This window comes from Mammaliicoccus vitulinus (assembly GCF_029024305.1).
GTDB classification, from domain to species: Bacteria; Bacillota; Bacilli; order Staphylococcales; family Staphylococcaceae; genus Mammaliicoccus; species Mammaliicoccus vitulinus.
This window is the reverse complement of record NZ_CP118974.1, coordinates 230,686-288,356: the sequence shown is the minus strand read 5'-3', so window position 1 is coordinate 288,356 and position 57,671 is coordinate 230,686. Positions and strand designations below refer to the sequence as shown.

The 57,671-nt window shown below is 33.6% G+C and carries 48 protein-coding genes and 1 pseudogene (2 of these 49 only partly in view); 15 read left to right on the top strand and 34 right to left on the bottom strand.

Annotation, left to right across the window (positions count from 1 at the left end; translation table 11 throughout):
• From PYW35_RS01340 to PYW35_RS01330, 3 genes are all read right to left on the bottom strand, one after another.
• Nucleotides 1-856: the 5' portion of a mechanosensitive ion channel gene (locus tag PYW35_RS01340; protein ID WP_016912179.1), read on the bottom strand. The gene continues 83 nt to the left of window position 1, outside the view; the window shows 856 of its 939 coding nt (coding positions 1-856); its start codon is at nt 854-856; its stop codon lies off the left edge, out of view.
• Between the two features lie 121 nt (nt 857-977).
• Nucleotides 978-1,463 carry a GNAT family N-acetyltransferase gene (locus PYW35_RS01335; protein WP_103323408.1) on the bottom strand — a complete coding sequence of 162 codons (486 nt, stop codon included), beginning with the start codon at nt 1,461-1,463 and terminating at the stop codon, nt 978-980.
• An 11-nt stretch (nt 1,464-1,474) separates the two neighbouring features.
• On the bottom strand, nt 1,475-2,188 hold the full coding sequence (locus tag PYW35_RS01330; RefSeq protein ID WP_103323409.1) for a GntR family transcriptional regulator: 714 nt from the start codon (nt 2,186-2,188) through the stop codon (nt 1,475-1,477).
• Between the two features lie 133 nt (nt 2,189-2,321).
• On the opposite strand from PYW35_RS01330, the gene PYW35_RS01325 reads away from it, so the two are divergent.
• From PYW35_RS01325 to PYW35_RS01315, 3 genes are read left to right on the top strand one after another with little or no spacing between them, the layout of a single operon-like run.
• Complete coding sequence (locus PYW35_RS01325; RefSeq protein WP_103323455.1) at nt 2,322-3,647, top strand: family 4 glycosyl hydrolase; 1,326 nt, start codon at nt 2,322-2,324, stop codon at nt 3,645-3,647.
• A 14-nt stretch (nt 3,648-3,661) separates the two neighbouring features.
• Nucleotides 3,662-4,393: a chitin disaccharide deacetylase gene (gene chbG / locus PYW35_RS01320; protein WP_103323456.1), complete on the top strand. Its 732-nt coding sequence runs from the start codon at nt 3,662-3,664 to the stop codon at nt 4,391-4,393.
• A gap of 21 nt (nt 4,394-4,414) precedes the next feature.
• Nucleotides 4,415-5,818, top strand: a complete 1,404-nt coding sequence (locus tag PYW35_RS01315) for a PTS transporter subunit EIIC (RefSeq protein WP_016912184.1) — start codon at nt 4,415-4,417, stop codon at nt 5,816-5,818.
• A gap of 54 nt (nt 5,819-5,872) precedes the next feature.
• On the opposite strand, the gene PYW35_RS01310 is transcribed toward PYW35_RS01315, so the two are convergent.
• Entirely contained in the window at nt 5,873-6,202 is a 330-nt protein-coding gene (locus PYW35_RS01310) for a DUF4889 domain-containing protein (protein ID WP_103323457.1), read from the bottom strand.
• Nucleotides 6,203-6,381: 179 nt separating this feature from the next.
• Here PYW35_RS01310 and PYW35_RS01305 point away from each other — a divergent pair, with 179 nt between their 5' ends.
• The 4 genes from PYW35_RS01305 to PYW35_RS01290 all read left to right on the top strand — a co-directional run bounded on the left by PYW35_RS01305 (nt 6,382) and on the right by PYW35_RS01290 (nt 11,590).
• A complete protein-coding gene (locus tag PYW35_RS01305) occupies nt 6,382-7,272 on the top strand; it encodes a fructose bisphosphate aldolase (RefSeq protein WP_103323458.1) in 891 nt (296 codons plus the stop codon).
• Between the two features lie 219 nt (nt 7,273-7,491).
• The gene (locus PYW35_RS01300; RefSeq protein ID WP_103322351.1) at nt 7,492-8,796 is read left to right on the top strand and encodes an oligosaccharide MFS transporter; all 1,305 of its coding nucleotides are present in this window, start codon (nt 7,492-7,494) and stop codon (nt 8,794-8,796) included.
• Between the two features lie 5 nt (nt 8,797-8,801).
• On the top strand, nt 8,802-10,229 hold the full coding sequence (locus PYW35_RS01295) for a glycoside hydrolase family 32 protein (protein ID WP_103322352.1): 1,428 nt from the start codon (nt 8,802-8,804) through the stop codon (nt 10,227-10,229).
• A gap of 383 nt (nt 10,230-10,612) precedes the next feature.
• Complete coding sequence (locus PYW35_RS01290; RefSeq protein WP_103322354.1) at nt 10,613-11,590, top strand: LacI family DNA-binding transcriptional regulator; 978 nt, start codon at nt 10,613-10,615, stop codon at nt 11,588-11,590.
• Nucleotides 11,591-11,667: 77 nt separating this feature from the next.
• On the opposite strand, the gene betA is transcribed toward PYW35_RS01290, so the two are convergent.
• On the bottom strand, nt 11,668-13,350 hold the full coding sequence (betA, locus tag PYW35_RS01285) for a choline dehydrogenase (RefSeq protein WP_103322355.1): 1,683 nt from the start codon (nt 13,348-13,350) through the stop codon (nt 11,668-11,670).
• 39 nt (nt 13,351-13,389) lie between these two features.
• Nucleotides 13,390-14,880 carry a betaine-aldehyde dehydrogenase gene (gene betB, locus PYW35_RS01280; RefSeq protein ID WP_103322356.1) on the bottom strand — a complete coding sequence of 497 codons (1,491 nt, stop codon included), beginning with the start codon at nt 14,878-14,880 and terminating at the stop codon, nt 13,390-13,392.
• 208 nt (nt 14,881-15,088) lie between these two features.
• Between betB and cudC the strand changes: the two genes are divergently transcribed.
• Both cudC and PYW35_RS01270 read left to right on the top strand, forming a co-directional pair.
• A complete protein-coding gene (gene cudC, locus PYW35_RS01275) occupies nt 15,089-15,643 on the top strand; it encodes a choline uptake/conversion transcriptional regulator CudC (protein WP_016912194.1) in 555 nt (184 codons plus the stop codon).
• A 265-nt stretch (nt 15,644-15,908) separates the two neighbouring features.
• Nucleotides 15,909-17,465 (top strand): annotated as a pseudogene (locus PYW35_RS01270) (IS3 family transposase).
• 500 nt (nt 17,466-17,965) lie between these two features.
• Here PYW35_RS01270 and cysC read toward each other — a convergent pair.
• The 15 genes from cysC to PYW35_RS01195 all read right to left on the bottom strand — a co-directional run bounded on the left by cysC (nt 17,966) and on the right by PYW35_RS01195 (nt 34,279).
• On the bottom strand, nt 17,966-18,565 hold the full coding sequence (gene cysC, locus PYW35_RS01265) for an adenylyl-sulfate kinase (protein ID WP_016912017.1): 600 nt from the start codon (nt 18,563-18,565) through the stop codon (nt 17,966-17,968).
• Between the two features lie 19 nt (nt 18,566-18,584).
• Complete coding sequence (gene sat, locus PYW35_RS01260) at nt 18,585-19,763, bottom strand: sulfate adenylyltransferase (protein WP_103323041.1); 1,179 nt, start codon at nt 19,761-19,763, stop codon at nt 18,585-18,587.
• 15 nt (nt 19,764-19,778) lie between these two features.
• The gene (locus tag PYW35_RS01255) at nt 19,779-20,687 is read right to left on the bottom strand and encodes a sulfite exporter TauE/SafE family protein (protein ID WP_016912019.1); all 909 of its coding nucleotides are present in this window, start codon (nt 20,685-20,687) and stop codon (nt 19,779-19,781) included.
• A 3-nt stretch (nt 20,688-20,690) separates the two neighbouring features.
• Complete coding sequence (locus PYW35_RS01250) at nt 20,691-21,323, bottom strand: NAD(P)-binding protein (RefSeq protein ID WP_103323040.1); 633 nt, start codon at nt 21,321-21,323, stop codon at nt 20,691-20,693.
• Between the two features lie 25 nt (nt 21,324-21,348).
• Nucleotides 21,349-22,089 (bottom strand): sirohydrochlorin chelatase, encoded by a 741-nt coding sequence (locus tag PYW35_RS01245; RefSeq protein ID WP_103323039.1) that lies wholly within the window; start codon nt 22,087-22,089, stop codon nt 21,349-21,351.
• 15 nt (nt 22,090-22,104) lie between these two features.
• Entirely contained in the window at nt 22,105-22,875 is a 771-nt protein-coding gene (gene cobA, locus PYW35_RS01240) for a uroporphyrinogen-III C-methyltransferase (RefSeq protein ID WP_103323038.1), read from the bottom strand.
• Between the two features lie 20 nt (nt 22,876-22,895).
• Nucleotides 22,896-24,599 (bottom strand): NADPH-dependent assimilatory sulfite reductase hemoprotein subunit, encoded by a 1,704-nt coding sequence (locus tag PYW35_RS01235; protein ID WP_390894122.1) that lies wholly within the window; start codon nt 24,597-24,599, stop codon nt 22,896-22,898.
• Nucleotides 24,600-24,613: 14 nt separating this feature from the next.
• Complete coding sequence (locus tag PYW35_RS01230) at nt 24,614-26,434, bottom strand: assimilatory sulfite reductase (NADPH) flavoprotein subunit (RefSeq protein ID WP_103323036.1); 1,821 nt, start codon at nt 26,432-26,434, stop codon at nt 24,614-24,616.
• A gap of 110 nt (nt 26,435-26,544) precedes the next feature.
• On the bottom strand, nt 26,545-27,276 hold the full coding sequence (locus PYW35_RS01225) for a phosphoadenylyl-sulfate reductase (RefSeq protein WP_103323035.1): 732 nt from the start codon (nt 27,274-27,276) through the stop codon (nt 26,545-26,547).
• Between the two features lie 232 nt (nt 27,277-27,508).
• A complete protein-coding gene (locus PYW35_RS01220; protein ID WP_016912026.1) occupies nt 27,509-29,131 on the bottom strand; it encodes a BCCT family transporter in 1,623 nt (540 codons plus the stop codon).
• Nucleotides 29,132-29,515: 384 nt separating this feature from the next.
• On the bottom strand, nt 29,516-30,205 hold the full coding sequence (locus PYW35_RS01215; RefSeq protein WP_016912027.1) for an LrgB family protein: 690 nt from the start codon (nt 30,203-30,205) through the stop codon (nt 29,516-29,518).
• On the bottom strand, nt 30,202-30,585 hold the full coding sequence (locus PYW35_RS01210; RefSeq protein ID WP_016912028.1) for a CidA/LrgA family protein: 384 nt from the start codon (nt 30,583-30,585) through the stop codon (nt 30,202-30,204). The genes PYW35_RS01215 and PYW35_RS01210 overlap by 4 nt, the downstream gene beginning before the upstream one ends.
• A gap of 199 nt (nt 30,586-30,784) precedes the next feature.
• A complete protein-coding gene (locus PYW35_RS01205) occupies nt 30,785-31,669 on the bottom strand; it encodes a LysR family transcriptional regulator (protein WP_103323653.1) in 885 nt (294 codons plus the stop codon).
• A 35-nt stretch (nt 31,670-31,704) separates the two neighbouring features.
• Nucleotides 31,705-33,039, bottom strand: a complete 1,335-nt coding sequence (locus PYW35_RS01200) for a sodium-dependent transporter (protein WP_103323652.1) — start codon at nt 33,037-33,039, stop codon at nt 31,705-31,707.
• A 166-nt stretch (nt 33,040-33,205) separates the two neighbouring features.
• A complete protein-coding gene (locus tag PYW35_RS01195; RefSeq protein ID WP_016912031.1) occupies nt 33,206-34,279 on the bottom strand; it encodes a YkvI family membrane protein in 1,074 nt (357 codons plus the stop codon).
• Nucleotides 34,280-34,539: 260 nt separating this feature from the next.
• Between PYW35_RS01195 and scdA the strand changes: the two genes are divergently transcribed.
• From scdA to PYW35_RS01180, 3 genes are all read left to right on the top strand, one after another.
• Nucleotides 34,540-35,223 carry an iron-sulfur cluster repair di-iron protein ScdA gene (gene scdA, locus PYW35_RS01190; RefSeq protein WP_103323651.1) on the top strand — a complete coding sequence of 228 codons (684 nt, stop codon included), beginning with the start codon at nt 34,540-34,542 and terminating at the stop codon, nt 35,221-35,223.
• A gap of 198 nt (nt 35,224-35,421) precedes the next feature.
• Entirely contained in the window at nt 35,422-35,775 is a 354-nt protein-coding gene (locus PYW35_RS01185; RefSeq protein ID WP_239102466.1) for a nuclease-related domain-containing protein, read from the top strand.
• Nucleotides 35,753-36,274, top strand: coding sequence for a hypothetical protein (locus tag PYW35_RS01180; protein WP_239102465.1), 522 nt, complete (start codon nt 35,753-35,755; stop codon nt 36,272-36,274). The genes PYW35_RS01185 and PYW35_RS01180 overlap by 23 nt, the downstream gene beginning before the upstream one ends.
• A 256-nt stretch (nt 36,275-36,530) precedes the next feature.
• Here PYW35_RS01180 and PYW35_RS01175 read toward each other — a convergent pair whose 3' ends face one another.
• The 9 genes from PYW35_RS01175 to PYW35_RS01135 all read right to left on the bottom strand — a co-directional run bounded on the left by PYW35_RS01175 (nt 36,531) and on the right by PYW35_RS01135 (nt 47,965).
• The gene (locus PYW35_RS01175) at nt 36,531-37,499 is read right to left on the bottom strand and encodes a sugar phosphate isomerase/epimerase family protein (protein ID WP_103323650.1); all 969 of its coding nucleotides are present in this window, start codon (nt 37,497-37,499) and stop codon (nt 36,531-36,533) included.
• 23 nt (nt 37,500-37,522) lie between these two features.
• Nucleotides 37,523-38,566 carry a Gfo/Idh/MocA family protein gene (locus tag PYW35_RS01170; RefSeq protein WP_103323649.1) on the bottom strand — a complete coding sequence of 348 codons (1,044 nt, stop codon included), beginning with the start codon at nt 38,564-38,566 and terminating at the stop codon, nt 37,523-37,525.
• Between the two features lie 17 nt (nt 38,567-38,583).
• The gene (locus PYW35_RS01165; protein WP_103323648.1) at nt 38,584-39,300 is read right to left on the bottom strand and encodes a ThuA domain-containing protein; all 717 of its coding nucleotides are present in this window, start codon (nt 39,298-39,300) and stop codon (nt 38,584-38,586) included.
• Nucleotides 39,301-39,318: 18 nt separating this feature from the next.
• Nucleotides 39,319-40,395 carry a Gfo/Idh/MocA family protein gene (locus PYW35_RS01160; RefSeq protein ID WP_103323647.1) on the bottom strand — a complete coding sequence of 359 codons (1,077 nt, stop codon included), beginning with the start codon at nt 40,393-40,395 and terminating at the stop codon, nt 39,319-39,321.
• A 766-nt stretch (nt 40,396-41,161) separates the two neighbouring features.
• Nucleotides 41,162-42,814, bottom strand: a complete 1,653-nt coding sequence (locus tag PYW35_RS01155) for a Na/Pi cotransporter family protein (protein ID WP_103323645.1) — start codon at nt 42,812-42,814, stop codon at nt 41,162-41,164.
• Nucleotides 42,815-42,967: 153 nt separating this feature from the next.
• Nucleotides 42,968-43,336, bottom strand: coding sequence for a Na-translocating system protein MpsC family protein (locus tag PYW35_RS01150; protein ID WP_103323644.1), 369 nt, complete (start codon nt 43,334-43,336; stop codon nt 42,968-42,970).
• A 44-nt stretch (nt 43,337-43,380) separates the two neighbouring features.
• Nucleotides 43,381-43,863, bottom strand: coding sequence for a carbonic anhydrase (locus PYW35_RS01145; RefSeq protein WP_016912654.1), 483 nt, complete (start codon nt 43,861-43,863; stop codon nt 43,381-43,383).
• A 36-nt stretch (nt 43,864-43,899) separates the two neighbouring features.
• Complete coding sequence (locus PYW35_RS01140; RefSeq protein WP_103323643.1) at nt 43,900-46,452, bottom strand: DUF2309 domain-containing protein; 2,553 nt, start codon at nt 46,450-46,452, stop codon at nt 43,900-43,902.
• The gene (locus tag PYW35_RS01135; RefSeq protein ID WP_103323642.1) at nt 46,445-47,965 is read right to left on the bottom strand and encodes an NADH dehydrogenase subunit 5; all 1,521 of its coding nucleotides are present in this window, start codon (nt 47,963-47,965) and stop codon (nt 46,445-46,447) included. Before PYW35_RS01135 ends, PYW35_RS01140 begins: the two co-directional genes overlap by 8 nt.
• 397 nt (nt 47,966-48,362) lie before the next feature.
• Between PYW35_RS01135 and mbcS the strand changes: the two genes are divergently transcribed.
• The 3 genes from mbcS to PYW35_RS01120 all read left to right on the top strand — a co-directional run bounded on the left by mbcS (nt 48,363) and on the right by PYW35_RS01120 (nt 52,053).
• On the top strand, nt 48,363-49,943 hold the full coding sequence (gene mbcS, locus PYW35_RS01130) for an acyl-CoA synthetase MbcS (RefSeq protein WP_103323641.1): 1,581 nt from the start codon (nt 48,363-48,365) through the stop codon (nt 49,941-49,943).
• Between the two features lie 701 nt (nt 49,944-50,644).
• A complete protein-coding gene (locus PYW35_RS01125; protein WP_103323640.1) occupies nt 50,645-51,181 on the top strand; it encodes a helix-turn-helix domain-containing protein in 537 nt (178 codons plus the stop codon).
• Between the two features lie 5 nt (nt 51,182-51,186).
• Nucleotides 51,187-52,053 carry an IS3 family transposase gene (locus PYW35_RS01120; RefSeq protein ID WP_239102464.1) on the top strand — a complete coding sequence of 289 codons (867 nt, stop codon included), beginning with the start codon at nt 51,187-51,189 and terminating at the stop codon, nt 52,051-52,053.
• A 162-nt stretch (nt 52,054-52,215) separates the two neighbouring features.
• Here PYW35_RS01120 and PYW35_RS01115 read toward each other — a convergent pair whose 3' ends face one another.
• The 4 genes in view from PYW35_RS01115 to fadD are tightly spaced (at most 59 nt apart) and all read right to left on the bottom strand, a layout consistent with a single transcriptional unit that may run on beyond the window.
• Entirely contained in the window at nt 52,216-53,403 is a 1,188-nt protein-coding gene (locus PYW35_RS01115) for a thiolase family protein (protein WP_103323418.1), read from the bottom strand.
• 31 nt (nt 53,404-53,434) lie between these two features.
• Complete coding sequence (gene fadB / locus PYW35_RS01110; RefSeq protein ID WP_103323417.1) at nt 53,435-55,693, bottom strand: 3-hydroxyacyl-CoA dehydrogenase/crotonase FadB; 2,259 nt, start codon at nt 55,691-55,693, stop codon at nt 53,435-53,437.
• Between the two features lie 50 nt (nt 55,694-55,743).
• The gene (fadE, locus tag PYW35_RS01105; RefSeq protein WP_103323416.1) at nt 55,744-56,949 is read right to left on the bottom strand and encodes an acyl-CoA dehydrogenase FadE; all 1,206 of its coding nucleotides are present in this window, start codon (nt 56,947-56,949) and stop codon (nt 55,744-55,746) included.
• A 59-nt stretch (nt 56,950-57,008) separates the two neighbouring features.
• Nucleotides 57,009-57,671 carry the 3' portion of a long-chain-fatty-acid--CoA ligase FadD gene (gene fadD / locus PYW35_RS01100; RefSeq protein WP_103323415.1) on the bottom strand. The gene runs 861 nt beyond the window's last position, so 663 of the gene's 1,524 nt are visible here — the last part of the coding sequence; its start codon lies off the right edge, out of view; its stop codon occupies nt 57,009-57,011.

Here is a 57,671-nt window from a genome sequence, read left to right as displayed (position 1 = left end):
TAGCAAATGCTACTGCTACTGCACCTAAGATAAGTAAGAATGCTACATTAACAATACTTTGAGCAAAGTTTAATTGATCTAAAGTCATAAATACTGAAACAATGATTACTAAGTACTTCACAATTTCTGAAACAAATGCGTTACCTGTTGATCTCTTAATTAATTTAGATAACAAGTTACCACCAATGAAACCAATTAGTAAGATGATTGCTCCTGAAATTACTAATGGTAAGTAGCCGATAATTGCTTCACCGATTGTGTTTAATACTTCTAAATTAACTGTATTTAATGATTCAACAATGAAGAATAATCCAATAATTGTTGAAATCACCCAGCCTGCAGCTGAAGGAATATCAATACTTTCTTTATTGTCACCAAAGTTTACATAGTGGTTGTATTTACTAACATTTAAATTTGTTAATAAGTTTTTAACTAATGTACCTAATACTTTTGCGATAAATAAACCTACTACTAATATTACAACCGCAACAATAATTCTAGGTAAGAAGTCTAATACACTACCCATCATGTTCTTAATAGGTGTTGATACAGATGTCATATTTAATGCATCAAACACTGATGGTAAGAATAACAAGAATATAATGAAGTAAGCTAATTTACCAAATGTCTGAATTAATCCTTCAGATTCTGATTTGCCACTTCCTGCTTCTGTTAACCCCTTTTTCTCTAACCATTTTTCGAAACCAATTGCACTTAAACCTTTCACAATAATCGTCTTAACAATTACTGCGATTAACCAAGCTACAATTAATAATATAATTGCACTAATCAAGTTTGGTATAAAAGCAATAATGCTATCTAAGGCACTAAAAAGCGAATCTGTAATTTTACTCATATTTAATTCCTCCTTTCTTGATATGTTACCCTAGTATAATAATACTAATCATATTTTTATTAATATTAAGTAAAAATCAAAAAAAGATGACATTAATATTGTCATCTCTGTATCATGTGTCTTATAAATTTTTAATCATTCGCGTTTCACGTAAAACATTTCCAAGTTCTTCAAGCTCATACTTACCATCTTTTTTGAATCCCATTTTTTCATAAAATTTAACAGTAGGTATATTATCCTCTAACACCCACAGACTTAATTGATCATATTCCGATTTCATACGTTTTTCTGCCTCTTGCATTAAACATGTGCCTATACCTTTGTGTTGAAATGCCGGCAATAAATAGATCACCATAATTTCACCACATTTGTCGCTCGTATCTTCATCTTTATCTTTGCTATACATTAAGAATCCAACCACTTCGCCATCAATTTCAGCTACAATACACGGCGCATTAAAAATATGATGTTTTTCAATATAAGATTGTAACGTTAAACTATCTAAATAATTATCTGAAACAATCCCTTTATATGTAGATATCCAAGACTCAAAATGAACTTTAGCTAACGTTTCAATATCCGACTCTTTTTTGTCTCTAATAATCATATACTCACCCCTTATCTTGATAATTCTAATTTGAATTTATATTTTTTAGGATGATACAACACTTCGGAGTATTCAAATATTTCATCATTATTTAATATTGAATGTGCTTTTAACTCTAATAATGGTGTATTAGAATCAATGTTAAAAATCTCCATTGTATCTTTATTTGGCAATTTAGGTACAAACTCTTCTACTCTTTTTTTAATAGCATACCCTTTTTCTTTTAAATATCCATATTTTGATTTGGTCATTGCTTCAATAGACAAATCCGGAAATAACTCAAATGGTATATATGCATTTTCTATGATCAAAGCTTCGCCATTTAATTTCCTAATTCTTTTAATATTATATACTTTTTCATCATTGCTAATATTGAGTATTTCTTGTATTTGTGCATTAGGTTTAATAAGACTAAATTCTGATACCTCATTTTTAATTGAATCATGAAATGGCTGCATCTCTTCAGTAAATCCTTGTAGTTTAAATAAATTATGTTCAAATTTAGGAAAAGCTACATACGTTCCACTACCTTTAACACTATACAATATTTCTTTGTCTATTAATTTAGAGATAGCTTTCCGAACAGTCACTCTACTCACTTTATATTTTTCCGACAAAGTCTTTTCTGTCGGTATAACGTCTCCATGTTCAAGACTTTGACTTTTTATGTAATCCTGAATATTTTTCATGATTTTTTGATATAAAGGCATTTTCTTATCACTCATAAAAACCCCTCACTTTCACATTTTATTTTAACACTTCTAACTCAAAAAACATACACATTATATATATGTATTATATTTGTATTGATTTTTAACATACATATTGTATAATACACGTGAAAGGGGTTACAAAATAATGAAAAAGAGTAAATTAACAATTGTGGGTGGCGGAAGCACTTATACTTTAGGTATTTTAATGAGTTTAATTGAAGAAGCCAATCACCTGCCACTAAGCGAGATTACGTTATATGACACAGATATTTCTCGTCAAGAAAAGATAGGAAAAGCTGCAAATATTTTGTTAAAAGAACATTACCCTTCATTAGAAAAGTTTGAATATACTTCTAATCAATCAACAGCTTTTAAAGATGCTGACATCATATTCGTTCAAATAAGAACGGGTGGTTTGCTAATGAGAGAATTAGATGAACAAATTCCTATTCAACATGGATTAGTTGGACAAGAAACTTGTGGAGCTGGAGGTATGTCTTACGGTTTGAGATCAATACCAGATATGATTCAACTTGTTAAAGATATTCGTTCAATTAATAAAGAAGCTTGGGTTTTAAATTATACAAATCCTGCAGCGATAGTTGGATTGGCATTGGATAAAGTTTTTCCTGATGATAATCGACTATTAAATATATGTGATATGCCTATCGCAATTATGAAAAGTTACGCAGATATATTGGATGAAGACGTATGGAATTTAGAAGCTGATTATTTTGGATTGAATCATTTTGGTTGGTTTACAAAAATCCGAAATAAATATGGTCATGATTACACTTCAGAACTAAAACACCTTATAAAAAATAATGACTTTAAACCGACAGACAAATTAATTGCTAATGATCCATCTTGGCAATCAACCTTTAAGCAAGCAAAACAAATGGTACAGGATTTCGAGGAGTATTTACCAAACACATATTTACAGTATTATCTTTACCCTAATCAACTGTCTCAAAAGGAATCTGCAAATAACACTCGAGCTAGACAAGTTATAAACGGCCGTGAAAAAGAAGTGTTTAACGATTGTGACACTATCATCAATCAAAATAATACTGAAAACATTGATATTTCAGGAGATATTCACGGTGTATACATGATCCGTATTGCCGCTTCACTTGTACATCATTTGAAAGAAAGATTTATCATAATAACAAGAAATGAAGGGATCATTCCTAATCTTCCAAGTGATGCTCTCGTAGAAGTCCCTGCTCTGCTTGGGAAAAATGGTGCAGAACCTTTTAAAGTAGGTGAAATTCCCACATTTTATAAAGGACTGTTAGAAAATCAATATGCTTATGAAAAATTAGTCGTAGAAGCTTATTTTGAAAACGACTATAACAAATTATTACAAGCGCTCGTTTTAAACAGAACTGTCATTGATACAAACAAAGCTAAAAATGTTTTAAACGATTTATTTGAAGCTAATAAAGAATACTGGCCTAATTTGAACTAGAAGGAGAATAAAATATGAAAGTTATCATAAATGCAGATGATTTCGGATATTCAAATGGTGTGAATTACGGAATTATCGATGCTTATAAGAATGGTATACTCACTTCCACAACGTGCCTAACAAATATGCCTGGGTTTACACATGCAATCAAATTAGCCAAAGCTAATCCAGGTTTAGGGGTTGGTATTCACCTAGCCTTAACGTGTGGGAAGCCACTAACTAAAAACTTATATAGTTTAGTAGATAGCAATGGTGATTTTAGAAATATATCTCATTATGATCAAAAATATTACATTGATGTAAATGAATTATATGATGAATGGAAAGCCCAAATAGAAAAGTTTTTATCAACAGGTTTAACACCCACTCATCTTGATAGTCATCATCATGTTAATAATTTGGAGCTAATACTGCCTGTATTTTTAAAATTAGCAACTGAATATCAACTTCCTATAAGAAATAATTTAGAAAATAAAAATAAATACTCCCAATATAAAATGGTCGATTACTTTGAATATCACCCTGAAATTATTTTAAATTCTTTAGAAGTTATTAAAGACAAATACAAAAAATATGATTCAATTGAAATCATGTGTCACCCAGCATATATAGATAAGTTTTTAAGAGACCATTCATCTTTTGTCATGCCAAGAATTGAAGAATTAGATTTTTTAACAAGTGAACATGCGAAGGAAATATTTAATGAAATAAATGGAATAACTTTAATCAATTATTCTGATTTGTAATGTCAAAGGGGGACATTTGTTATGATGAGATTCTTACAAAAGCTTGGTAGATCAATGCTTATTCCAATAGTAGCTTTGCCAGCAGCAGGTATACTTTTTAGAATCAGTTCCGAAGATTTATTGGACTGGAAACTATTTCAAGCATCAGGAGCAATTTTTAATAATATAGATATTCTTATAGCAATCGGGATAGCAATGGGATTATCAAAAACTAAAGATAGAGGGATTCCTGCTCTAACAGGTTTTATAGCAATATCGATTCTAAAAGAAGGATTGAATATACTTGATTCTGATTTGAATATGAGTGTGTTTGGGGGTCTCATTTCAGGCTTACTTGCAGCTTGGGTTTACAATAAATTTAAAGATGTTGAGTTACCGAAAGTCTTCTCTTTCTTTTCTGGAGAGAACTTCCCTATTACCATGATTATATTACTTATGCTACCAGTAACGGGAATAAGCTTCTTAGTTTGGCCTTATGCTCAATCATCAATTGATTGGTTAGCTCAAAGCCTTGTCACATTAGGAGGGTTAGGTGTATTTATAAATGGATTTTTAAATAGATTTTTACTTCCATTTGGCTTACATCATGTGTTAAACACTTATATTTACTTTGGATTGGGAGATTTCAAAACGTCTGGTGGAGAAGTGGTTCATGGTGAAGTTACAAGATTCTTAAATGGTGACCCAACAGCAGGTTATTTCTTAAGTGGATATTTTGTATCGATTATGTTTGGCGTACCTGCCATTGCTTTAGCTATTTCAAAAGCTGCAAAATACAATAAACAAAATACAAAAGCACTTATGGGATCAGGTAGTTTCACTGCAATAGTTGCTGGTATAACTGAGCCTATCGAATTTACATTCTTATTCACTTCACCATTTTTATACTTTATACATTCTGTATATACTGGTTTAGCCGGAATGACCTTATACTACCTACACATTAGAGAAGGTTTCTCATGGGGTGGTAGTATTATAGACTATGTGTTGAATTTAGGATTATCAGATAAGGGTTGGATGATTATACCAGTAGGAATAGGTTTCTTCATACTTTACTTTGTTACATTTTACTTCTATATCATTAACAGAAACGTTCCGATCATAGGTCAAATAGAAGAAAGTAATTTTGATGAAGAAAAATCTGACGAAGAGAAAGATTTATCTTTAACACACAATCAGTACCGATACATGTCTAAAAAAATATTAGAAAACATTGGTACTAAAGATAATGTTATAGAATATGAAAATTGCATTACTAGATTAAGGTTAGAACTTAGAGATACTTCATTAATTAATAAAGACAAAATTATGCAAACTGGCGCTCATGGTGTTGTTATAATAGATAAACATAATGCTCAAATCATCATAGGTCCAGAAGTTACTAAACTTGTTAAAGAATTTAATAAAGAAATAGAGAATACTTAAATAATAAAAGCTACCGACAATTTTAAAAATTGTGGTAGCTTTTATCTTTAGATATTACATATCCATTTCATGTATTTTCATCATTAAGCCGTGTGGTATATCATCGTGTGTAACCACTTCTTTTTTATAAAATGTTTTCCCATCATCATTTGAGATAAGTTTAACGAAGTCACCTTTTTTAGGTTTGAAATCCTTCGTTGGTTCAACTTTAACACTTTCTGTTACTTCATTATTTTTCTCACTTACTACTTTTTCTGCTGTTGTACCATTCTCCATGTAGCCGTAGTATGTGCTTTTTTGTGTTGAGAATAATAATAGTGCTGCCATTGCAATTGCAAGAACTGCTAAGCCACTGATTAGTAATATTGCTGATTTTTTATTCATTGAGAATCCTCCCTAACCTACATCATAAAACGTATGGCCTATTTATGAAACGAAAGTAAGCCAATCTTCTTAAATTCGACATAATTTTACGCTTAATAACTTAAAAAGTTGTATGACTTGCGATAAAAACTAAAAATCATCATACTAATAAGTGAATAATATCTAAAGGAGTGGAAAAAATGAACCAAGAACAATTTGAAAAAATAAAAAATGGTAAAGGTTTTATAGCTGCACTAGATCAAAGTGGTGGTAGTACTCCGAAAGCTCTTAAAGATTACGGTATCGAAGAAAATCAATACAGCAATGAAGATGAAATGTATACGCTTGTTCATGAAATGAGAACACGTATTATTACATCACCAGCTTTTAGTTCAGAAAAAATATTAGGTGCCATTTTATTTGAACAAACAATGGACCGTGAAGTAGAAGGAAAATATACTTCTGATTACTTAGCAGATAAAGGTATTGTACCTTTCTTAAAAGTCGACAAAGGACTTGCTGATGAAGAAAACGGCGTTCAATTAATGAAAGTTATTCCAGGTTTAGACGAATTACTAAAACGTGCTAAAGAACGTAACGTATTTGGTACTAAAATGCGTTCAAACATCTTAGAAGCTAATAAAGATGATATCGCTAAAGTCGTAGAACAACAATTTGAAATTGGTAAACAAATCATCGAAGCAGGATTAGTTCCAATTATTGAGCCTGAAGTTAACATTAACGCTAAAGATAAAGAAGCAATCGAAGACATCTTAAAAGATGAAATTGCTAAAGAATTAGATAAATTAAATGAAGATCAATACGTAATGTTGAAATTAACAATTCCAACAAAACCAAATCAATATAAATCATTAATCGAACACCCTAACGTCGTTCGTGTCGTAGCATTATCAGGCGGTTACTCTAGAGAGAAAGCAAACGAATTATTGAAAGAAAATGACAATCTTATCGCAAGCTTCTCACGCGCATTAGTAACTGACCTATTCGCAGGACAATCAGCAGAAGAATTTGATAGCGGCTTACAAGACGCTGTAGATTCTATCTATGACGCTTCAGTGAATAAGAATTAATAAATTCAACGTTTAATTTAAAAGCATCAATCCATTTCAAATGGATTGATGCTTTTTTCTTTTTTTAATTAATACATTATATTATATAAACACCATATACCAAGCGATAAATAACTCTTTATGAGTAAAATTGATATGTTAACCGGTTGACATATGTTTATTTTAAATATACAATTCTCAATAAGAAAGCCCTTACAAAAATAAAAGGAGGTTTTACAATTGAGTTTCAGCAACTATTTACAACCGCTTAAGAACAAGTCTTATTTGCAATCTTCGTTTACTTTATTACTGTTTTTTGCTTCATGGTCAATTTGGTGGTCTTTCTTCCAAATTTGGTTAACTTCTGAAAAAAATGGTCTCGGATTATCCGGGAGTGAAGTTGGAACGATTTATTCTGCTAACTCCCTCACTACTCTATTCTTGATGTTTCTTTATGGCATTCTTCAAGATAGACTCGTCATTAAGCGATCTTTATTAATATTTTGTGCAACTATGTCTTTATTAGTAGGTCCTTTCTTCGTATGGATTTATGGACCTTTAATACAGAGTCATTTTATCGCAGGTATTTTTGTAGGTTCATTATTTTTATCATCTGGTTTTCTGGCAGCAGCGGGTATTTACGAAGCTGTTTCGGAAAGGTTTAGTAGATTTTTCGACTTTAAATATGGACAAGCTCGTGCTTGGGGATCTTTCGGTTACGCAGTTTCAGCGTTAGTTGCTGGTTTCTTATTTGTGAAAAATCCTGAATATAATTTTTGGCTTGGTTCTTTATTAGGTTTGGTATTATTGTTAAATCTTATTTTGTGGAAACCTAAAACTGAAAATATAGCTAAAAGTGAAATTGCTAATGATGAAACAGACTCAGCTATTCCGAGTTTTAAAGAGATGCTTTCATTACTAAAATTATCTCATTTATGGATTATTATTATTTTTATAACATTTACTATGTCATTCTACACAATTTATGATCAACAAATGTTCCCAGATTTTTATACTAAATTATTCGCATCACCTGAAGTAGGACAACAAATGTATGGAACTTTAAACTCAATTCAAGTATTTTTTGAAGCGCTCATGATGGGTGTTATTCCTATCGTTATGTTTAAGGTAGGTGTTAAAAACACTCTACTTTTAGCTGTTGCTTTCATGGTAGCTAGAATTGGTTTAAGTGGACTATTCTACAATCCTATTGCTGTTTCAATGATCAAAATGATGCATGCTATTGAAGTTCCATTATTTATGTTACCAATGTTTAGATACATAACGTTGCACTTTAATCCTAAATTATCTGCAACGTTATATATGATAGGTTTTCAAATAGCTGCACAAATTGGGCAAGTTATATTATCTACACCTCTTGGAACTATGCGAGATCATATCGGGTACAATCAAACATTCTTAATAATTGCCGGAATCGCTGGTTTAGCTGGTTTATTTGCTGTAGTTGCATTAAAGAAAGACGATGAAGATGTAAACGGCGATCCTTTCATTCGTCAAAATAAAATACAAGAAAAGGAAGCGTGAATAAAATGACTAACGAACAAATTCAAATTACTAATGACCGCTATAGACTCGGTTATCATGTTATGCCTAAATCTGGTTGGATTAACGACCCAAATGGCTTCTGCTATTTTAATGAGTATTATCATATCTTTTATCAACATTATCCGTATAGTCCTGAATGGGGACCAATGCATTGGGGACATGCTCGAAGTAAAGATTTAGTACATTGGGAAGACTTGCCGATAGCATTAACACCAGGTTCTACAGAAGATAAAGATGGATGTTTCTCAGGCAGTGCAATTGTTAAAGATGATACTTTATACTTGTTTTATACTGGTCATCATTATTATGGAGACAATGATCCAGACCATTTTTGGCAAAATCAAAATATGGCATATAGTACAGATGGTGTGAATTTTACAAAGTATGAAAATAACCCAATTATCGAATCAGAGCCTGAAGACAATACACATCATTTCAGAGATCCTAAAGTTTGGGAAGATAACGGTAAATACTACATGATTCTTGGAAGCCAAGGAAAAGATGGATTAGGCAGAGTCATTCTGTATCAATCTGATAATTTAAAGGAATGGGATTATATTGGTGATATAGCCAAATCTGAAAGCATAGAAAAGGAAGGATTTATGTGGGAATGTCCAGACTTCTTCTCATTAAATAATAAAGATATTTTATTATGCTCTCCTCAAGGGATTAAACAGCAAGGAAAAGAATATTTAAATTTATTCCAAACAGGTTATTTCCTGGGACATTTAAATGAAGAGAAGACCACATTTAGTCATGATAGATTTATAGAGTTAGATTATGGTCATGATTTTTATGCTGCACAAACTACAACTACACCTGATGGCCGAAGAATTCTAATTGGTTGGATGGCTATGTGGGAAAGTCCTATGCCTGAAAAAGAGGATGGATGGGCTGGTGCTTTAACTTTACCAAGAGAACTTGTATTGCTCGATAATCATTTATATATGAAACCTGTCGATGAATTAAAGGAACTTAGAACTCAGACATTGGATTCTGGACATATATATTTAGAAGAGCCTACATTATTATCAAAACAATCTTCACATATAGAAGTGAATTTAGAACATAAGTTTGAAGAAAGAAAAGAAATAACAACTTCATTCGAATTAAAAGATGCGTCTAACCAATTATTATTATCTTTAAATTATGATAATCAAACAAATGAATTTGAACTATACCGTCCAGACAAAGACGACTCACGATTTGCACTAATCTCAGCTAAAAACACAGTGGAACTACAAATATTCATTGATAAAAGTTCAGTAGAAATATTTATTAATGGAGGAGAAGCTGTATTTACAGAACGCTATTATACTGAAGACGTTCCTCAAGTTTGGATAAATGCCTCTGATGGCGTTGCAACAAATTACGATCTATATCAACTAAATGAAAAAGCAATGCAATATTAATAGTCACCTCTCATGAGGTCCTAACCATAGCCTTAGGCAAGCATACACTTTCTGAAGACTACAATTCAGAACAGTAGAACATAAATCTATAAATTTAGCATAATAAACGATATCCCTCACGATTTTGTAAAGTGCTGACGCCTGAGGGAATAGTATAAGAGAGAGACTACAGGCTCGAACCATACCCCTAGGCAAGCATGCACTTTCAAAATCGTAAGACTTTTAAAACAATTAAAAGATCTCTTCACTAGTTTAAAACCTAATGAAGAGATCTTTTTATTTTGGTTTGGTTTTGTTGTGTTGACCTGTATTTAATGAAGTTATATTGATTTTTGATATAATGATGATTAATAGCTTAAATACTGAATCGAGGGGAATTTAAAATGAAACCTAAATTAGATGATGTTGCCAAATTAGCGAATGTTTCAAAGACAACTGTTTCTAGAGTATTGAATAAACGAGGCTACTTAAGCCAAGAAACAATCGATAAAGTTTATGATGCTATGGAAAAATTAAATTATCAACCTAACACTGTAGCACGACAACTATATAACAAAAAGACTCAAATTATAGGTTTAATATTCCCTACAGTAACGAATCCATTTTTTGGAGAACTCGTTGAGGAATTAGAAAAGAAACTTTACTTACAAGGTTATAAAGTCATTATAGGTAATTCTATGAATGACCCTGAAAAAGAAACAAACTATTTAAACCAACTGCTATCTAATCAAGTAGATGGACTCATTGTTGGTACTCATAACCGCAACATTCAACAATATAAAAATGATAATTTACCTATCGTTGCAATTGACCAAATTATGAACGAAGATATTCCTATTATAGAATCAGATAACTACTTAGGTGGGCAAATCGCAACACAAAGATTAATTGATAAAGGCGCTAGAAAGATCATACATATTGCAGGACCAGATTATCTTAACACACCCGCTCAAAGACGCCGCAATGCATATGAAGATACTATGGAAAAATATAATCTAGAACCCATTTGTTATACGGTCGACTTCAATATACCTTATAAAGATAAAATTCAAATATTCAATCGCATGTTTGAAGAGCAACCCGATATTGAAGCTATATTTTCATCAAATGATTTAGATGCTGCAATCATCATGAAACTCGCTAAAAATTTCAATAAAAAAATACCAGAAGATATATTACTCATAGGGTATGATGGCACACAACTCATGCGTACCATTTTCCCAGAGTTAACGACTATTATTCAACCTATCAATCAAATATCATCAAAAGCCATTGAAGTATTGAATGATAGATTAGAAAGCAAAGAAACATTAAAAGAATATATCCTCCCTGTTACCCTGTGGGAAGGCAGTACAAGTTAAACAAAAACCACCCTATCCATTAGAATTCACTTTGGATAGGGTGATTTTTTATATAATTCAATCATTTAAAATTTATATTATTTCATAATGCCTGCATCTTTAGGATGTACGCCATGTTTATAGTAATCTATTTCTTCTGGCTCTAAAGGTTTTTTACCTCTAATAATATCTGCCGCTTTTTCTGCTAACATCAGTACTGGCGAATGGATATTACCATTTGTTGTACGTGGCATTGCTGATGCGTCAACGACTCTTAAGTTTTCCATGCCGTGTACTTTCATTGTTTCTGGGTCAACAACAGCCATTGGGTCTGATGCTGGTCCCATTTTAGCACTACATGATGGGTGCAATGCTGTTTCTGCATCCTTCTTAACCCAATCTAAAATTTCTTCGTCTGTTTGGACTGAAGGCCCTGGAGATATTTCTCCGTCATTATATGGTGCTAAGGCTGGTTGAGTTAAGATGTTTCTTGCTACTTTGATCGCTTCAATCCACTCTTGTTCATCTTCTTTTGTAGATAAATAGTTAAAGCGAATTTTAGGTTTTACGAATGGGTCTTTTGATTTAATTTTCAAGCTACCTCTTGAGTTAGAGTACATAGGTCCAATATGAACTTGGAAACCATGTTTCGCATCTGCTTTTTGTCCGTCGTAACGTACTGCAAGCGGTAAGAAGTGGAACATGAGATTTGGATATTCTACGGTATCATTTGACCTAACAAATCCTCCACCTTCAAAATGGTTACTTGCTGCTGGTCCTTTACGACCAAATATCCATTGTAAACCAATGAAAGGCATTTTGAATTTGTTTAAACTTGGTTGTTCTGATACTGGTTTAGAAGATGCATGTTGAACATAAACTTCTAAATGATCTTCGAAGTTCTCACCTACACCTGGTAAATGTACGCGTGTTTCAATACCTAAAGAGTTTAAGTGTTCTGAATCACCAATACCTGAAAGTTGTAATAGTTGTGGGGTATTGAACGCACCACCAGATAAGATGACTTCTCCAGCTCCTACTGTATGTTTCTTACCATTTTTCTTAAATGTAACACCAGTTGCTTTTCTACCTTCGTAATTAATTTCTGTTACAAACGCTCTTGTTTGTACTGTTAAATTTTTACGTTTCATTGCTGGTCTTAAGTATGCAAGTGAAGCTGAAACTCTTCTACCATTATGAATTTGACTATCGAACGGTCCAAAACCTTCTTGTCTAAATCCGTTCACATCTGGTGTTTTATTGAAACCAGCTTGAACACCTGCATTAAAGAATGCTTGGAATAATGGATTCGTTGCAGGACCTCTTCTCAATTTGATTGGACCATTATGACCACGATATTGATCTGATTTATCTGCTCCAAAAGTTTTTTCTAGTTTTTTAAAGTATGGTAGACAATTTGCGAATTTCCATGTTTCCATGCCTTCAGGTGCTCCCCATCCTTCATAATCCATAGGGTTACCACGTTGATAAATCATACCATTGATTGAACTAGATCCACCTAATACTTTACCTCTTGCATGCGCTACTTTTCTACCGCCCATGTGAGGTTCTCCCTCAGTTTCATATTTCCAGTCATAGAATCGATTACCTGATGGAAACATAAGTGCTGCTGGCATTTGAATGAATAAATCCCAAGCATAGTCACTTCTGCCTGCTTCTAATACTAAAACGCTCTTATCTTTATCTTCACTTAAACGACTTCCTAATACTGAACCGGCACTTCCGCCACCGATAATTATATAATCATAAGATTTCTTCATCTTAATATCCTCCTACGCTTTCCATAATCATTGTTGTTTTTATTTACTAAACCAATTCACTGGTTCAGGATTTATATTTGTATAAATATGTTTAGAAATGATATATTCCTCTAAACCTTCTTTACCTAATTCTCTACCGATACCAGATTGTTTATATCCGCCCCATGGTGCTTGTGCAAAGTAAGGATGGAAATCATTAATCCAAACAGTACCCATCTTCAATTTATTTGCTACACGGTTTGCTTTAGCTAAATCTTGAGTAAATAAACCTCCAGCTAAACCATAAATTGAATCATTAGCTAGCTCGATTGCTTCTTGTTCTGTAGAGAAGCCTTCTATCGTTACAACTGGTCCGAATACTTCTTCTTGAACAATTCGCATTGAAGTATCACAGTTTGTAATGACTGTAGGTTCAAAGAAGAAACCATCTTGTAAATCTGCTCTATCTGGACGTTTACCACCAGCAGCAATTGTAGTACCTTCTTCTTTCGCAACTTCAATATATTTCTCAACTTTGGCACGATGCTCACCAGAGATAAGTGGACCCATTTCAGTTTCTTGATCGAAGCCATTGCCAATTTTAATTTTATTAACTCTATCCACTAATGCAGATTCAAATTGTGCTTTAATATCGTTGTGTACGATTATGCGTGAACCAGCTGAACAAACTTGACCGGCATGGAAATAACCACCATTTAAAGCTTGATCGACAGCTAATTCTAGATCCGCGTCATCAAAGATGATGTTAGGATTCTTACCGCCTAATTCAAGTGCAATGTTTGTCACGTTATCTGCTGCACGTTTCATAATATGCTTACCAGTTTCAATACCACCAGTAAATGAAACAAGGTCGACCTCTTTATGAGATGACAATACATCACCAACTTCTGAACCTTTACCTAGCACGAGGTTAATCACACCATTTGGAAAACCAACTTGCTCCATTAATTCAAATATACGAATTGTTGTTAGCGGTGTAATTTCACTTGGTTTCATAACGAGTGAACAACCTGTTACTAGAGCAGGCGCAATTTTCCATGAAGCTTGAAGTAATGGATAATTCCAAGGTGTGATTTGAGTAACAACACCAACAGGCTCCTTAACAACTTTACTTTCTGAATTAGGGATAGGTGATTCAATAATTTCACCACCGTCATTTCCTGCTAATCCAGCGAAATACATAAATACGTTATGAATATCATCCATATCTGCATAAGATTCTTCTAACGTTTTACCAGTATCTAACGTTTCAAGTTCAGCAAGCTCTTCTTTATGTTCTTTTATTAAATCTGCTATTGCTCTAACTTTTTGACTTCTATTCTCACTTGTCTCATGTGACCACTCACCTGTTTCAAATGACTTTCTTGCAGCCAAAACAGCTTGTTCGGCATCTTCTTTAGTACCTTCTGATACTGAAATTACAACTTCTTGATTATATGGATTCATAATTTCGCGAGTCGCTTTATTAGAAGCTTCTACCCACTCACCATTTATAAATTGACGTCTAGATAAACGATCTATATATCCCATTTAAACTACCTCCGTTAACTTTGTTAAATTTTTATTTAACGAACTTTACAAACTTATGGTAGCATATAAATATAAACCCCGTCAAATCTTCAAAGTCTTTTTAAAACTTGTCTTTATACAAGTATTACTAATAGACATGTAGCGGAAAAGTCACTACAATGTATAGGAATTCGTGGTACAATTAAAGTAATTATTGGAGGTGTATGTAATGGTACGTTCAGATAACTACAAAAAGCAATTAGACCAAGCTAAAGACATCGTAATTAACGGAATCGGAGAAACGATGGATTTATACGGTATCAACCGAAGCGTCGGTAATCTATATGGCACGATGGTGTTTGAAGGTAGTATGACACTAGATGAAATGCGCGAACAACTTCAAATGAGCAAGCCGAGCATGAGCGCTGGTGTTAAGAAACTACAAGAGTATGATATCGTCAAACAACAATTTACAAGAGGAAGCCGAAAGCAACATTTTATCGCTGAGAAAGACTTCTTTATATTCTTTAATAACTTCTTCTCTAGAAAATGGGATCGTGAAATTTCTATTAATATGGATTCTGTAAAAGACGCAGAAGTATTGCTACAAAAAATTATAGATGCAGATGACGTCGATGAAGAAACTAAAGAAGAAGCCATTATTATTTATACACAGTTAGAAGACTATAAAGTTTATTACGAATGGTTATCGAATATTAGTAATGCCATTAAAACAGGCGAAATATATAAATATTTCCCTATACCAGAACGTAGAAATCAATAAAAAACAACACACTCAAAAAAATAAACATCTCATTTCTAGAAGGCTGTCTAGAGATGAGATGTTTTTTTGAGTCTTCATGCGATTTGGCTGGGTTTTATCGTAATCGCACAATATCTTTTGAGTCTTCGTGCTTTATATTCAGTATTTACCAAAATCGCACGATATCTTTTGAGTCTTCGTGCTTTATATTCAGTATTTACCAAAATCGCACGATATCTTTTGAGTTGATATGCTCCCTTCAAAGTAGACAGTTAAAAACAAAACTTTGAAGGGAGTTTTTATATATGAAGAGAAAAATAAAGTTATCTGTTGAGACATTTTTAAAATTATTTGAAATAGTTGAGGATGGTTATAGTTTTGAAACTGCTTTAAGAAAACTTGATTTGAACTATAATTCTAAAGAATTAAGATACAAATATCATATGTATCTTGAACACGGGATAGATATTCTAATACCACATGCTTCTAGACCCAAATATTCAAGGAAGTTAAAAGAGAAGGTAGCTCAAGATTATTTAAACAAAGGTATTTCACTAGAAGGTTTAGCTATTAGATATAACATAAGAAGTAAATCAACTGTACGTCAGTGGATAATTCAGTATACTGAGGGTAAGAAAAATAAATCACATGAACCCGAGGTGTATATCGTGAATCCTAAAAAAACGACATTAGAAGAAAGAATTGAGATTGTAAAATACTGCTTAGATCACAATATAACGTACAAAGAAGCTTCTGAAAAATTCAATTTAAAATATAGCCAACTTTACAGTTGGATTCAAAAGTATAAAGAACATGGTAAAGATGGTCTTATTGATGGTCGAGGTAAAGGTAAGCCACAAAGCATCATGACACCAGAAGAAGAGTTGAATGCGCGTATAAAAGCACTTGAAGAAAGAAATAAATATTTAGAAATGGAAAACGAAGTATTAAAAAAAGAGGAAGAGATCGAGAGGCAGTTGATGAAACAAAAATCAGGCAAGAAGCATCGTACAAAACGGTCAAATCGCTAAAAGATACTTATCCAATAGTATGGTTATGCCAAGTACTAGAAATTTCTAGAGCGAGTTATTATAAGTGGATGAGCCGAAAGGCACCACGATTAGAACAGGAAAACAAAGAATTAATCGGCGATATCATAGATATATTTAATAAGTATGAAGGCATTTATGGTTATAGACGTATATACATTTATATTAGATTAAAGCTACAGAAAAAAGTTAATCACAAACGTATATACAGACTAATGAAACAAATAGGTTTAAAAGCTGTTATCAGAAGAAAGCGAAAGAAATATATAAAGAGCACACCTTTCTATGTCGCAGAAAATGTACTTAATCGCGAATTTAATGAAACAGTTCCAAATAAAAAATGGTTAACTGATGTGACTGAATTCAGATTGAAAACCGGGCAGAAAGCTTATTTAAGTGCAATTTATGATCTTGGTAGTAAAAAAATAATCAGTCATGAAATCAATTTATCCAACAATAATGAGTTTGTATTTAAAACCATAAAAAAAGCAATAAGAGGCAAAAATACCAAGGGTATTTTATTGCATAGTGATAGAGGCTATCAATATACAAGTCCATCATTCAAAGAGATTTTAAAAGAAAACGGCATGATTCAAAGTATGTCTCGTGTAAGCAAGTGCATTGATAATGGACCTATGGAGAATGTATGGGGCATAATAAAAAGCGAATTATTTAAAGGAAGTAAGATGCATAGTTTTGAAAATATTGATAAAGCAAAGCATAGTATCAATCAATACATTAAGTTTTTTAATGAAGATCGAATTACATTAAAAATGGCTGCCCTCATAGCTTAAATATGAAGACAGCCCAAATTTCATTTTTTAGTTGTCTACTTGACAGGGTGCAGTTCAAGTCTTCGTGCGTTTTATCCAGTATTTACCAAAATCGCACGATATCTCTTAAGTCTTGCAACATTCAGTGCTTCTATGTTGCTTGTTTAGTGAGTCTTGCAACTTTCAGTGCTTCTATGTTGCTTGTTTGGTCAGTCTTGCAACATTCGGACCTTCTATGTTGCTTGTTTGGTCAGTCTTGCAACATTCGGACCTTCTATGTTGCTTGTTTGCTCAGTCTTGCAACATACAGCCCTTCTATGTTGCTTGTTTGCTCAGTCTTGCAACTTTCAGTGCTTCTATGTTGCTTGTTTAGTAAGTCTTGCAACATAGAGCATGTACTTAAAAGAACAAACGAAAATATTTAAGGAAAATAGATATTTATAACGATTTTAAAACATAAAAAAGGTCTCTTCTCTAGGCGATAGCCTAATGAAGAGACCTTTTATTTTAAGAACAGCTATTTATAAATATTGCTTTTCTTTTAAGTATGACACGATTTTATTGACTGATTCTTCAATGCTTTCGTGTTCTGTATCTATAACAATCTCCGGGTTAGATGGTTCTTCATAAGGAGCGTTAATGCCAGTGAATTCTTTGATCTCACCATTTCTTGCTTTTTTATAAAGTCCTTTAGGATCTCTTGTCTCACATTCGTCTAAGCTACATTTTGTAAATACTTCGATGAATTCTCCGTCTTCAAGAATGTTTCTTACGATGTTACGGTCTTCTTCATACGGTGAAATAAATGCTGTCATTGTAACAACACCAGCATCTACCATAAGTTTACCTACTTCACCTATACGTCGAATATTTTCTTTTCTATCTTCTGGACTAAATCCAAGATTTTGATTTAATCCATGACGAATATTATCACCATCTAAGCGATATGATGTGATTTGTTGTTCAAATAATGCTTTTTCTAAAGCAACTGAAATTGTTGATTTCCCTGATCCAGACAAACCTGTAAACCAAATAACGACGCTTTTATGGCCGTTTCTTTCTTGTCGTTGTTCTTTTGTTACTTCTGAATCGTGCCATGTGATATTTGTTGACGCGCTCATTGTTTCACTCCTAAAGAAATTAGTTTTGTTTTAAGCCTTTAATTAATACATCTGCCACTTCTGGTCTAGAGAATTCTTTTGGTAATTGCTCACCGTTACGCAATTTTTCTCTTACTTTTGTTCCGCTTAAATGTACATGCTTGGATTTATCATGTGGACATGTTTTGGCAGTTGTCATATTTTCACAAACTGTACAGAAAAATGCATGTTCAAATTTAAAGATTTGAATATCGATTTCATCTTCATATTGAGCAATCAATTCTTGTGCATCATAAGTGCCATAATAATCACCTACACCTGCATGGTCACGACCGACAATAAAGTGCGTACAACCATAGTTTTTACGTACTAGTGCATGTAAAATCGCTTCACGTGGGCCAGCATATCTCATAGCTGCAGGATATATTACAAGTCTTGTTCTTTCTTCAGGATAATAATGTTTTAAGATGACTTGATAACTTTCCATTCTAATTTCTGCTGAAATATCATCAGACTTTGTTTCACCTACAAGTGGATTTAATAGTAAACCATCTACTGATTCAAGTGCTATTTTTTGAATATATTCATGAGCTCGGTGAACTGGATTTCTTGTTTGGAAACCAACGACTGTTTTCCATCCTAGCTCTTTAAATAATTCACGCGTTTCACTAGGATCTAAATGGAAATCACTAAATTCATCATGCTTAGGACGGTCTACTAGTTGAATAGGACCTGCAAGATATACATTGCCTTTTTCATAAACACGTTTCACACCAGGATGATCGACATCTGTTGTGCCATAAACATTTTGAGCTTCTTTTGATTTATCATAAGTATATTTTTCTTCAAGGTTTAACACACCATATAGATGATCATCTTCACCATATAAAGCGATGCTTGAACCTATTTCAAAGTTGTTTGCTTCTTCTTCTGTAACTGGCAATGTAATTGGAATACTCCATACTAAGCCATTTTCTAGGCGTACATTCTCTACTACACTCACGTAATCTTTCTCACCTAAAAATCCTGTTAACGGACTGAAACCACCAATTGCGATAAGTTCTAAGTCCGATAAACTCCAAGGATTTAATGTTAACTTAGGAAACGATTGCGCTTCTTCAATTAATTGTTCTCTTTCTTGACCTTTAACTTGACGATTGATCAATTCGCCACCATGAGGCTTGATCGTTTCTTTAGTCTTTTGAGTTGTTGATACCATCAATGTTCACTCCTATTAATTAATTTGGTCTACTTCTTTTGATTTTTGGTTTTGAATGTTGAAAGGAAATTTATTATGTTGGTAAAGTGTAAATAAGACGAGACCTAACCAAGCAACGACAATACCAATTTTTACTATGTTGATTGTTGCTTCATTGCTTACAAAGTTACCTAATAATACACTGCTATTTGTAAATATGATTAGTCCGCCTACAAGTACTGCAAGAACATATACTGGTAAAGTTTTCACTAACCAAGCTGAGAATGGCGCTGCAACTACACCACCAAAAGCTAATGCCACAACGAGTAGTAAGTTAATTTGACTCCATCCAAGGAAAATAATAAAGCCTAACGAAGTAGAAATTGTTACAAAAAATTCACTCGCTGAAACAGTACCAATCACATATCTCGGTTCAATTTTATTTTGAGATAGCAATAAAGGTGTGTTAACTGGACCCCAGCCTCCTCCACCTATTGCATCTAAAAATCCTGCAATAGCGCCTTGAGGAACAAGGACAAATCCAGATAACTTACCACTGTTTAATTTATTGTTTTGTTGTTTTTTAAACACAAATTGATAAATAATATAAACACCCATCGTTAATAAAAATATGGCTATAAATGGTTTTATAAAATCACTATGTAGGTTACTAAGCACACCCGCACCTATAAACCCTGTAATTGCACCTGGTAAAGCAAGTTTTAAAATGATGGATTTATCTACGTTTTTAAACTTTAAATGTGATATACCAGACGCTGCTGTCGTTGCAACTTCAGAAAAATGAATTGTTGCAGATGCGATTGCTGGGGCAACACCAAATGTTAATAATAGTGAAGAAGAAGTTGCGCCAAATCCCATCCCGAGAGAACCATCAATTAATTGAGCTAAAAATCCCACAATTGCAAATATCGTTAGTTTTCGCATATGCTACTCCTCTCTTGCCCTCTTTTTAGGTTGTCGTTTTAACCAATTTGTTAATTTCTCTTGTTCATCTTCATCAAAATATTGATCAGATAAAATGGATTCTAACAATTGATTCTTTTTTGCTTTTTCTAGGTCTAATGATTTAATGATTATGCGACATTCATATAAGAAATCTACATATTCTGCATAATCAATAGGATATTGCTTATCTAAATCATTCAAAATATTACTAACTAACTTCGGACTTGCACCAGTTGAAGTTACGCTTATTTGTAATTTCCCTCGTTTTAATGTCCCAGGAAATATAACGTTGCCACCTTGTGCATCTCCGACCATATTGATGAGACTATGAATAGGGGCTGACTTTTTAATAACATCATTTACCTCTTCTTGATTTGTAGCAGAAATAATAAGTTCATCATTATCCAAATCCTTTGATTCGAAAGATTTTTTATACCATATTATTTTTTCATCAAGATAAAGTTGATATAAATTGCCTGTCAGGTCTGGGCTGATGACGTGAATCGTTGCATCACTATCGAGCAAGGCTTTCACTCTTCGTTCAGCAATTTTTCCACCGCCGATGACTTTAATCTGCTTATTTGTTAAATCAATATTGAGAGGAACATATGCCAATTTAAATCACCCTTTAATCATATATTCAGACTTTTTGAGTAGTAAGTGTTTCAAGTACACGGTCTTTCAATGCTTCTTGTATAGAAGGATGATGACCTAAATGTTCACATACGATAATGTCACTTTTCGTATTATGTTCTTTAACCGTTTTCTCTATATGACGTTCTAAAACGCCAGTGAACCAGAGATAAGGTGCTATAAATATTTGAGAATGTTCTGCTTGTAACGCTCTTTGTAGCGCATCTTCAAAGGAAGGCTCACATGCAGCTAAATAACAAACTTCTACATTTTTAAATTCAGTCGTTTCGTTTAATGCATTGCCAATAACTGATATATCTATTTGAGTTTGAGGATTATAACTTCCTCTTCCTACAACGAGCAATTTCGCATCTTCTTTGAGTGAAACATTCGTTTCTTCAATGCGCGCTTTAAGAATAGCTGTTAATCTTGGTTGAACACCTAAAGGCTCTCCATAAGTAAATGTAACTTCTGGATATGATTTCTTTATTTCGTCAATTTCATTAGGTATATCTTTAAAATAATGACCTGCGCTGAGCAATAATACTGGTATAACAGATATTTCAGTAGCACCATTGTCTATTAATTTTTTTACACCTTGCTGAATATCAGGTTGTGCTAACTCTAAGAAGCAAATTTCTTGTAGTGGAATATCTATTTTCTTTTTAACGGATTCAATAAAAGAAATAGCCTCATCTGTCGCCTCTTTAATTCTGCTACCATGACTGACATATAATACGCCTATCATTGTATCCCTCCAGTATTAATAAATAAGTTGTGGAACATGTTGTTCGTCTGCTACTTCCTCAAACCAACTCATCTTTTCTCTTAGTTTTACAACTTCTCCTATGACGATCATTGCAGGATTTTTTATATGTTTAGATTTCGTTATAATATCATCTAAAGTTCCAGTAACCGTTACTTGATGATTTGATGTGCCGCAATGTATTAATGCAACAGGTGTATCAGAACTTCTACCATGTTTTACTAACAATCTTTTAATTTCTGGCAGCTTTTTGACACCCATATAAATGCAAAGCGTTTCAGGACCTAAAGCTAAATGTTTCCAATATTCATCTTCATCAACCGAATCTTTCATTACACCTGTAATAAAAGCAACTGACGAACTGTAATCTCTATGAGTTACAGGAATTCCGGCATAAGCTGGTGCTGCAACACCAGCTGTAATACCTGGAACAACTTCAAATTGGATGTCATGATTTTTTAATGTTTCTGCTTCTTCACCACCACGACCGAATATGAAGGGATCTCCACCTTTTAGTCGTGTAACGGTATAACCTTCTAAAGATAATTTCACAAGTAACTCATTAATTTCATCTTGTGTTAATGAGTGATTGTCAGGGCTTTTTCCGCAGTAAATCATTTTTGTATCTTCAGTCGCATAATCAAGCAACGCTTTATTAACGAGTCGATCGTAAAGAATGACGTTAGACTGTTTAATTGCTTTAATACCTTTAACTGTTATTAGATCTGGATCGCCCGGTCCAGCACCAACCAAGAATACTTTGCCCATTCTTTCACCCCATTTTTTGATTAACTATGAAAGTCTTGTCCTGAATGCACTTCTTTAATAATGCCTTTACGGATAACAAAGTCTCCAAAGTGTTCGCCATCATTTTTTTCTTTACCATATTGAATAAGAATTGGTTTTAAACTTTCTAAAATTTCATCTTCACCAATATTTTCTTTATATAGTTTGTTTAGACGGTCTCCTTTGAATCCACCACCAAGATACATGTTGTATTTACCTGGTGCTTTACCGATAAATGCAATTTCAGCTAATGCTGGTCTCGCACATCCGTTAGGACAACCTGTCATACGAATTGTAATTTCTTCTTCGTTTAAGCCCGCTTCATCTAAAAGACCTTCAATTTTATTAATAAGTGTAGGTAAATAACGTTCAGATTCAGCCATTGCTAAACCACAAGTAGGGAAAGCTACGCAAGCCATTGAATTTCTTCTAAGTCCTGTATAATGTTCGCCGTCTGTAATATTATATTTATCTATAATTTTTTGAATTTCATTCTTTTTACTTTTGTCTACATTAGCAATAATTAAGTTTTGGTTAGGTGTTAAACGGAAATCTCCAGTGTGAATTTCAGCAATTTCTCTTAAAGCTGTTTTTAGCTTGTAGTCTTGTGTATCTTTCACACGCCCATTTTGTATAAATAGTGTAAAGTGCCATTTGCCACTACCTTCAGTCCAACCGTAACGATCTCCATTATGTTTAAACTCAAATGGTCTTGGCTCTTCAATTTCCCAACCAAGTCTTGAATTCAACTCTTCACGAATCCAATCCACGCCTAGTCGATCAACTGTATATTTGAATCGAGCATTTGCTCTATTCTCTCTATTACCATGATCTCTTTGAATTGTTAAAATCTTTTCACAAACATCAATTGCTTCTTCTTTAGGGAAGTAACCAAGCAATCTACCTACTTGAGGATATGTCTTAGTATTACCATGTTTCATACCCATACCACCGCCGACAGTGACATTGAACCCAACTAATTGGCCATCTTCAATAATTGAAATAAGTCCAATATCTTGTGAGTAAACATCGATATCATTTGAAGGTGGTACAGCGATACCGATTTTGAATTTTCTAGGTAAATAAGTTCTACCGTACATTGGTTCTACTTCTTCTTTAGTATCAATAATTTTTTCGTCGTCTAACCAAATTTCATGATACGCGCCTGTTTGTGGAGATAAGTGATCACTAATATCAGTTGCAAGTTGATCGACTTCTTTATGAACGCCTGATTGATACGGATTCGGGTTACACATAACATTTCTGTTTACATCACCACATGCTGCAAGTGAATCCATCACTGCATGATGAATACTTTGCATAGAACTCTTTAAGTTTCTTTTTAAAATGCCATGGAATTGAAATGCTTGTCTTGTCGTTAATTTGATTGTGTCGTTTGCATATTCTGTAGAAATATCATCCATTGCAATCCATTGATCAGCTGTTGCAGTACCACCCGGCACTCTAACTCTAATCATGAAGCTATAAGCTGGTTCTAGCTTTTGCTTACGACGCTCGTCACGGATGTCTCTATCATCTTGCATGTAGCTTCCGTGGAATTTAAGCAATTTCGTATCATCTTCAGCTATTGCGCCAGTGATTTCATCTGCTAAACCTTCTTTAATTGTTCCTCTTAAATAATTACTTCTATTTTTAATGTGTTCCAGTTCATCTAATTTTTCGGATAAATTAGTTTGAGTGCTCACAATAATGCCCCCTCTTAATAAATATCTCTTTGATATCTTCTGTCTTTTTTCAATTGAGTTAAAAATTCTTCTGCTTCTTCTTCGTTATAATGGCCCTCTTTTTGAATGACATTCAAAATGGATTGATGCACATCTTTAGCCATGTGCTTTTCATCTCCACAAACGTATATAGCAGCGCCTTCTTGAATCCATTGATAAAATTCTTTACCATTTTCTTCGATTCTATGTTGTACGTATACTTTTTCTTCTGAATCTCTAGAGAAAGCAACGCTCAATTTATCAAGCACACCATCTTTCAACCAGCCTTGCCATTCTGTTTGATATAAAAAGTCTGTTGTAAAATGTTGTTCTCCAAAGAATAACCATGCTTTATTATTAAGTTCTAGTTCTTCTTTTTCTTGAATATAAGATCTAAATGGTGCTACACCTGTACCAGGACCAATCATGATAACTGGTGTTTCATTTGTTTTAGGGAACTTAAAGTTCGGGTTCTTTTTCAAGTAAATAGGTACTGTATCTCCCGGCTCTAATCGTTCAGCGAATTGAACTGAACAAACACCTTTTCTATCTCTATCATTTGCATGATATCTAACGGCACCAATTGTAAGATGTACTTCATCTTGTGTCGCTTGGTAACTACTCGCAATTGAATATTCTCGAGCTGGTAATTTTCTTAAAATTTGATGTAACGCATCTGGCTGTAAATCTTCTGGTGGGAAATCATTGAGTAAATCAATTAAATCTCTACCTTCAACGTATCCGTATATCCATCTGTCTTTTTTAACTTTTTCGGATAACACACCATTTCCAAAAATATTAGCTGCTTTCGTAACAATTGGTTTTGTAAGTTTTGTAATTTCAAAATGGTTTGTAAGTGCATCACGAAGACTTAACGTATCGCCTGCATCATTAATAGGAACACTTTCATCTGGATCCCAAACGAGTGTTTCAATTAATTCTGATACTACTTCCGGATCATTTTTAGGGAATATACCAATACAATCTCCCGGTTCAAAGGAATCATTGAAACCTTCTAAAGATAGCTCAATGTGTCTGACTTCTTTATTTGAACCTCTACCATTTAAGTTAATGTTCTCAAGTATTTCAGCTTCGTAAGGATTAGTTCTAGAATACGTTTGAGTAGCCGATATATCTTCTGAATCAATTTTAACTGGCTCATCAGATTCATGAACTGATGTTTGTCCAATTGAATTCAAGATGTCTTCCATCCATTTTTCAGCTGGTTCATCAAAGTCTAAGTCACAATCAACTCTAGGATGTAATCTCTCTGCTCCTAGTTCTTCTAGTCTCTTATCAAAATCTTTACCCGTCTGACAGAAGAATTCATATGACTCATCTCCTAGAGCTAAGACAGAGTATCTTAAGTCATTTAACTTAGGTGCCTTACGACTATGTAAAAACTCATGGAAAGTAATGGCATTATCAGGTGGATCACCTTCACCATGAGTTGCAGTAACGATAAATAAATCTTCTACTTTCTTTAAATCTTTCGTTTTGAAATCTTCCATACATGCAAGATTAACGTTAAATTCATTTTCTTTTAATTTACTTTCTAACGTTTCAGCTATTCCTTGAGCATTTCCTGTTTCAGAACCAAACAATATTGTAATGTCTCTCGTTTTTGGTTTTGGTTCATTACTCACTGCTACAGTTGGTTCAACAACTGACACGCTTGATTGATTACTTTGGGCAGCTGCCGCTATTAAATAACCACTAAACCAAACTTTCTGTTCTTTTGTAAGCGTTGAAAGTACTTGATTTAATTTTTCTGACTGTTCTTGATTAAATGGGCTGTTTGTTACTGTTAATTCCAAAAATGTCACCTCATCCTGTCCAATTTTTAAATTACACAATTTTACTATTCTTATTGGAATAGTATGTTTTATACTAAAAAAAGATTATAAAAATCTTTTAATTAGATCATTTACTTAGGTTTACTATTCGCTGTATGCAGTCCACATTCAGTCTTGTTGAAATTCTTCCATCTTCCTTCACGTGAATCCCCTGAAGACGAAACTTGTGATGTACAAGGTATGCACCCGATACTAGGATAATTGGAATCATGCAATTCGTTATAAGTTAAATCATGACGTTCCATATAAGCCCATACATCATCCCAAGTCCAATAAATTAAAGGACAAACTTTTATAGCTTTAAATCTTTCATCCTTATTAATGAAATCTGTATTTTGTCTACTTGGAGATTGTTCTCTTCTTAACCCTGAAACCCAAGCTGTCGCACCAGATAATACTTCTTCTAACGGTTTAATCTTTCTTATATAACAACATTGATTTGGATCACTCGTCCACAAAGCTGGTTCATATTGATCAGCTTGCTGTTCCAATGTTAAATCCGGTTTTTTTAATTCGATATTCAATGAAGGATATCTTTCTTTAACACGATCAATTAAGTCGTAAGTTTCTTGAAAGTGTAAATCTGTGTCTAAAAATACGATTTTCGCATCTTTTTTAACTTTTGATATTAAATCTATCAAAATCATACCTTCTGCCCCGAAACTACAAGAATATACTATAGAATCTCCGTAATGTTCATATGCCCATTTAATTATTTGATATGCACCTTTCGTTTCATCGTCAATATCAATATCTTTAAAAGGATCAGTGTCAAAACGTTCATAAGTTAACACTTCTGCCATGATATATAACGTCCTCCTTATGCTTATTTCTCTCGTTTTTCTGTCTAAAAATCCATCGATTTACAGTAAATTATTTTAAACAGATAAGAATACTAAGAAATAATAAATTATGATGTTTAGCATACCCGATACACAGTATGATGTCAACTGTTCTTTTTTAATTTTCAGTCAATTTAATATAAAAAAATGCCCGTAATTTCTTCTCAAAAATTACGAACATTTTTTAAACAATCTATAAATTATCGTCTTCTTTTTTCTCTCGAACTTGGACGATTCTTAATGAACGTCGTTCTACTTCTTTGAGCCTGTCTGCTCGTTCTTCTAATTTAATCCGATCTTCATTTAATGTTCGTATAAATGAGATCATCATCATAACAAATATAACTGTTAACGGTACACTCGCTAAAATAGAAGCAGTCTTTAAAACATCCAATGCTTGTTCTCCGCCTACTAACATTAAAGAGAATGGTAATAAACATAAAGCAAAGGCCCAGAATAAGCGATTTGCTTTTAATGGTTCATCAATCACTTCTTTTTGAGTTGCTGCAGCTAATATATATGAACCCGAATCAAATGTAGTAGCTAAATATAAGAATGCTGAGATTAAGAATAAGACAATCATCACTTTGGGGAATGGTAATTGATGCATTACTTCTATAATAGTTGCTTCTGCACTATGTTGGTTTAAAAATTGAATAACATCAAACTGTCCTGAAATTTGTAAAAAGACAGCATAGTTTCCGAAAATACCAAAGAATAATACGCAACCTAAAGTCCCATATATAATTGTTCCTAATATCACTTCTTTTAAAGTACGCCCTTTTGAAATTCTCGCGATAAACAGACCTATAAATGGTGCGTATACTAACCACCATGACCAGTAGAATATCGTCCAGTCTTGTGGGAAATTGGTTTCTTTTCTATTTCCAATTCCACCAAACGGTTCTAACCAAGTTGCCATTTGGAAGAAGTTCTTAAGCATATTACCAAATCCAGTTACAGTAGTTTCCATTATAAATACTGTCGGACCAACAATCAGTACGATACCCAAAATTAAGAACGTTAGCCAAACATTAATGTCACTTAATTTTTGTATACCTTTTTTCAATCCTGTATATGAGCTAAATGCAAATATAACTGTGATGATGATTAATATGATACTTCGCATGACCATACTTTCACCGTCGAGTCCTGTTAGTCGTTCAACACCTGCTGAAATCATTGGTACACCGAGTGCTAAAGATGTTGCTGCACCACCAAGCAAACCAAAAATAAACAAAATATCTACAACTTTACCAGCAAATTTGTCAGTTTGCCCTTTTAAAATTGGTCTACAAGCTTGGCTGATTTTATAAATCGGTTTTTTCTTAACAAATACTAAGTATCCAATAGGTAATGCAGGTAACACATAAATAGCCCATGCAATCGGTCCCCAATGGAACATGCCATACATTGTTGCATATTGGAGTGCTTCATCTGTCATACCTTTCGCACCATATGGCGGCACTTGATAGTAAAACGCCCACTCTATTACACCCCAGTATAGAATATCGGAACCTATACCTGCACAAAACAGCATAGATATCCAACTAAAATTATTAAACTCAGGCTTATCACTCGCTTTGCCTAGAGTAACGTTTCCATATTTACCAAACGCTATGTATAATACAAACGCAAATACAATCAAGCCAAGTAATAAATACCATGGACCTAATGAATTTGAGATCATGTCATTAAGGCTTGTTATAACTTCTTGACTAGCTTTTGGGAATACCATCATCGGTATAACTGCTACAAGCAATACAGCGACCGTCCCGTAAAATGTCCACCAGTCCATTACTTTATGTTTCTTCACTTCTGAACACTCCTCGTTGTCGATTAATGTACATCGTCAATATAATCACTATTAATGAACACGATGATTTAAATCACAATAAAGACACTATAGTTTTTTCAATAATAATGCAAATTAAATACAATGAAGAATGTCGCTTGTTATGAATAAATATATATAAACAAGTATTTAAAATCTTTACAAATATTGCTATAACGGTTGCGTTAAGTTATTATTTAACAAACATTACAAACCTTACATACTTTTATTTCGTATTATTATACATAATTAATGAATAAAAATTTATATTAAAATTATGAATTTCTCTATGATTTTTCACAAAAAATTAGAAGTTATAGTGATTTTACACCATAACTTCTTTTATAATTCACTATTATTAACAATTTAAATATAAGTCATCATTAAGTAAAGAAAAGGTAACAAAATTGCGCTTAACACTGCAGTTAATATCATACCAATTGTGCTAAACGCGCCTGCTTGCAAGTTAGTCTCTAATGCTTTCGCTGTACCAAATGCGTGGGATGCATTCCCATACGTTAAACCTTTCGCTAAATCACTTTTAAACCTAGCTTTACTTATATAGAAATTACCTAGAATACTACCTATTAAACCCGTAGCAATAATTAACATAACGGTTATCGTATCTGTTCCACCCATTTGATGTGAAACTTCTATACCTACTGCAGCCGTCATCGATCTTGGCAATACGGTAACAATAGTCGAACTAGGGTAGCCCATTACATAAAGTGCGCCATATATCACAATAAAATTAACCATAATACCCGTTAATACGCTAGAAATGATAATTTTAAAGTTCGCGACAATTAATTTTCTATATTTATATAAAGGGAACGCTAAGCTCACAACCGAACAATCTAAAAATTGATGTATCCAAGAGCCACCTGTCATATAGTCTGTATAGTTGAATCCTAGAATAAGCAATACGCTCACTATCATGATTGAAGATATGAGCGCAGGATTAAGCATAGGATGGTTATATTTAAGTTGTAATTTCTTAGCGATTATAAAACATCCAAGTGTTAACAATATCATTGTAATTGTTTTTATAATCATGATGCATTCTCCTTATTCGCTTTATTTATATTTAAAATCTTTTCACAAACATAGCCAGATGACAGCGCAACTAAACTCGTCGTTATAATCAATAACACAACCATAATGATGTAGCTTGGTCCAATTTGATCTGCGATATCCATTACACCAACAATAGAAGGTACAAAAAATAGAATCATAACATTAATCAATTTATTAGCGCCAACTTCAATCCAATGCTCAGGCAAAATACCCGTTAATAGCAAGAAAAACAGAAATGCGAGGCCAACAATACTTCCAGCAATCGGTATATGCAGTATTTCTTGTAGCCATTTTCCAATTTGCGTAATCATATATATGAGAGATACTTGGAATAGTATCTTAATAAATAGTTTCATCATTTAAACACAACCTTTTATAAATCGTTATAGACATCATTATAGGGGCATTTGAACTATTAATAAAATACATATTATCGATATAAACTATTCCGTTTTGGAATACATAAAAAAATCAGAAATATAAAAATCACCCAATCCGAAAATGTATCCAACGGATTGGGTGATTTATTATAAGAAAGGGAATGATCTCCCAAGCTGCTTATTTCTTTTTTAGTGATTCTTTTAAAAATATTATCCATTCATTTGTAACGTTGTTAACGTATGCGCCTTTTTTCCAAATGAGTCCTAGATGCCAATATATTTTCTCACCTTTAAGTTCAATCATTCTAACATCATTACTCATTTGCTCTGCTATGCTTCGAGGGACTATTGAAAGTCCTAGTCCCCTCTCTATCATATTGCTTATAAAAGTCAGTTGTGATATTTTCGCTACAGTTTTTGGATAGAAACCTTCTTTACGACAATTTTCTATAATCATATCTCTTAAATAATAATCATCATGAAATAGCACAAATTCCTCATCTCTCAGTTCGCTAATGGCAACTTGTGCTCTTTGAGCGAACTTATGTGATTTGTAAACGACTAAAAACAACTCTTCTTTATACAAAGGCATACTATTATATTTAGAAGAGTCTACGGGTAATGTTGTTACACCAATATCCACTTCATCTTTATTGATATAGTGTTCTACCGCTTTCCCGCCGCCTTCAGTCACTTCATATGTAACATTCGAGTATTTCTTATGAAAATTTTCCAGACTATCTGTAATGAGATCCACTTTTATCATCGGTGATAAGCCTAATCTGATATGTCCTCGTTGAACTTCAAATATATCATTGAGTTCTAATGTTAAATGATCAAATAACGTTAAAAATTCTACTGCTTTATCATAAAATACTTCTCCCGTATCTGTCAGTTTAATATGTTTTTGAGAACGGTCAAAAAGTGTTACATCAAATTCATTCTCAAGATTTTTAACAGCTTTACTTATTGTTGATTGCGCTACAAACAAATAATCTGCAGCTTGTGTCATACCACCATTTCTAACGATTTCCACAAAATACTTCAACTGTTTAAATTCCAATTATGACACCTCTTTTCATGGATTTCGTTTCGAATTTAAAGTGAGCATATAAATACGATAATAATAATGATAGGTATGATATATCTCATTAAGAATTTCCATAATTCAAACCATTTTAAAGATAGTTGGTTACCCATTTGGAATTCTTTTTTCACGATTGCTTGATCCATTCTAAATGAGATGAATACCGCTATGAGCAAACATCCAATCGGTAGAAGTATATTACTTACTAAATAATCTGTTGCATCGAATATAGATTTACCGAATATAGATACATCTGCCAGAACACCATATGATAATGAAGATGGTATACATGCAATAAATGTTAACAAGCCTATTATCCATACAATTTTAGTTCTAGATCTTTTACCTTCTTTTTCTAATGCCGAAATAATGATTTCGAATTGACTGAAAGATGATGTCAATGTTGCAAATAAGAATAACAGTAAAAATAAAGTTAAGAATATTGAACCGAATGCCATTTGACTAAACACATTTGGTAGTACTATGAATAATAAACCGGGTCCTTCAGTCGGTTCCAATGAAAATGCATATACGACTGGGAAAATAGCCATACCAGCTAAGATTGAAACGACGATATTCATAGCCGATACGGTCGCAGCTGATGTAGGTAAGCTTTCCTTTTTACTCAAATAAGAACTGTAAGTAACCATACATGAAAAGCCTACTGCTAACGAGAAGAATGACTGTCCAAGTGCATACAATACACCTTCTGCTGAAAAATCTTCAAAATTAAAACTAAAGAAGAAAGATAATCCTTCAGATGCACCTTCTAAAGTAACTGCTCTTATAACAAGTATGATAAAGAAAATAAATAGTAAAGGCATTAAAATATTATTCGCACGTTCAATTCCTTTTTTAATACCAAAATTCAAGACGATGACGTTCATTAAGATAAACACGAATACACCGATGAGCACTGTGAAAGGTTGTCCGATAATCTGTTCGAATATTTGACCGTAATTTGCATCATCAGAAATAATATTCCCCGTTAAACCTAATAGCGTATAGATCGTTATCCATCCACCAACTACACTGTAGAAAGATAGTAATAAGAAACATCCAACGACGCCCAGTCTACCCGTTATTCTCCAAGGTGATTTAGGTGCCAATGAATCATAAGCAGCAACCGCTTCTTTACTCGTAGAACGTCCAATTATAAATTCTGATATTAACATTGGTAATCCTATAAATAGCGTAAATATAACAAACAACAGTAAGAAAGCACCACCGCCGAATTGACCAGCAACATATGGGAATTTCCATATTGCCCCAATACCGATTGCAGCACCAGCAGATGCCATAATAAATCCTAATTTAGAAGACCATTGATCTCTTATTTTTTCCACGTTATCACTCCATTCTTGTCACTTAACCCTTTATTGAAGTATAACTTATAATTGTAGACTACACAGTAAGAAATTTATGATTATGCGTTTACATATATTCATATGTAAACTTACAAATAAAAACTGCCACAAAGTTAACCTTTGCAGCAGATAATGAACATGATATTTAAAGTTCTTTTTTTCCAAACTTCATTTTAAATGGTGCATATAAGAGCGCTAATATGAGTACTAACCCTAAATAGCCAATTAGCGGATAGAAAATGGCAACTAAATCTGTAAATCCTACAAAGCTTAAGCCTAATCCAACGATTACAGATACCGTATAGAATATTTTGAAAGGTGTTGAACCGACAAATGTAAATCTAGAAGCAAACGCATAAAACATGCCTAGTCCTGTATTAAATATCATGCCGAATATAACAATCGCCATGAGGACACCTAAGACAGGAGATATTTCATTGACAATACCTAACATCGGCATATCGAGATCTCCTACTGTATCGATTTTAGTGAAAATAGCTAAATGACTTAATATAATCATTAAACCTAAAGCAATACCACCGATTAAACCACCAATACTAGCGATTTTAGAATCTTTTTCAGCACCACCCATGACAATCGCCATTGATGCACCTACCGCAGTATTAAATGACGCATAGTTAATACCTGCTATAAACCAGTTTGGCAATGGTGATGAATGTGCCACTGATAATTTATTTAATTCAGCAAACGATGTATCTACAGTGAAGAAACTATACACTGAAATGATGACGATAAAGACAATAAGAAACGGTGTTATGTTCCCTATTACTTTAACTACTCCTTCAACTTTTAACATACCTGCAAAAAGAATAAGGACAGTCATAATTAAAGTACCGATAATAGGTGCGATACCAAATTGTTGGCTTAAATTTGAACCTGCACCTGCCAACATTACGACACCTACACCAAATAGTGTGAAGATAATAACTAAATCAATAATCCATCCTACAATAACGCCAATAACGGATCTTCCAGTTATTTTATGTATGACTTCTTTATGTGAATCTGTCTTCATTTTACTTCCGAGCCAAACAAGCATCATACCTACATAAGCAAACAATGCTGTTGTTATGATAGCTCCAAATATTCCCATAATGCCGAAGCTTGTGAAATATTGTAGCACTTCTTGACCAGATGCAAATCCAGCACCTACTATTACACCTATAAAAGCACATGCTATCAAAATAATTCTCTTCATAAAACTCACTCTCCCCTTATGTACACTATATCAAATTTCAGGGTTAATTTTTTAAATATTAAATTATTTTTTATAATTTTTATTTATGAATAGAAAACATTTGCAATCGCTTTCATTTTGTGAATTAAAAAGCTTCTTATTATCCGATTGCCCATTATCAAACCCTATGTCATATTAATGGAATTCCCTAATATTGAGAACCATTTTTATATACTATAATTAAGCTAAAATATATGACTATTTCAAAAGGAGGCATTCAAATGATTACTAAAGAACGTCATGTTGCAGATGTCGTAACAGATATCCCAAAATCTGCTGATATTTTCCGGAAATATGGTATTGATTTTTGTTGTGGAGGTGATGTATCAATAGAACACGCAACTTCTAATAACAAAAATGTTGATTTAGAAACGCTTTTAAGCCAATTAAATAGCATTACCCAAACTGATCATACTGGAAATATCGATATAAAATATTTAAGCGCACCATCGTTAATGCAATATATACAATCTCGCTATCACGAAACTTTAAGAGAAGAGTTCAAGAATCTTACACCCTATGTTACTAAGCTAGCTAAAGTACACGGTCCTAATCATTCATATTTACTAGAACTAAAAGATTTATATACTAAACTGAAACAAACACTTTTACAACATATTGAAGACGAAGATCAACATTCTTTTCCAAAACTAATTAAAGCGTCCTCAGGAAACTACACAGATAACCTTTCTGAAACCATCATGTCACTTATTGATGACCACGAAGAAGCTGGACAATTATTGAAGGAAATTCGTTCTATCACTAATAACTATCAACCTCCATTAGAAGCATGCGGCACATGGAGACTCGTATATCAACGATTAGAGAAATTAGAACACGATACACACGAACATGTACATTTAGAAAATCACGTACTGTTCAAAAAATACCAACACCTGTTATAGGTTCTAAAAACGAGCGTTTCTTAGATGCGATAAAAATAAACACAAACTCAAAAATGATTTTGATTTTTTGAGTTTGTGTTTATTTTTTTACAGAATGAGTGTTTTTGTTAAATCAGCTATACTTTTTTTATAAAAAAGCATTTATGTTCTTTAGACATAATGATATATAATATGGAGAAAAAAACAGGAGGTCGATATATGGAACCTATTACTTACTTTCAAGCGATTGATAATCGTATAGAAGAGCATGAAACAACTAAAGAAATTTATACTCAGTTAAAAGGAGAAGAAGGAGAAAGAATCGTTAAATCAATCTTAGATCAAGGACTTAAATTAAATTATGAATACAATCTCAGACTAGATATTAAAAATAAAGTTCAAATTGATTTTCTAGTTGTAGATGATGAAAAAATAATCAATCTAGAAATTAAACACTATCATGGCGACTACTATATTGTTGATAATCAAATGAAGAATAGCTACGGAAATATATTCCCAACACCTTTTCAGCAGATGAGGAGAGCAGAATATGAACTCCAAACTTCATATTAACCGTGAAATCGAATCATATCTCATCTTTACCAATCCCACTTTTACAATTCACACAGAAATCCCAAATCGAAATCAAGTGTTACTCCCAACAGAACTACACAAAATCCCAAAGTTATTTAAAAATTATAAAACTCACGAAAACAAATCTATATTGAATAAAATCAAAACTCTGCAACAAGATTTTTCACAAATCTATCCTAAAAGCTTAATCCCATTCACTAAAATAACCCCAGGATTAAGATGCCCCCACTGTAGAAAAGTAGGACATATACACATAGACGAACGCATGAGACACGGGCAATGTATGTATTGTTCAACAACCACTACAAGACAATCACTATATTTAGAAAACTTGAAAGAATTATACGTATTGAAAAATGAGCCATTTACATTGAAAGAAGCGGAAGCCTGGTGTGGAGGGAATAGATGGGCAATTAGGAAGATATGCAATAAACACTTTAAAAAAGAAGGTCGTCATACATTTCATTATTATCTATGACTCATCCATTGATTAGGTAATGTCTTGGATTAACTCAAGAATTAACTCACGACTTCGGCTATGTCTTGGATTAACTCAAGACTTAACTCACGACTTTGGCTATGTCTTGGATTAACTTCAGACTTAACTCACGACTTTGGCTATGTCTTCGATTAACTCAAGACTTAACTCACGACTTCGGCACCAAGACCAAGTCATCTCAAACTAAAAACCACAGCTTCAGCGAGTTTTGAAACAAGCTGAAGCTGTGGTTTTGTTATGCCCACCAAATATTATCTAGTGATTCATTTATGTTAACTGTCTGAAGGTTGTGGGCTGCTTTTTGGAACCCTTCTTCGACCGACATGATTGGATCTTCGTGTTCTATACTTACGACATAGTCATATCCATTAATTCTTAATGCGCTTATTATATCTCCCCATACTTGCGGGCTATGTCCATAACCGACTGTTCTAAACGTCCATGCTCTTGATTGGACTGAACTATACGGTTGCATATCTGTTAATCCATACATATTGACATTTTCTTGATCGATATAGGTATCTTTCGCATGGAAGTGATGAATTGCATCGGCTTTGCCTAATATTTTAATTGCTGCTATTGGATCTATGCCTTGCCACCAAAGATGACTCGGGTCTAAGTTTGCACCTATTGCATCATTTGTTGCTTCTCTTAGTTTCAGCAACGTATATGGTGTGTGCACTGAGAATCCTGCATGTAATTCAATACCTATTTTAACATTGTGATCTTTAGCAAACTGAGCCGCTTCTTTCCAATATGGGATTAATTTTTCTTCCCATTGCCATTCTAGAATTTCAGAATATGCTGTTGGCCAAGGTGTTACAGGCCAGTTAGGATGCTTTGAATCTTCATCTGATCCTGGTATCCCTGAAAAAGTGTTTACTACTGGTACACCTAGTATTGAAGCTAATTTGACCGTTTTAATAAATGTTTCATGTGCTTGTTTAGCATACTCTTTATTAGGTGATACCGGATTGTCATGGCAACTAAACGCACTAATTTCCAAACCTCTTTGTGTGATGGCATCCATAAATGCTGATCTTTTGTCTTCATTTTCTAATAATTCATCTAAATTACAAAAATGATTTCCTGGGTTACCACCTGTTCCTATTTCGACCATTTTTAAACCAGAATTCGCTACATGATCTAACATTTCTTCAAATGTTTTATCTTGAAAAAGCACTGTAAATACACCAATTTTCATATGTAACACCCCTTAGAAATTTGTTAATATTTTATTCTTACACTTCTGCCTTCTTCACTACTTTGATAAATCGCATCTATTAATGAACTTACACGCTGAGCTTCTTCCGGCTTCACAATTAAATCTTCTAAACCTAAACAACTATTAACGAAATTTAAAGCTTGTCTTTGTGCTGCCTCGTCTTCATTATGTTCAGCATATGCTTGTTCATTAAAGAACGTTCCAAATCGAGGTTGATATATTTCAAATGGATACACATTGAGACCACCTTCAACTCCGGACATGCTTAAATGAATTTTATCTTCTTTAATATTTGCCGACCACGAACATTCAAACTGCATCGTTGAACCATCATCAAAAGTTATAAAAGTAGAAACATGGTCATCTACTTCAAATGTTTCATGGTTAAAAGCACCCCAGTCATTTATTTGGTTTGGTGTTTTACTTAAACGGTTGTAAGTCTTGCCTAACACTTCTACTGGTTGTGCATTATTTTGTAGCCACATAGCAAGGTCTAATAAATGACATCCATAATCTATAAGGCTTCCTCCACCTTGAAGTTCTTTGTTTGTAAAGACACCCCAACCTGGTACTTTACGTCTGCGCAACGCTTGTACCCTTGTTACAAGTGGATCTCCAACAACACCTTCTTCAATTGCACGATGAGCAGTAATAGCCGCATCTGTAAAACGATAATGATATCCAATTGCTAATAACTTACCAGATTTTTTCGACGCTTCTATCATGGCATCACATTCTTCTCGTTTCATCGCCATTGGTTTTTCACAAAACACATGCACACCCGCATTTAAAGCTGCAATGCTGATTTCAGCATGAAATTTATTCGGTGTGCATATAACAACCGCATCCACTTCACTAAACATTTCTTCATATTCAGTAAAAACATTCGAAATATGAAATTGAGATGCTACTTTCTGAGATAACGCCTCATTAATATCTTGCACACCTACTATTTCTACTAAGTGATTTAATTTTTGAAAAGCTGGTATATGCCTATTTTGTGCGATTCCACCAACACCAATGACACCTAGTTTGAGTTTATTCATAATTGAAGTCTCCTATTTTATTTTTCACTAATTTCTTCTAGTGGTTGAGCGTTGCCATATTGATGTTTCGGTGTGTTTCGATTGCGTGCCCACTCAACAGCATTTTTAATAACTTGCTGGATTTGCTCATTATAATAAGTAGGATAACTTTCATGTCCTGGTCTAAAGTAGAAAATCTTACCATTGCCCCGTTTAAATGTCGCACCACTTCTAAAGACTTCTCCTCCTTCAAACCAACTTATAAATACTGTTTCATCAGGTGCAGGAATATCAAAATGTTCACCATACATTTCTTCTTTTTCTAACTCAATGTATGAATCTAGACCTTCTGTAATAGGATGTGTTGGATCAACCACCCAAAGTCTTTCTCTGTCGTCAGCTTCACGCCATTTCAAATCACACGTTGTACCCATTAAACTTTTGAATATTTTTGAAAAATGACCTGAATGCAACACAATAAGTCCCATACCATCTAGTACACGTTGCTTAACTTTAGCTACAATTTCATCTTTTACTTCATCATGTGCTTTATGTCCCCACCAAATTAAGACATCTGTATGCGCTAATACTTCATCCGTTAAGCCGTGTTCAGCTTCATCTAATGTTGCAGTTTTAACTTTATGATCCTTACTTAAAAAACCTGCTATAACATTGTGAATACCATCAGGGTAGACAGCTTTAATTGCTTCACTTTCTACTTCATGTCTAAATTCGTTCCATACTGTTATGTTCATATCGATATCCCCTTTTTATTAATCAAAATAAACAGCTTTACCTGTTTTAGCAGATTCGTAAAGTGCTTCTAATATTTGAGTGATGATAATCGCTTCTTCTGGTTTAACAACTGGTTCACTGTCATTCAGAATGCTATCAATCCAACTACGCGCTTCTACTTCAGCCTCATCAACTGTTTCACCTTCATAAAAATCGACGCCTTTATTTTCAAGCTCTATATTTGAAGTATATAAAGAGCCGAAATTTTCACCATGAATTCTTAAACCATCTTTCATATCAGCGCCACCTTCAGTTCCTGAAAGTGCACATTTTGCTTCATCCACATCTAATGAATTGAGAGCCCAACTTGATTCGAGAATAATCGTAGAGCCATCTTTCATTTTAATAAATCCAAAAGCTGAGTCCTCAACAGTGAACTTTTTAGGATCCCACGGTCCCCATGCATTCGCTGCATTTTCTTTTTTACCTAACTCATGGAAAGTTGAACCCATAACTGATTCAGGCTCATAATTATCCATCATCCATAATGTTAAATCTAAAGCATGTGTGCCAATATCGATTAAAGGCCCGCCGCCTTGTTTTTCTTCATCTAGAAAGACACCCCAAGTCGGTACTGCTCTTCTACGGATAGCTTGAGCTTTCCCGTAATAAATATCACCTAAGTCACCACGTTGGGTTGCTTTACGTAAATATTGACTGTCAGGTCTGAAACGATTTTGGTAACCAATTGTTAACTTTTTACCGTTACGTTTAGCCGCTTCAATCATATCTCTCGCTTCTTCTGTCGTCTTAGCCATAGGTTTTTCACACATAACATGTTTACCAGCATCGAGAGAAGCAATCGTTAATTCTTTATGAGAACTATTTGGTGTACATACATGAATAACATCAATAGAATCATCTTCCAGCAATAATTTATAATCTACGTAAACTTTCGCGTTATCAGTTCCATATTGTTCAGCAGCAACTTGCGCTTTTTCAACTTCAATATCACAAAAAGCAACAATGTTCACTTCATTTATTTTCTGCAAACTAGGTAAATGCTTACCGTTTGCGATACCACCACAACCAATGATTCCAACATTTAAACTCATACGTACAGCCCCTTTTATGTATTTCTAAAAATTAATTTTAATTTTTAGAAATCGCTTACATTTTTATTTATATAACTATGTTAAGATAAAAATGATCAAAGACCAATGAATAACCCTTGTATAGACACTTATATTTCACATCTGTATATATTTTCATAAGCTAAAAATATTTTCACTTAAAATAAAAGATGTCTTCATTAGGTTATAGACTAGTGAAAACATCTTTATATATATTAAAATCTCACGATTTTGTTCGTGCATGCTTGCCTAGGGGTATGGTTCGAGCCTGTAGTCTCTCTCGCATACTATTCCCCCGGGCGTCAGCACTTCACAAAATCGTGAGGAATATTCATTTTTCTTATATTTTTTCGTTTGTTCTTTTAAGTACATGCTGTATGTTGCAAGACTACACAAACAAGCTACATAGAAGCTCCGTATGTTGCAAGACTTACCAAACAAGCTACATAGAAGCCCCGAATGTTGCAAGACTTACCAAACAAGCTACATAGAACGCCTGTATGTTGCAAGACTGACTAAACAAGCAACATAGAAGGCCTGTATATTGCAAGACTCACCAAAAAAGCTACATAGGAGGTCTGAATGTTGCAAGACTGAGTAAACAAGCTACATTTAGACCCCTTCTCCCGCCAAACACACCAACCTCATCCAATAATAAAAAATAAAAAGAGCGCAAATTCTTCGAAAATAAGAATTTGCGCTCTTTTATATTAATCTGAGATGTTCATGTCTCAGCCTATCTTTACTTTTATAATCTAACTTCTGATGTTTGTGTATATGTGTCTTCACCTAAATTGATCATAGATTCAGATATATTTCTTGAGTGATATCCGATTCTTTCAAGAACGGAAATCATATCTATATAAACAAGGCTGCCTTCTGGAGAACATTCTCCGGAACTTAATCGTTTAATGTGTTTTTTACGTAACTCGTGTTCTAATAAATAAGAATCTTCACTTCTTTTAACGACTTCATCTTTTTTAATATAATCATAAACGTCGAATACTTCGAATGTTTTTTCATACGATACTTTGACGTGATTATATAATTGACCGATGCTTTTTTCTGCTTTTTCAGATATATGGATATCTGCCGATTGTTTTTTCTGAAGTTCTTCTAAATAAGTTTCTGTTAATGACGAAACTTTTAATATCGTTCTATTTACATCATATAACACTGACAATCTTTCAGCATCTTTAGCAGATAACTTTTTCTCTGATAATTTATTTAAATACTGTCTTACATTATCGTACATGTTATCTACTGCTACATGTTTTTGTTTATGTTTCTTTATAGATTTATCATCTATATTTCCAACATTATTTAACATTGAAACTGTCATTTTACCGATGTTTTGTATTTCATTTTGTGCTTCTTGTAGTGCTATGCTCGGTGCTCTATTAATTAAATTATTATCTAAATATTTTGGTTTATATTTTTCATTTAAATCTTCACCTGGAATAATCTTCGTTACAATCCAAGCTAATGCGAATATAAATGGTAATTGAATGAGTGTATTTGTTACGTTAAATGTTCCATGTGCAAATGCAATAACCATTTTAGGGTTTAAGTTCAATGCATGTTGAACCCATTGCATTGCCGCTTCATAAAATGGCAATATTAATAAGAATATTGTTGCACCAATCACGTTAAACATAACATGTACGACTGCTACGCGTTTTGCTGCTATCGAACCTGCTAAACTTGCTAGTACTGCTGTTATCGTTGTACCAATATTGTCTCCTAGTAAAATTGGTAAAGCACCATGCAATGATACTAAATCATTCGCAAAGAATCCTTGAAGAATACCAATTGTAGCACTTGAACTTTGTACAATTAAAGTTACGAATGTACCTGCTGCTACGCCTAAAAATGGATTCGAAGACATATCTAACATGATCTGTTTAAATCCATCTAAGTCTGCCAATGGTTTAACTGCACCACTCATTAACTCGAGTCCATAGAATAGTGAACCAAATCCGAAGAAAATCATACCAATATTTTTAACTTTACGTTTTTGAATGAAGAATATTAAAAAAGCACCTAATGCTAGTATTGGTAAAGCATAGTCTCCAATATTAATACCGATAATAAATGCTGTTACTGTAGTTCCTATGTTAGCACCCATGACAACACCAATGGCTTGTCTCATCGTCATAAATCCTGCGCTTACTAACCCGATAGTAATAACTGTTGTTCCCGAACTACTCTGTATCAATACCGTAACAATCATACCTGCTAGTACGCCCATTAGTGGATTACTCGTAAATCTATTTAATATACTTCTTAACCTATCTCCTGCTGCTGCTTGTAAGCCATCACCCATTTGCTTAATACCATATAGAAAAATACCTAAACCACCAATAAATGTAAAGATAATTTCTAAAGCCGACAGTTCCATAAGACACCTCTTTAAAGTTATTGTAACCATTGTGAATATTAAACTATCATTGTAAATCTAGTGTAAAGATTTCATGAACTTTTCTTTACGTTAACTTTAATTTTTTATATTCGTTTTATAAAAAGGCTTTCATTATTGATATATAGGCTTTTCTTACTTATTAAATAATGCTTCAATATTTTGATGCATTTTAAATATCATCATACGTTCACCTGTAAGTGAACTTAAATCAGTATGAAAACTTTTAACTTCATGTTGCGTCATGTTATATATCATTTTATATAAGTTCTCCATATCTGATTCAACTAATTTCGAACGCGTTCTTTTAATAGATAGTAAGCCTTCTTGCGTTTCACAAACACTATATTCAGCAGGTGTTAATACGCCTTGTAAATCTACTATAATCATATCTCTCAATATATCTGTTTTTACAGATAATGATCCTCTGCCTAAGTATTCTTTTTCCCATTGTGTAATGGCTTTACTTATTGATGATTCACATGCGCCTTTTGTTATGTCCATATTTATCGTCTCCTTGTTGCATATTTTAGTCTAGTTATTGTATGTTAAGTAGTTTGCTCTATTACTACCTCTGTTTCATTTTTTTTTATCTTTACACCATTTATTTTAATGCCTATTGGTATGAGTGGATGATTTGAAATATGATTGACACTCGCTTTTAAACTTTTATCAATATCATTTTCACCATTTAGCCAATCTACTATATTGTCACTACTAAATTCCGGTTTACAATTGCGAAACAAATAATCGAGTGTTTTAATTTTCTCAGTATTACTTACGATACTTTTAGGCAACTCAATTGTATGCATATAGGTAGAACTTCCTATTATATAGATTTCATGTACATCATATTGGTAAATAGCAATTATAATTGATCTCATCACGTCACCATAGGCATGAGATATTTCAGCCTGATAACTATTAATTGTCATCACTTTACCAGGTTTGAATTCCAAAGATTTTAGAAGTTGGTTTTCTAGATGTGTATTTAAATCAGATAGTATGAGTATATTTTTTTCTTCATTCATATTATACATCCTCTCACCGTATTTATTTTGATCAAATTACCATTTGTGCCATTCATCCTTTTCATCAATACTTGATAATAGAAGCCAATCATTTTCAACTTTCGTTCTAAACGTCTTATTTTGATTGAGCAAGTTCTCTATATAGATGTTTGGCGCTTGGATTACAACTAGTAATCTAATTGGTGCATGATAATATTCTTCATCAGATTTCATCACAGATTGCCATGGTAATCCCGTCAGTAAATCACTACCATTTCCTTGCATAACACCAATGCCACCTGTAACTGTTTGCGTGATTTTATTTCCACTACCATAATAATGAGGTGCTACAGTCGATGCATAATATTGAAGGTTAATCCATTGTGCTACAGTTGCAGGTCCACTCATAATTGTATTTAAAATTTCTCCATTTAAATCTTTCGTCCAATCATAATTATGTAAAAATGCACGCCCATCCAATTGAGATTGTTCCGTTAGCGCTCTTTGCCCAATTATAAATGCAGCATTTCTAGCAAGTCCCCATTCTGGACGTATTTCACTCCAGTCACTCGACAATCTATCAGCTTTCGTTCTAGAGTTACTTTTCGAACGACTCATCCCAGGAATGTGTTCAAGTCTTAATCGATTTGCATGACGACTAACGGTAGGTAAGACATTTTTCAATTTTTCAAAAGATGCTGTCGCTTGATCAGTAAGTTCAGGTACGTAAACCCACTGTAAATCATCAACTGTCGTGCAATGCTCAGCCGCTATAAATACAGTTTCTTCTGGAATAATTATATTTTCTTTAATAAGTCCTGCTCTAACTTCAGGCAAGTTACATAAAGTAGCCAAAACTTTAGCGTTAAATCCACTTGCCGAACCTCCACAAGCGCCACAATCTAATGAGGACGCATAAGGGTTGTTTGCACTATGACTTCCATGTCCACAAATTACAACAAGTGAAGCAAACTGTTCCGTTAAATTCATCAGTTTTAAAGCTTCTCTTACATAAATGATTTTTTCTTGTTTTGTAAATCCTATCGGTAATTCATTGTGATCATTTTGACTTCTATCAATAGAAAGTTTCGTTTCTGGTTTCTTTAATACTTTTTGATTAAATTGATTAATCAACCACCCTGTACTTTTAGGAGCAAAACTTCTTGAAATGGTTTGTAAACTTAGCCACGGACCCGTCAATTCAGGTAATAATAAACTTGGTAATACATTCTGTTTCATTTTTTTAAACGTATAAATGAGTGAAGATAAGCTTTTCTTTTTTTCTATATATTGAGTAGTTTGACGTGTATCTACATATTCATATATTTTATGCTGTGGCTTGTTCATAACAGGTAAGGAATTATGCGTGTGATGGTGACCTAATTCACATTTCTCTATCGGTAAACCAAAGAATCCTGCAATACCGATTGTTTCAAAAGGGCCTTCCATCTCTAATTGACGTCTGAATGGTTCAGACCTTGTATCAATACAAAAAGCTAGCTGCGCTTCAACTTTTTCTTTTTTATACTCAGTAGATATGTGAGATGAAATTTCTTGTTTTAAACGATGTTCATAAGTATCTTCCCAAGCTTCTAACAACAATTTATGTCTTGTAATGTGATCAAAATCATTCGCAAAAGAAATATATATATCTTGATTCTCGCTTGATAATTGTAACCAACTGTCCACCGTAAACATGCCACACTTAATCCATGAAACTATTGGTGTTATATCAATGTTATCTTTGTTCGATAGTTCTACTGACTCATCACTTATAAGCGCCCATTCTAAAGAAAGTCTTATTGCTAAGTAATCAGTCACTAAAACGAGTTGTTCATCTTTCCAAAGCAACATACCCGCCCATCCTGGAAGTGATAACAAATGTGCTTCTAAATAAGTTTGAAAATCATCTTCAGTCATCCCAAGTCGATTCAAACAATAATATATCGACTCAATTGGCTCTAAAGGTAACGTTTTAATTTTATGTCTCATCAATTTATTTAATGCTGGATCAAAGTGTGCCATTTCATTCCAAGTCTTATAAAATCCTTTGCCATATTTAGGAATTGACCAACCTGATTGTGTATCATCGAGATATAATTTACACCACTTAATCATTTGAGCATTCAGTATGTCTAAACACGATTGACCAGAGTGATGCATGATATATGAGCTGAGTACGTGTTTATGCTCGTTTTTATAAGGCTTATTCATATTTGCTAATGATGCTTCCAACTTCTCTTTATCATGGTTAGAAATCATAATATTATTTACATCATTCATGATTTTTTGTTTACAATATTGTTCTATTATCTCTATATTTAAATCATCATTTCTTCCTTTTAACCATTGAGCAAGTTTGTTTTCAATAACATCTTGTTGAATTTCTCCTCTTTGAATCGCAGAGGTTAATAAACTTTCACTCGGATATAAATTTATGTTTTGTGTTTTTTCAAACGATCTTGCGACTTCTTCAAAAGTTTCTTCTTCCATATTTGCCCACGGATGTCTTGCCGCAAAAATATTAATCGGAGAAAGTGGTGTTATGACACGACTTGCTCGTTTAATCAAATCATAAACAGTTTGATGTGTTCCAACTGCTTCAGTCATGTTTATAACCTCCTTTAAATAGATGATTTTTTAAATAATGAGGATGTGTTTCTATATTTTGAGTCTTTGCTTCGCCTATATGAATCAACCATAAATATATAATCGTAACGAACTTAGATGATTGATTTCTTCCAATCCATAAGTTCAAGCCACTACCTATGAGCAGCAATATCACCATAATGATGACAGCTAACAATGGCGTCTCATTACTGTAGATTGAATATTGATAAAGTAAGTCATGGAATAAATGGTGTACAGCAAAATAAGCAGCACCAACGATCACTAATGCAACGAGACCAATTATGCGACCTAGTTTCCCTTCACCAAATGCTACGAGTTGCGTCCATGAAACAGATAACGACCATGCTAAAATTAATGCACTTATAATTTGATAACTGTTTGTTGGCGCCATAAGCCAAAACATTATTCCAATAATGATTGCTAACAATCGACCTAGCAACACCCATATATACGATACACTTTCATTCATTCTTGAAGGCATATCAAAATGTCTCACAGCCGATCCTGAACGTAAAAATAGCGTCGCTTTAAATAAACCATGCAGAATAAGATGTACGATTGCTGCTGAATAAACACCTAACGCACATTGAATTAACATAAATCCCATCTGCCCAATTGTTGAACCAACTAACTGTCTTTTATAATCCACATGTACTAAGCTAATGCCTGATCCAATTAACACGGATACCGTCGCTATAATAATTAATAACGTGATAACCCATTCATTCGTAAAAATTGGTGCAAAGCGTGTTAAAATAACGCCCCCAACATTTACAATACCAGCGTGCATAATAGCTGATACTGGTGTCGGCACAGCAACAGACTCTATTAGCCATTTATGAAATGGCCATTGTGCTGCTGGAATAATAACTGATAATACTAACAACAATTGAATCACAATACCTTGCCAAGATTTAAACTGAGCTAAGTTGTCACCTTTAAATATTAACGACTGATTCCACTCACCTGTAACGTTGTAAGTCATGAACATTGCGATGAGTAATGCTAACCAACTTACAAAAAAGATTACGCTCGTACTTCTAGCAACTCGTTTTGTAATTTGCCACTTTGCATTTAAACCTATTAACAACGTTAAGCAAAAAAGCGTTAATCCCCATAAACACGTCATTAATCTAAGATCATTACTTAACCACGCGACAGAAGCCAATGTCGTCAAGAAAGTAAATAACGCAAAGTATTTACGATACTGTGCATCACCATCTAAATATCGAACTGAAAATCGTTGAAGGATAAGTCCAATGCTTAAAATAAAAAAGGCAAGCAACCAAGATAAAGTATCTAAATGCCAAAATCCTATATCTATCATTTCATTCATAAAAACTAATCCTATAAATGCTATAAAAACTGGAATAGATACAATAACCAAATGAACATGAACATATCGTGTTGGAACTTTCGGTATTAAATATACAATTCCACTTATCACAGCTAATACAATTGAAATAAAAAATAATGTTAATAAATACGTCATCTCGTTTGCCCCTTTTCTGACAAAAGCAATAAAAAAAGCCGACAATGTAAAACAAATCATTTAAACTGATTTGTTTTAATTGTCGGCTTCAACCAAACTAACTTTGTATAGTTATTTTAATTGCTTCCTTACTATTTATGTTGCTTATATGTAATTTCCTGAGAAATATTTAATGTTAAACTAAGACTTATCAATATCTTTTTCAATTAGCCAATTATTATTAGCTGCTTGCTAAAGATTTTCACATGATATCGTTTTTAATATACTTTAATAACATATATTTATTTTTAAAAAATGTCAATAGATTGATGCTAACTGTTTTCATATAGTTTCATTTATTCGTATTAATGATTATTCATTGTTAAAATAAGATAATAATAAAAATGAGGAGATTAGCATGAAAAAAACAGACTTAATAGCACCCGAAACATACAATATTGTTAATGAAATCGAAAAATATACTACCGACGAATCTAAAGAGGCAATCGTTTTTGAAGATGTCGAAGGTACAGTACAAACAATTACATACTCAAAACTGATAAAGAACGCTAATAGAGTTGGGAATATATTTAAAAACCACGGCTTGAAAAAAGGTGACAAAGTACTTATTTTAATGCCACGCTCTATTAAAACTTATGAAATATATATTGCTGCACTTAAACTCGGCGTTATCATCATTCCAAGTTCAGAAATGTTACGTACGAAAGATTTACAACATAGAATTACACATGGTGAAGTGGATGCTGTAGTAGCCATCGATCAATGTACAGTCGAATTTGAAGGTATTAAAGAATTCGATGATTTAACAAAATTCATCGTAGGATCTGAGCAAGAAAATTGGATATCAATCAATCAAGAAATACAAAATGCTAGTGAAGAACTCACTGTAGATGAAACAAAAAGAGATGATATCGCAATCTTATCTTATACTTCAGGTACAACAGGTTTACCTAAAGCCGTTATACACACTCACGGTTGGGGATTTGCACACATCCAAACAGCACCAAAACATTGGTTAAGCATTACTGAACAAGATACTGTTTGGGCAACTGCAGCACCAGGTTGGCAAAAATGGATTTGGAGTCCATTCTTATCAATACTAGGTTCAGGTGCAAAAGCTTTCGTTTATAATGGTAAATTTAATGCTGCTAAATATTTAGACTTGCTAGAAAAACATCAAGTAAACGCATTATGTTGTACACCAACAGAATATCGTTTAATGGCTAAATTACCTAATTTATCTGATTACACATTAAAAGATCTTCATAGTGCAGTTTCTGCAGGTGAACCATTAAACAAAGAAGTAATAGAACAATTCCAAAGCAATTTCAACATTAAAGTAAGAGATGGATATGGACAAACTGAAAACACATTGCTTATCGCATTTTTAAAAGACACTGAAAGCAGACCAGGCGCAATGGGTAAAGCCATACCAGGAAGCCATGTTGCCGTTATCGATGAAGACGGTGAACCCATTACAAACGGAGAAACAGGAGACATTGCCGTTTCATTAGATTCACCATCATTATTCCAAGGTTACTTCAAAGACGAAGAACGCACAGAAAAATCAAAACGAGGCAACTACTATGTAACAGGAGACCGCGCACAATTAGACAAAGACGGTTACTTTTGGTTTAAAGGCAGAGAAGATGACGTTATCATTAGCTCTGGATATACAATTGGGCCCTTCGAAGTAGAAGACTCATTAACAAAACACCCTAAAGTACAAGAATGTGCAGTCGTAGCAAGTCCAGATGAAATAAGAGGTAACATCGTCAAAGCATTCGTCATCTTGCAAAACGATATCACTGGCGACGAAGAACTTGTAAAAGAATTACAAAGCTATGTTAAAAAAGATGTAGCACCATATAAATATCCAAGAGCAATCGAGTTTGTAACAGAATTACCAAAAACAAACTCAGGTAAAATCAGACGCATAGAATTAAGAGAAGCTGAAAAACAAAAATATAATAAATAGCATATAGTACTCCCCGAAAGTTAGAATAGATAATCTAACTTTCGGGGAGTTTTTATATGGCTAGATTGTAAGATGTTGCAGATGTGGACGCGATTGCAGATGAGATGCGGATACAGTGCTATCTCTTGGATTAACTTCGGACTTAACTCACGACTTCAGCTATTTCTTGGATTAACTCATTACTTAACTCACGACTTTGGCGATGTCTTGGATTAACTCCGGACTTAACTCACGACTTGAGCATTTTCTTGGATTAACTCACGACTTAGGCGATCTCTTGGATTAACTCCGGACTTAACTCACGACTTGAGCATTTTCTTGGATTAACTCATTACTTAACTCACGACTTAGGCGATCTCTTGGATTAACTTCAGACTTATCTCACGACTTGGGCTATCTCTTGGATTAACTTCAGACTTATCTCACGACTTGAGCTATCTCTTGGATTAACTTCGGACTTAACTCACGACTTAGGCAATGTCTTGGATTAATTCAAGACTTAACTCACGACTTGGGCTATGTCTTGGATTAACCTCAGACTTAACTCACGACTTCCGCTATCTCTTGGATTAACTTTAGACTTAACTCACGACTTAGGCGATGTCTTGGATTAACTTCAGACTTAACTCACGACTTAGGCGATGTCTGATGTGCACCCCAAAAGTTGAACCTCAAATCTAGCTTATAGGGGTGCATTATTTATGAGAAAAAAATATGATTTTAACTTTAAACTAAAATTAGTAAAAGAGTACTTAGATGGTCAATCAGGTTATAAAGCACTCACCTTAAAACATGACATTTCCAGTTCATCTGTCATTCAAATATGGGTCAATCAATATAAAGAGTTTGGAGAAGATGGCTTAAAAGAAAAAAGAAGAAACACTGTTTATACTAGCGAATTTAAATTATCTGTTATAAAATTTAGACAAGAAAATATGTTGTCTTATCGAGAAACAGCTAATCATTTTAAGATTATTAATCCTATAATGGTTGCCAATTGGCAACATCAATTTGATGAAAAGTGTCGTCTTGATCTAGCTAATAAACAAAAGGGACGGTCTATCAATATGGATAAAAAACATTCAAAAACTGATAATAAAAATTCATCTCTAAATGAAAATGAACGTGAAGAACTCGAAAGACTACGAAATGAAGTTGAAACGTTAAAGGCAGGTATTGCTTATCAAAAAAAGTTACAAGCCTTGACCGACATATACGGAAGCAAAAATCAGAAATAGTAAAGGTGATTACGGAACTACACGAAACACTTAATATAAAATTGAGTATTTTATTCAAAGTCGCTAAATTAGCTAAATCTGTATATTATTATTGGATAAATCAGTTCAATAAACCTAATAAAGATGATGAACTGATTAAAGTAATAAAAGAAATATGTAAGGAATCTAATTATACCTATGGTTACCGAAGCGTTACACAAGATTTAAGTAATAGAGGTATCAATGTAAATCATAAAAAAGTAAGAAGATTAATGAAAGAATTAGGATTATCTTGTTCGAAATTCACGCATAGAGGACGTAAATATCGATCATTCAAAGGTAAAGTTGGTAAGGTCGCTAAAAATATAATAAATCGTAGATTTAAAACACATGTCCCTTTTCAAAAAATAGTGACAGATATTACAGAATTCAAGTTGAAGAATGGCCAGAAATTATATTTATCTCCTTTTATGGACTTACATAGTTCGGAGATTATTAGTTTTGAAATTTCAAATCGTCCTTCGTTAGAGATTGTCATCAATCCATTAAAAGAAATGATGGCTATGCGTCCAGATTTAAGCTATCGTTTAACGATACACTCAGATCAAGGTTGGCATTATCAACATTCGCAATACACTAAATTATTAAAAGCAAATAAAGTATTTCAAAGTATGTCTAGAAAAGGTAATTGTTTAGATAATTCAGTTATGGAAAACTTTTTCGGACTACTTAAACAAGAGATGTATTATGGTCAAGAATTCGAAGATTTTCAGCAACTAGAACAAGCTATACATCGTTATATTCATTTTTATAATAATGAAAGAATCAAATCAAAATTAAAAGGCTTATCTCCTAAAAAATTCAGGAAACAAACCTTTCAAATATCATACTAAAAAAGTTCAACTTTTTGGGTTCAGTACATGTCTTGGATTAACTTCAGACTTAACTCACGACTTAGCCAATCTCTTGGATTAACTTCGGACTTAACTCACGACTTCCCCTATTTCACACAAACAAAAAAGCATTCGATTCAAATAATCGAATGCTTACTACCATTACCTTACATATTCAAATATTCCTGCTGCGCCCATTCCTACACCGATACACATTGTTACCATACCGTATTTAGTGTCTGGTCGTTTACTCATTTCTGATAATAACTTACCTGTTAACATTGCACCAGTTGCTCCGAGCGGATGTCCTAATGCGATTGCACCACCGTTAACGTTAGTTTTATTAATGTCTAATCCTACTTCATTTATTGAAGCTACAGTTTGTGATGCGAATGCTTCGTTTAATTCTACTAAGTCTATATCATCTACTGATAAGTTTGTTAATTCTAACACTTCAGGTATGGCATAAGCTGGACCGATACCCATTAATTTAGGATCTACGCCAACAGCTTTGAAACCTACAAATTTAGCAATTGGCTTGATACCTAATTCTTTTACTTTATCGCCAGACATCAGCACTACAAATCCTGCGCCATCAGTAAGTGGTGCTGATGTACCGGCAGTCACTGTTCCATCTGCTTTAAATACGGTTCTTAATTTAGATAAGGATTCTAAATTTGTTTCTGGTCGTATTAACTCATCTTGCTTAAATTCTTCTTTTGTTACAGACGGTCCATTTTCGTCATACTTCACTTTATGCACTTCTATAGGTATAATTTCATCATTAAATTTACCTGATTTTTGTGCTTCTGCTGCTCTTTTATGACTTTCGACAGCGTACGCATCTTGCGCTTCTCTCGTTACTTTATATTCTTCAGCAACCATTTCAGCTGTTAAGCCCATTGGATACGATACGCCAGTGTCTGCTTCTTGCAACTCTGGATTATTCGTTGGTTCATTACCGCCCATTGGTACTGCACTCATTAACTCTACACCACCTGCTACGAGCACATCAGCTTGCTCTGACATGATTTCATTCGCTGCAATGGCGATGGTTTGAAGTCCTGATGAACAATAACGGTTAACGGTTTGACCAGGCACTTCATTTGGTAATCCGGCAAGCAAAGCAATTGAGCGTGCTATATTTTGTCCTTGTAATCCTTCAGGAAAAGAGTTCCCCACAATGACATCTTGAACCATGCTTAGATTAAATGAGCCACCTACTCTATTGAGTACGCCTTTTAATACTTGAGCTGCCACTTCATCAGGTCTTTCATGAAATAATGCGCCACCTGGTTTAGCTTTACCTGCTGCAGAACGTCCGTATGCTACTATATATGCCTCTTGCATTGATATTCATCCTCTCTTATTCAGCACTTTATTAATTACGTAAAGGTTTTCCTTTTTCTAGCATGTGCGTAATACGATCATAAGTTTTTTCATTTTGTAAAAGAGATAAGAAACCTTCTCTTTCAAGCTTTTGAATATATCTTTGGTTTATATACGTATTACGTGGTAAATCACCACCTGAAAGTATGTGTGCTACTTTTAACGTAATTTCATAATCATAGTCACTAATAAAATGACCGATTCTTTGAGCGTCTAATTGAGCTTGCGCTAACGCTTTAAAATCTCTACCTAATGATGGATATTGAGCTTTAGGTTTAGGTACATAGTTCGTTTCAGATTCATAGCGCGCTTTATTGAGTGCAACTTCAATACGTCTTTCTTTATTGAAAATAATTGTATCAATGTCTCTTAAATAGCCATATTTTTTAGCTTCATAAGCGTTCGTAGAAACTTTAGCTAAACCTACATTCATTAATACTTTAGAAATAGATTCTTGTTTATCATCATTTTTATGATCCGTTCTTAACACTCTATCAACAAACTCAGCTAACCCGCCACCTGAAGGTAATAAGCCCACACCTGTTTCAACTAAACCAATATATGTTTCACTAGCTGCAACAATAAATGGAGAATGTAGTACTACTTCACAACCGCCACCTAATGCTCTTCCGTGAACAGCTGTTACGATAGGTTTAAGTGAATATTTCATTCTGCTGAAACTTTCGTGAAGCTTATCAATTGCTGGACCAACTAACTCTTCTACTTTTTTGCTTTCATGAGCCTGTTTCATCATGTACAAGTTCGCACCTACGCTAAAGTTGTTACCTCCAGCGTATATCACCATGCTTGTGTAGTCTTCTTGTTCTAATAAGTCAATTGATTCAATTAAGTCATTTGCAAAACCATCTGAGATAATATTATTTTTACTTTGTATTTTAAGTAATAATTGATCTTTATTCGCTACTGATAAATTAGAGTCTTCTCTATTCCATATTTCATGGTCAACAAAAACTGAGGTAGGTGTTACACGTTCGATTGTTTCATCTTCTTTATAGAATGAACCACTTTGTTGTTCAATCCATTCAGGTAATTCTCCAAGCTCTTCTCTCATTCTCGTTTTAACGCGTTCAAATCCCATCAAGTCCCAAAGTTGGAATGGTCCTTTTTTCCAATTGAAGCCCCATACAAGTGCACGGTCGATATCTTTAAAATCTCCTGCAGCTTTAGGAACATTGATTGCTGAATAATAGAAATTATTTCTTAATGTTTCCCATAAAAACTTACCAGCATCATCTTCAGCGTTAAAGATGACATCTAAATTTGATTGTAAATCTTTACTAAATTTTGATAGTATTTCAAATTTTGGTTGTTCAGCTTGAACATATTCATTTGAATCTATGTCATAAACTAATCTTGTTTTTTTATCTTTTTTATAGAAACCTTGTTTTGTCTTGCGACCTAACGATCCATTTTTAACAAGTGTGTCTGCTACTTTCGTATCTTTAAAGTAAGGTTGTTCTTCAGGAACTTGTTGTAACCCTCTTGTCACAGTGACTGCAATATCTAAACCTACTAAATCTGATAATCCATAAGTTCCTGTACGCGGTCTACCGATTGCTCTACCCGTTAAGGCATCTACTTCAATAATGGAAAATCCTTGTTCTTCACCACGGTACATAATATCATTCATCGTTTGAGTACCAACTCTATTTGCTACAAATCCTGGCACATCATTCGCAACGACAGCACCTTTACCTAGTACTTCTTCGGCAAATACTTGAGTTCTTTCAATTACTGCATCTGAAGTATGACGATTAGGTATAACCTCTACTAATTTCATAATACGAGGTGGATTAAAGAAATGAAGTCCTAAAAATCGTTCTTTATCCTTTTCATCAAATGCTTTAGAAATAGCTTCAATCGGAATACCGGATGTGTTAGTAGCGAATATTGCACTTTCTTTAGCTACTTGTGTAACTTGTTTCCAAACTTGATGTTTAATATCTAATTCTTCCTTCACCGCTTCAATATAAATATCGGCATCATCTTCACCTGTTAAATCATCTTGAAAATTACCATAAGATAAATTTGATGCAAATTCTAGATCAAACAATAAAGGTCTTTTAGCATCTGTGATGACATCATATGCTTTTTTAGAAATTTTATTCGGATCATTGTCATCTATTACTATATCTAATAATTTTACTTTTAAACCTGCGTTTACTAATAGTGCGGCAATTTGACTTCCCATAGTACCTGCACCTAGAACGGTCGCTTTACTTATCGTCATAAAAAGTCCTCCAAATTAATATATTCTGAGATAATCTTCGCTCAGTTAGACTAAATAAATGCTGAATCACCAGTCAATGCACGTCCTATAACTAATGCATTAATTTCGTGTGTACCTTCATATGTGTATACGGCTTCTGCATCCGAGAAGAATCTCGCGATATCATATTCGGCCAATATACCGTTTCCGCCAGTAATACCACGACCCATTGCGACTGATTCTCTTAATCTAAGTGAATTCATCATTTTGGCAGCTGAAGTTGCAACTTCATCATATTCACCATGTTCTTGCATTCTCGCAAGTTGTGCACATATTGACATGGAATGTGCTAAATTACCTTGCATCATCGCTAACTTCTCTTGAATCAATTGATATTTACTAATTTCTTTACCAAACTGTTTACGTTCAGTTACATAATCAAGTGTCGCGCGTAACGCACCTGCTAAAGCGCCAGTTGCCATATAAGCTACGCCGGCACGTGTTGAATAAAGTATTTTTGCAATATCTTTAAACCCATTAATATTTTGGAGTCTTTGTTCTTCTTCAACTTCTACATTTTCCAATTTAATAATCGTATTTGGGATGATTCTTAATGCAATTTTGTTTTCAATGATTTCAATATCTACACCTGCTTGTTCAGGTCTCACAATGAATCCTTTAGGCTTACCTGTTTCAACATCTACAGCATAGACAGGAATAACATCGGCTAAATTCGCGCCGCCAATCCATTTTTTCTCACCATTTAAGACCCATTTATCACCTACACGTTTAGCTGTCGTTTCTAGACCACCAGCTACATCTGATCCATGTTCTGGCTCTGTTAAAGCAAAGCATGTTCTCAATTCATGTGATTGTAATTTCGGGATGTAATAAGCAATTTGTTCTTTACTGCCACCGAACAAGAATGAATTGTGACCTAATCCTTGATGTACACCTAATAATGTAACTAACGATACGTCAAACCTTGCTACTACATATGACATGAAAAATTGGAATAATTGACTTGGTGTTTTAGCACCTTCACGCCCTTCAAATAATAACGGATTTTGAAAATAATTTAATTTTCCCATGTCATCAAAGAAGTCCTCTGGTACAGTTGCATTCACCCAATGTTCATTGATCGTTGGACGGTATTTCTCTTCTAATAAATCATCTAGCTGTTTTAAAAATTTCACTTCACCTTCAGTTAATTCTTTTGAAATATTTAAAATATCTTCTGAAAATAATTTTTTTAATGTCTCTAATTTAGTTGTCATAACTATGACCTCCATTTATTATTAAAGCGCTTACATAATCATCTAAAAAATTTTAGCAATTATGCTAAGTCGTCTTTTTTCTTCAATTGTTCAGCTTTTCGATTCATCATTTTCTTCACTTCTAATTTGTCAGGTTTAGCTGTTGAAGTTAATGGCATCTTCGTAACTGATAAATACATTTTCGGCACTTTGTAACTCGCCAAACTTTCTCTCATATGTTTATCTAATTTTTCTTCAAAATCAGGATCATTTTCAGTTAGCAATACGGCTGCTGATACAGTTTCGCCAAACTTCTCACTTTCAAATCCTACAACAACACATTGAGCAATAAGAGGATGAGCTGAAAGAACCGTCTCTACTTCAGATGGCAATACGTTCTCTCCACCTGTAATAATCAATTCTTTTCTACGATCTACAATAAAGATGTCACCTTCTTCATCTAATCGAGCCAAGTCTCCCGTTAAGAAGTAACCATCATGAAACGATTCTTCAGTCGCTTCTTTTTTATTCCAATAGCCAGGTGTAACTTGTTTACCTTTAATTGCTAATTCACCTATTTCACCTATCGGCACATCGTTAAAGTCTTCATCAAACAATCTTGACTCAACATACATAACAGGTTTACCAATACTCATCGGCTTTTTAAGTGAGTTCGTAGGCGTATTGATTAACGCAAGTGGTGCCTCAGTTAGTCCATAACCATTAATAATATTTAATCCCAT

Bases quoted from the DNA above. Each gene is read 5' to 3' on its own strand.
- PYW35_RS01115 (WP_103323418.1), bottom strand. From the start codon at position 53,403: ATGCAAGAGGCATATATAGTAGCATACGGACGTTCTGCAGCAGGTAAA.
- PYW35_RS01255 (WP_016912019.1), bottom strand. From the start codon at position 20,687: ATGCGAAAACTAACGATATTTGCAATTGTGGGATTTTTAGCTCAATTA.
- PYW35_RS01140 (WP_103323643.1), bottom strand. From the start codon at position 46,452: ATGACTGAAGCAGTTGGAACACATCAAACTGTTTATGATTTGATTAAA.
- PYW35_RS01315 (WP_016912184.1), top strand. From the start codon at position 4,415: ATGATGAGATTCTTACAAAAGCTTGGTAGATCAATGCTTATTCCAATA.
- PYW35_RS01170 (WP_103323649.1), bottom strand. From the start codon at position 38,566: ATGAATAAACTCAAACTAGGTGTCATTGGTGTTGGTGGAATCGCACAA.
- fadB (WP_103323417.1), bottom strand. From the start codon at position 55,693: ATGACGATAAGTAAAGCGACCGTTCTAGGTGCAGGTACTATGGGAAGT.
- PYW35_RS01185 (WP_239102466.1), top strand. From the start codon at position 35,422: ATGGAACCTATTACTTACTTTCAAGCGATTGATAATCGTATAGAAGAG.
- PYW35_RS01155 (WP_103323645.1), bottom strand. From the start codon at position 42,814: ATGGAACTGTCGGCTTTAGAAATTATCTTTACATTTATTGGTGGTTTA.
- PYW35_RS01295 (WP_103322352.1), top strand. From the start codon at position 8,802: ATGACTAACGAACAAATTCAAATTACTAATGACCGCTATAGACTCGGT.
- PYW35_RS01310 (WP_103323457.1), bottom strand. From the start codon at position 6,202: ATGAATAAAAAATCAGCAATATTACTAATCAGTGGCTTAGCAGTTCTT.
- PYW35_RS01180 (WP_239102465.1), top strand. From the start codon at position 35,753: ATGAACTCCAAACTTCATATTAACCGTGAAATCGAATCATATCTCATC.
- PYW35_RS01305 (WP_103323458.1), top strand. From the start codon at position 6,382: ATGAACCAAGAACAATTTGAAAAAATAAAAAATGGTAAAGGTTTTATA.
- PYW35_RS01335 (WP_103323408.1), bottom strand. From the start codon at position 1,463: ATGATTATTAGAGACAAAAAAGAGTCGGATATTGAAACGTTAGCTAAA.
- PYW35_RS01330 (WP_103323409.1), bottom strand. From the start codon at position 2,188: ATGAGTGATAAGAAAATGCCTTTATATCAAAAAATCATGAAAAATATT.
- sat (WP_103323041.1), bottom strand. From the start codon at position 19,763: ATGGTATCAACAACTCAAAAGACTAAAGAAACGATCAAGCCTCATGGT.
- PYW35_RS01175 (WP_103323650.1), bottom strand. From the start codon at position 37,499: ATGAAAATTGGTGTATTTACAGTGCTTTTTCAAGATAAAACATTTGAA.
- mbcS (WP_103323641.1), top strand. From the start codon at position 48,363: ATGAAAAAAACAGACTTAATAGCACCCGAAACATACAATATTGTTAAT.
- PYW35_RS01225 (WP_103323035.1), bottom strand. From the start codon at position 27,276: ATGGCAGAAGTGTTAACTTATGAACGTTTTGACACTGATCCTTTTAAA.
- PYW35_RS01150 (WP_103323644.1), bottom strand. From the start codon at position 43,336: ATGGACATAACAAAAGGCGCATGTGAATCATCAATAAGTAAAGCCATT.
- PYW35_RS01290 (WP_103322354.1), top strand. From the start codon at position 10,613: ATGAAACCTAAATTAGATGATGTTGCCAAATTAGCGAATGTTTCAAAG.
- PYW35_RS01195 (WP_016912031.1), bottom strand. From the start codon at position 34,279: ATGAAGAGAATTATTTTGATAGCATGTGCTTTTATAGGTGTAATAGTA.
- betA (WP_103322355.1), bottom strand. From the start codon at position 13,350: ATGAAGAAATCTTATGATTATATAATTATCGGTGGCGGAAGTGCCGGT.
- cysC (WP_016912017.1), bottom strand. From the start codon at position 18,565: ATGAGCGCGTCAACAAATATCACATGGCACGATTCAGAAGTAACAAAA.
- PYW35_RS01210 (WP_016912028.1), bottom strand. From the start codon at position 30,585: ATGATGAAACTATTTATTAAGATACTATTCCAAGTATCTCTCATATAT.
- PYW35_RS01125 (WP_103323640.1), top strand. From the start codon at position 50,645: ATGAGAAAAAAATATGATTTTAACTTTAAACTAAAATTAGTAAAAGAG.
- fadE (WP_103323416.1), bottom strand. From the start codon at position 56,949: ATGACAACTAAATTAGAGACATTAAAAAAATTATTTTCAGAAGATATT.
- PYW35_RS01245 (WP_103323039.1), bottom strand. From the start codon at position 22,089: ATGATAGGCGTATTATATGTCAGTCATGGTAGCAGAATTAAAGAGGCG.
- chbG (WP_103323456.1), top strand. From the start codon at position 3,662: ATGAAAGTTATCATAAATGCAGATGATTTCGGATATTCAAATGGTGTG.
- cudC (WP_016912194.1), top strand. From the start codon at position 15,089: ATGGTACGTTCAGATAACTACAAAAAGCAATTAGACCAAGCTAAAGAC.
- PYW35_RS01135 (WP_103323642.1), bottom strand. From the start codon at position 47,965: ATGACGTATTTATTAACATTATTTTTTATTTCAATTGTATTAGCTGTG.
- PYW35_RS01145 (WP_016912654.1), bottom strand. From the start codon at position 43,863: ATGAATGAAGAAAAAAATATACTCATACTATCTGATTTAAATACACAT.
- PYW35_RS01325 (WP_103323455.1), top strand. From the start codon at position 2,322: ATGAAAAAGAGTAAATTAACAATTGTGGGTGGCGGAAGCACTTATACT.
- cobA (WP_103323038.1), bottom strand. From the start codon at position 22,875: ATGGGCAAAGTATTCTTGGTTGGTGCTGGACCGGGCGATCCAGATCTA.
- PYW35_RS01215 (WP_016912027.1), bottom strand. From the start codon at position 30,205: ATGATTATAAAAACAATTACAATGATATTGTTAACACTTGGATGTTTT.
- PYW35_RS01165 (WP_103323648.1), bottom strand. From the start codon at position 39,300: ATGAACATAACAGTATGGAACGAATTTAGACATGAAGTAGAAAGTGAA.
- PYW35_RS01160 (WP_103323647.1), bottom strand. From the start codon at position 40,395: ATGAGTTTAAATGTTGGAATCATTGGTTGTGGTGGTATCGCAAACGGT.
- scdA (WP_103323651.1), top strand. From the start codon at position 34,540: ATGATTACTAAAGAACGTCATGTTGCAGATGTCGTAACAGATATCCCA.
- betB (WP_103322356.1), bottom strand. From the start codon at position 14,880: ATGGGATATATAGATCGTTTATCTAGACGTCAATTTATAAATGGTGAG.